Genomic DNA, 55,316 nt, shown 5'->3' on the forward strand with positions numbered 1-55,316 from the left:
TCGTAAGGAGCGAAACCTGGCTCCCAGCCCACACGCCAACGGATCTGCCCCCGATTTCAGCGGCGCCCATAACCAGGCTATACGGGTCCCGAAACCGAGGGCTGATCCATTGGCGAGGGTGATGCTGATTCACCGTTCCGCTTTTGCAGCGGCCCCATTTGTCTTGGTGTATAGACCGGAAACATGGTGGACACTTTTCGGCAACGTATCTGCCCCAATCCCCAAAAAACCAGCAACCCTGTAATGCGATCAATCAGTCCAGAACCGCCTCACGCTTCACCCCAAAAACCGTACCCACCAACCAAACCCCAAAAAAAAGCCCCGCTAAAAGCGGGGCTCTTCACATCTCACCGAGTCCTCACAACCCGGCGTGCTGCACCAGCGTCAACAGCGGCTGTGGGTAAACGCCGAGGAAGAACGCCAGCAGCGTAATCCCCAACAGCATCACACCACCCGCACGCTGTGCCCAATTGAACGGAGCATCGTGGCGCTGGATCTTCGAATCCTGCAGATACAGCGTCACCATCACCCGCAGGTAATAAAACACCCCGATGGCGCTGCCCACGACCAGCGAACCGGTCAGCCACCACAGGTGAGCCTCTACGCCCGTGGCAATGATGTAGAACTTGCCGATGAAGCCGGTGGTCAGGGGGATACCCGCCAGCGACAGCATCATGACGGTCAGTACGGCAGTCAGGTACGGACGACGCCAGAACAGACCCCGGTATTCGAACATCGCATCGGCATCGCGCCCGCTGTAAGGCGACGACATCAGGGTGATTACCCCGAACGCACCCAGGCTGGTCAACACATAAGTCACCAGGTACACACTGATGGCCTCGACGGCCATGCCTTTGCTGGCGACCATCGCGATCATCATGTAGCCGAAGTGAGCGATGGACGAGTAACCCAGCAGACGCTTGAGGTTGTTCTGGGTCAGGGCCAGCAGGTTGCCGATCAGGATCGATGCCACGGCGATGACCGCCATGACATCAGTCAGCACACCGCTGGTAGCGGCAGGGGAGATCTGGAACAGACGCACCAGTACACCGAATACCGCCACCTTGCTGGCCGTGGCGAGGAAAGCCGCCACTGGTGCAGGGGAGCCTTCGTACACGTCCGGGGTCCACAAGTGGAAGGGCACCAGCGACAGCTTGAAGCCCAGGCCGATCAGCATCATGCCCAAACCGAGGCTGGCCATCTGGCTAGGCATGCCGGTGGCCGCGATGGCCTTGCCGATTTCGCTGAAACCCAGGCTGCCGGCGTCGGCGTACAGCAATGCCATGCCGAACAGCAGGAACGCGGAACCTGCGGCCGACAGCACCATGTACTTGATACCGGCTTCCAGCGAGCGCTTGTTGAAGAACGCGTAAGCGACCAGACCGTAGACCGGCACCGAGAGCAGCTCCAGACCGATGAACAGGCCTGCCAGGTGTTGCGCGGCGACCAGCACCATGCCACCGGCAGCGGCCATCAGGATCAACAGGTAAAGCTCTTCGCGGTTGCCTGGGTAGCCTGCCTTGCCTTCACCCATGTAGGCGTGTGCCAGGGTGACGCAGGCCAGGGTCGAGACCAGGATGATCCCGATGTACAGCAAGGCGAAGCTGTCGATCTGCAGCAGGGGGGGGACCACCAGCGGCGCGACTTTGAGGGCCGGGTAAATCGATAACAGGGCCAGGTTGAGTCCCGCCACGGTGAGCAGGAACGATTGCGAGTGACTGCGACGCCATGCGATGCCCAGCATCACCACCACAACGGTGAGGCTGGTGATCAGCAGCGGCGCCAGCGCAATAAAGTGTTGAATCGTCAGGTCCATAGCGCTCTTACCGGGCCGAAGCGAGTTGAGTGAAGGCAGTGCCAAGCCATTGCTGCACGCCATGCATGGTCGCCGAGGAGGTGTCGAGGACCGGCTGCGGGTAGACACCCAGCAGCACCAGCAGCACCGCCAGGCTCAGCACCATGATCAGTTCACGACCTTCCATGCCACGGTAGATTTCTTCAGTCTTTGCAGGGCCGAAGTAGGCGCGGTGGATCATGATCAGCGAGTAGACCGAACCGAACACCAGACCGGAAGTGGCGATGGCGGTGATCCAAGGCGCGCTGACGAAAGTACCGATCAGGATCAGGAACTCGCCGACGAAGTTACCCGTGCCCGGCAGACCCAGCGAAGCGGCTGCGAAGAACAGGCTGATGGCCGGCAGGTAGGCGATCTTGTTCCACAGGCCACCCATTTCGCGCATGTCACGGGTGTGCAGGCGTTCGTACAGTTGACCACTGAGGATAAACAGCGCAGCGGCGGACAGACCGTGCGCCAGCATCTGCACCACCACGCCTTGCAGGGCTTGCTGGCTGCCGGAGTAGATACCGATCAGGACGAAGCCCATGTGCGAGACGCTGGAAAAGGCGATCAGGCGCTTGATGTCGGTCTGAGCGAAGGCCAGAAACGCACCGTAGAAGATACCGATCAGGCCCAGGATCATCGCGATTGGCGCGAACTCCGCCGACGCGTTCGGGAACAGCGGCAGGGCAAAGCGCAGCAGACCATACGCAGCGGTCTTCAGCAGGATACCCGCCAAGTCCACGGAACCTGCGGTGGGGGCCTGGGCGTGAGCGTCAGGCAACCAGGAGTGCAGCGGCACGATGGGCAGTTTCACCGCGAAGGCGATGAAGAAGCCCAGCATCAGGATGTACTCGGTGCCAGGCGCCAGTTTGGTCTTCAGCAGATCGGCGTAGGCGAAGGTGATCACGCCGGTCTGGTTGAAGTGCACCAGCACCAGACCCAGGATCGCCACCAGCATGATCAGGCCGCTGGCCTGCGTGAAAATGAAGAACTTGGTCGCGGCGTAGATACGGGTTTTCTTGCCATCCGCCGAGCTGTGACCCCAGAGCGCGATGAGGAAATACATCGGCACCAGCATCATTTCCCAGAAGAAGAAGAACATGAACAGGTCGATGGCGAGGAACACGCCGACGACGCCGCCCAGGATCCACATCAGGTTCAGGTGGAAGAAACCGACGTTACGCTGAATCTCTTTCCAGGAGCAGAGTACCGAGAGAATACCCAGCAAGCCGGTCAGGAGGATCATCAGCAACGACAGACCATCGAGCGCCAGATGCACGCTGATACCGAAGCGCTGGATCCACTGGGCCTTGAATTCAAGGGCCCAGCTCGGATCGGCACCGGGGGTCGGTGCGTAGGTGTAAGTACCGGTCAACCACAGCCAGAGGCCCAGGGCCGTCAGCAGGGACATAGTCAGCAGCGCAATCCAGCGCGGCAGGGTAGGGCCGAAGCGCTCACCTTGCCAGCACAGCAGGCCGCCGATGAAGGGGATCAGGATTAGCCAAGGCAGAATCATGACGGGCTCAATTCCTTTCGCAAAGTCGCAAGGTTCATGTCAGATCGACTCATCAGACCAGCACAATCGCGCCAAGCACCAGTACGGCACCTGCAGCGATCGAAGCGGCATACCAGCGGAGCTGACCGGTTTCGGTACGACTCATCAGACTGTTACCGGCCTTGGCCAGACGCGGGATCACACCGATGGTGTGGTCGAGCGGATCACCCCGCAGAATGCGGCTGATTGCCAGGTAAGGTTTAACGAACAGCACATCGTAGAGCCAGTCGAAGCCCCAGGCCGCGAACCACCAGGCGGAGAGGAAGCGACCCGGCCCACTGTTGGCGATGGCGGTGACCAAGCGACGCTTGCCCAAAAACAGCAGGGCCGACAGCAGGATACCGGCCAGGGCGATGGCTCCCGAGGCGATTTCCAGGCTGTGCTTGGCTTCGCCGCCGGCATGGCCTGCGCTTTCCGGCAGTACACCGGCCAGCGGCGGATGGATCCAGGCGCCGACGAAGGTGGACAGAACGATCAGCACGCCCAGCGGCAACCAGTGGGAAATCCCGTGGCCGGCGTGAGCTTCGGTCTTCGCTTCGCCGTGGAAGGCGATGAAGATCAGGCGGAAGGTGTACAGCGAGGTCATGAACGCACCGACCAGGCCCGCGTACAGCAGATATTGATGGCCGCTGGCGAACGCTTCCCAGAGGATTTCGTCCTTGGAGTAGAAGCCCGCCGTCAGGATCGGCAGGGCTGCCAGGGCCGCGCCGCCGACGATGAAGCTGGTGTAGGCCAGAGGCAGCTTTTTCCACAGGCCGCCCATCTTGAAGATGTTCTGCTCGTGATGGCAGGCCACGATCACCGCACCGGAGGCCAGGAACAGCAGGGCCTTGAAGAATGCGTGGGTCATCAGGTGGAAAATCGCCCCTTCCCAGGCACCTACACCCAGCGCCAGGAACATGTAGCCGATCTGGCTCATGGTCGAGTAGGCGAGGATGCGTTTGATGTCGGTCTGGACCAGCGCTGCGAAACCGGCCAGTACCAGGGTGATGCCACCCACGATGCCGACCAGGTGCAGGATGTCCGGTGCCAGGGCGAACAGACCGTGGGTACGGGCGATCAGGTAGACACCCGCGGTGACCATGGTCGCGGCGTGGATCAGTGCCGAGACCGGGGTAGGACCGGCCATGGCGTCCGCGAGCCAGGTCTGCAGCGGCAACTGTGCAGATTTACCGACCGCACCGCCCAACAGCATCAGGGTCGCGAGCACGATCCAGAAATCGCCGACCTTGAAATGTTGCGGGGCGCGAACCAGCAGCTCTTGAATGTTCAGCGTGCCCAGTTGCTGGAACAGAATGAACAGGCCGATGGCCATGAACACGTCGCCGATGCGGGTCACGATGAAGGCCTTGAGTGCCGCGTTGCCGTTGTTTCGGTTGCTGTAATAGAAACCGATCAACAGGTACGAGCACAGGCCCACGCCTTCCCAACCGAAGTAGATGAACAGCAGGTTGTCGCCCAGGATCAGGAACAGCATGCTGGCGATGAACAGGTTGGTGTAGGAGAAGAACCGCGAATAACCGTCTTCACCACGCATGTACCACGAGGCGAAGAGGTGGATCAGGAAACCCACGCCGACCACCACACCCAGCATGGTGATGGACAGGCCATCGACATACAGCGCGAAGTTCGGATCGAAGCCGTCCACCGACATCCAGCGCCACAGCACCAAGGTCAGGTGGCCGCCTTCCGGCGGGGCCACGTTGAATTGCCAGATCACGTAGGCAGCGACGATGGCCGACAGGCCGATGGAGCCTACGCCCACGAGGGCGGAAAGGTTTTCCGACCACTTGCCGCGCGAAAACGACAGCAGCAGGAAGCCGATCAGAGGGAATACGAAAGTCAGAAAGAGTAGGTTCATCCGCGCATCTCGCTGGCAGCGTCGATATCGAGAGTGTGGAAGCGGCGATACAGCTGCAGCAGGATCGCCAGGCCAATACTGGCTTCGGCGGCGGCAAGGCTGATCACCAGAATGAACATCACCTGACCGTCAGGCTGCGCCCAGCGGCTGCCCGCCACGACGAAGGCCAGGGCGGCAGAGTTCATCATCACTTCCAGGCTCATCAACACGAACAGAATGTTGCGGCGTACCAACAGGCCCGCCAGGCCGAGGCAGAACAGCAGACCGGCAACTGCCAGACCATGCTCGAGAGGGATAGCTGAATGCATGGTTTACTCCTTCGCCTCGTTGCGGCCGACGTGGAATGCGGTCACGGCTGCGGCGAGCAGCAGCATCGACGCAAGTTCGACAACCAGCAGGTAAGGGCCGAACAGGCTGACGCCGACGGCTTTGGCATCCACCGTAGTGTGGCCGATACCGGCACCGGTGGAGTGGGCGAACAGCATGTAGATCAGCTCGGCCAGCAATAGACCGCACAGCAGGATCGGCCCCAGCCAGATGCCGGGTTTGAGCCAGGCGCGTTCCTGCTGAACCGAGGCCGGGCCCAGGTTCAGCATCATGACCACGAACACGAACAGCACCATGATGGCGCCCGCGTAAGCGATCACTTCCAGGGCGCCGGCGAAGGGCGCGCCGAGGCTGAAGAAGGTCATGGCCACGGCGATCAGCGAGATGATCAGGTAGAGCAGGGCGTGCACCGGGTTCGTGTGCGTCACCACCCTCAGGGTAGAGACCACAGCGATGCCGGATGCGAAATAGAAAGCGAATTCCATCTTTCTTCCTTAAGGCAGCAAGCTCTTGACGTTGATGGGTTCGGCTTCGTTCTGTGCAGCGCCTTTCGGCTTGCCAGCGATGGCCATACCGGCAACGCGGTAGAAGTTGTAGTCAGGGTTCTTGCCGGGGCCGGAGATCAGCAGATCTTCCTTCTCATAGACCAGATCCTGACGTTTGAACTCGGCCATCTCGAAATCCGGCGTGAGCTGGATCGCCGTGGTCGGGCAGGCTTCTTCACAGAGACCGCAGAAGATGCAACGCGAGAAGTTGATGCGGAAGAAGTCCGGGTACCAGCGACCGTCTTCGGTCTCGGCTTTCTGCAGTGAAATGCAACCGACCGGGCAGGCCACGGCGCACAGGTTGCACGCCACGCAGCGCTCTTCGCCGTCAGGGTCGCGGGTCAGGACGATGCGACCCCGGTAGCGGGGTGGCAGGTAAACCGGTTCTTCCGGGTATTGCAGGGTGTCGCGCTTGCGGAAGCCGTGGCCGAAGATCATCACCAGGCTGCGCAACTGGGTACCGGTACCCTTAACGATGTCGCCAATATATTTGAACATGGGTCAAATCCTCACTGAGCCGCCAGGACGACCGCAGCGGTCACCAGCAAATTGATCAGGGTCAGTGGCAGGCAGAACTTCCAGCTGAAATCCATCACCTGGTCATAACGTGGACGCGGGATGGAAGCGCGCAGCAGGATGAACAGCATGATGAAGAACGCGGTTTTCAGAACAAACCACATGAACGAGAGTTGCGGCAGGATGTTGAACGGACCGTGCCAGCCACCGAAGAACAGCGTCACCAGCAGCGCCGAAATCAGGATGATGCCGATGTACTCACCCACGAAGAACATGCCCCATTTCATGCCGGCGTATTCAATGTGGTAGCCGTCGGCCAGTTCCTGCTCCGCTTCCGGCTGGTCGAACGGGTGGCGGTGGGTCACCGCGACGCCTGCGATGAAGAAGGTGCAGAAGCCGAAGAACTGCGGAATGATGAACCACAGGTGATCGGCCTGGTACTGAACGATGTCGCCCATGTTGAACGAGCCAACCTGAACGATGATGCCCATCAGGGACAGGCCCAGGAACACTTCGTACGAAACGGTCTGCGCCGAGGCGCGCAAGCTGCCCAGCAGCGCGTACTTGTTGTTCGACGACCAGCCTGCGAACAGCACCGCGTAGACCGACAGACCGGCCATGGCGAAGAAGAACAGCAGGCCGATGTTCAGGTCCGCCACGACCCAGGTCTGGGTGACCGGGATGATCGAGAACGAGATCAGCAGCGCACTCATGGCCACGACGGGCGCCAGAGTGAAGATCATGCGGTCGACGAAGGGCGGGTTCCAGTCTTCCTTGAAAAACATCTTCAGCATGTCCGCGGCGATCTGGAACATGCCGAACGGGCCGACGCGGTTGGGACCGTACCGGTCCTGCCACCAGCCCAGCAGGCGACGCTCGACGAAGCTGAGCAGCGCGCCGCAGACCACCACGGCGAGCAGCACCACGATGGCCTTGAGGACGGCAATGATCGAAGCGATCACTTCAGGGGTAAACCACGTCATTGTGCCGCCTCCTGCAGACCCTCAACGGTTTTCCCGGCCAGCGCCGGAGGTATGCCCGCCAGCCCGGATGGCAAGGCCACCAGACCGGCGCCCAACTCTTCGTTGATGCGCAGTGGCAGACGCAGGGTCTGGCCGGCAACGTTGAGGCTGAGCAGGGCACCGTCGTTGACGCCCAGGCGGTCCGCTTCGGACTTGGCCAGCGCCACATAGGCTTCAGGGATGCGTTCTTGAACCGGTGCGGCCTTGGAGGAGTTTTCCTCGCTGCCGAACAGGTGGAAGAACGGCACCACTTGCCAAGTCCCCTGGGCAGGGGAGAAGGCCCGCGGCACGCTGGCGAACCAGCCGAGCTTGTCGCCATTGCTTTCGATCAGGCGCACGCCTGGATCGCCAGCACGCAGGTGACCACCGACTTCGTCCTGGAACTTGTTCCACGCTTGCGGAGAGTTCCAGCCGGGCGACCAGGCGAACGGCACCTGGGAACGCGGCTCGGCGGAACCCGAATAGCCTTCCATCGAGAAGGCGAAGGCCGAGTCCTTGTCCTGCGGGGTGCGCGGCTCGTGGACGCTGATGTTGGCGCGCATGGCGGTGCGGCCGCTGTAGCGCAGCGGTTCGCGAGCCAGCTTCAGACCCTTGATGCGGAACGCGGCCGAAGGTGCTGCGCCGACGATACCGGCCAGTTGTGGATGGCTTGCAGCGCAGGCGTCGGTGACGTGGTCCAGCTGCGTCCAGTCCACCGGCTTGTTCAGCAGGGTAGCGCGCAGGGCGTGGAGCCAGCGCCAGCCTTCATGGATCTGGATGCTCGCGTCCAGGTAGGTGGGATCGTAGACCTGGAAGAAGCGCTGGGCGCGGCCTTCCTGGCTGACCAGCGTACCGTCGCCTTCCGCGAAACTGGCGGCAGGCAGGATCAGGTCGGCGCGGTCGGTGGTGGCAGTCTTCTGATGGTCAGCGACGATCACCACTTTCGCAGCGTTCAGTGCAGCTTCCACTTTGGCGGCGTCGGTGCGGGTGAACAGATCGTTTTCCAGCACGACGATGGCATCGGCCTTGCCCGAAATCACCTGGTCCAGCGCTGCATCTACCGAGTCACCACCGAACAGGGCCAGGCCCATGCTGTTGGCTTCGGGGACGATCAGGCTCAACGAACCGTTTTTGTCGCGCAGTTTCAAGGCTTTGGCGATGTTCGCCGCCGCTTCGATCAGTGCGTTGGAACCCAGCGACGCACCCGAGATCACCAGCGGACGCTTGGCGGCCAGCAGGGCATCGGCGATGCGTTGCGCCAGTTCAAGTGCTTCGCTGTCCAGGCCTGCGACGGCCGGGGCACTCGGGTCGATGGCATGCGCAACGGCGAAACCGAGGCGGGCCAGGTCGTCAGGCGCAGCGTGCACGCATTCTTCGGCCACATCGTCCAGGCGAGTATCAGCCAGGCTGGCGATGAACAACGGGTTCAGCTCGTGTTGGCCGATGTTCTTCACCGCAGCGTCCAGCCAAGGCTGGACTTTCATCGCAGCGGCCATGTCTTCAGCCTTGTTCTTGACCGACTGACGCAGCCCCAGGGCCATACGCGCGGCGGTCTGAGTGACGTCTTCACCCAGGATGAACACGGCGTCGTGCTCTTCGACTTCACGCAGCGTCGGGATCGGCAGCGGGCTGTCCTTGAGCACCTGAACGATCAGTTGCAGGCGTTCCAGCTCCCCGGCTTCGATGCCGGAGTAGAAGTACTCGCCGCCCACCAGTTCACGCAGGGCGAAGTTGCTTTCCAGGCTGGCGCGGGGCGAGCCGATGCCGACGATGGTCCGGCCGCGCAGCAGGTCGGCGGCCTTGTCCAGCGCCTGGTCCAGGCTCAGCTTGACGTTGCCTTGGGTCAGCAGTGGCTGACGTGGGCGATCGGTGCGGTTGACGTAGCCATAACCGAAACGGCCACGGTCGCACAGGAAGTACTGGTTGACCGAACCGTTGTAACGGTTCTCGATGCGGCGGATCTCGCCATAACGCTCACCCGGGCTGATGTTGCAACCGCTGGAGCAGCCGTGGCAGATGCTCGGGGAGAACTGCATGTCCCACTTGCGGTTGTAACGCTCGGAGTGGGTCTTGTCGGTGAACACACCGGTCGGGCAGACCTCGGTGAGGTTGCCGGAGAACTCGCTTTCCAGCGTGCCGCTTTCAACGCGCCCGAAGTACACGTTGTCGTGAGCGCCGTAGACGCCCAGGTCGGTGCCGCCGGCGTAATCTTTATAGAAGCGCACGCAGCGGTAGCAGGCGATGCAGCGGTTCATCTCGTGAGCGATGAACGGCCCCAATTCCTGGTTCTGGTGAGTGCGTTTGGTGAAGCGATACCGGCGCTCGTTGTGGCCGGTCATCACGGTCATGTCCTGCAGGTGGCAATGACCGCCTTCCTCGCAGACCGGGCAGTCGTGAGGGTGGTTGGTCATCAGCCATTCGACGACGCTGGCGCGGAACGCCTTGGACTCTTCGTCGTCGATGGAGATCCAGGTGTTGTCCTGGGCAGGGGTCATGCAGGACATGACGATACGACCACGGGTGTCGTTCTCGTCGGTGTACTGCTTGACCGCGCATTGGCGACAGGCGCCGACGCTGCCAAGGGCTGGATGCCAGCAGAAATAAGGAATGTCGAGCCCCAGCGACAGACAGGCCTGTAACAGGTTGTCTGCGCCATCGACTTCGAGCGCTTTGCCGTCTACGTGAATAGTAGCCATGGTTCAAAGGTCTTCGTTGGCCCGGTGTCAGCGGGCGTGGCTAATGGAATCTCGGTTCTGCCCCGGTTCGAACAGCCGCTGAGGTGTGACATTCAGTGGCGCAACCAGGGCAAGGGCCGACAGGCTTTCGGCTTGTCGACCGGTCAGTCTATTCAGGCGCCCGCTATCGTCGGGCTTTTGACCTGAGTCAGATCGCCCGCACGCGCAGGTGCGATGCCGGCTTCGAACTCGGATCGGAAGTACTTGATCGCGCTGCCCAGAGGTTCCACGGCGCCCGGTGCGTGGGCGCAGAAGGTCTTGCCTGGGCCGAGGAAGTTGACCAACCCCAGCAGCGTTTCGATGTCGCCCGGTTGACCCTGGCCTTTTTCCAGGGCGCGCAGCATCTTCACGCTCCATGGCAGGCCGTCGCGACAAGGGGTGCAGAAACCGCACGACTCCTGGGCGAAGAACTCCTCCATGTTGCGCAGCAGCGAGACCATGTTGACCTTGTCATCCACCGCCATCGCCAAGCCCGTACCCATCCGGGTGCCGACCTTCGCCACGCCACCGGCGTAGAACTGGCAGTCGAGGTGCTCGGGCAGCAGGAAACCGGTACCAGCACCGCCAGGCTGCCAGCACTTGAGCTTGTAGCCGTCGCGCATGCCGCCTGCGTAGTCTTCGAACAGTTCACGGGCTGGCAGACCGAATGGCAGTTCCCAGATGCCCGGGTTCTTCACCTTGCCGGAGAAGCCCATCAACTTGGTGCCGTGGTCTTCGCTGCCTTCACGGGCCAGCGACTTGTACCAGTCGTTGCCGTTGTTCACGATCGCCGGGACGTTGCACAGGGTTTCGACGTTGTTCACGCAGGTCGGCTTGCCCCATACGCCGACGGCGGCAGGGAAGGGCGGCTTGGAGCGCGGATTGGCGCGGCGGCCTTCGAGGGAGTTGATCAGTGCGGTTTCTTCACCGCAGATGTAACGCCCGGCGCCGGTATGGACGAACAGCTCGAAGTCGAAGCCGGTACCCAGGATGTTCTTGCCCAGCAGGCCCGCAGCCTTGGCTTCTTCCACCGCACGGTTCAAGTGCTTGGCGGCGGTGACGTACTCGCCCCGCAGGAAGATGTAACCGCGGTAGGCTTTCAACGCGCGGGCGCTGATCAGCATGCCTTCCACCAGCAGGTGGGGCAGTTGCTCCATCAGCATGCGGTCTTTCCAGGTGTTGGGCTCCATCTCGTCCGCGTTGCACAGCAGGTAGCGGATGTTGAGGGATTCGTCCTTGGGCATCAGACCCCACTTCACGCCGGTGGGAAAGCCCGCACCGCCGCGACCCTTGAGCCCGGAATCCTTGACCGCCTGCACGATCTCGTCAGGCGATTGCTGGGTCAAGGCCTTGCGCGCAGCGGCGTAGCCGTCTTTGGCCTGGTACTCATCCAGCCACACGGGCTGGCCGTCGTCACGCAGGCGCCAGGTCAGGGGATGGGTTTCCGGCGTGCGCTTGATCAGGTTGGCCGGACCGAAGGAAGTGATGGTCATACGTAACCCTCCAGCAGCTGGGCGACGCCAGCAGGCTGCAGATTGCCGAAAGTGTCGTCGTCGATCATGACCGCCGGGGCCTTGTCGCAGTTGCCCAGGCAGCAGGCGGGCAGCAGGGTGAAGCGGCCATCGGCCGTGGTCTGACCCAGGCCGATGCCCAGGGTGCTCTGGATCTCGCCGACGATGTCTTCGTGGCCTGCGATGTAGCAGACCATGCTGTTGCAGACGCGGATGATGTGACGGCCCACTGGCTGACGGAAGATCTGGCTGTAGAACGTGGCCACACCCTCAACGTCGCTCGCCGGGATGCCCAGCACTTCGCCGATGGCGTAGATGGCGCCGTCCGGCACCCAGCCGCGTTCTTTCTGGACGATCTTAAGGGCTTCGATGGACGCCGCGCGCGGGTCCTCGTAGTGATGCATTTCGTGCTCGATGGCCGAGCGCTCGGATTCGCTCAGGGCGAAACGGTCTGTCTGGATGAGCGTGCTGTTCATGCTTAGCGGTCCACGTCGGCCATAACGAAGTCGATACTACCCAGGTACGCGATCAAGTCCGCGACCATGCTGCCTTTGATCACCGAAGGGATCTGCTGCAGGTGCGGGTAGCTTGGGGTGCGAATCCGGGTACGGTAGCTCATGGTGCCGCCGTCGCTCGTCAGGTAATAACTGTTGATGCCCTTGGTCGCTTCGATCATCTGGAAGGACTCGTTTGCCGGCATGACCGGGCCCCACGAAACTTGCAGGAAGTGCGTGATCAAGGTCTCGATATGCTGCAGGGTGCGCTCTTTCGGAGGCGGCGTGGTCAGCGGGTGATCCGCCTTGTACGGCCCTTCCGGCATGTTGCGCAGGCACTGGTCGATGATTTTGATGCTTTGGCGCATTTCTTCGACGCGGACCATGCAGCGGTCATAGGCATCGCCGTTGTGGCCCAGCGGTACTTCGAACTCGAAATTCTCATAGCCCGAATACGGACGGGCCTTGCGCAGGTCGAAGTCGCAACCGGTCGAGCGCAGGCCGGCACCGGTGACGCCCCATTCCAGCGCTTCTTTGGTGTTGTACTGGGCGACGCCGATGGTGCGGCCTTTCAGGATGCTGTTCTTGAGCGCAGCGGTGGTGTATTCGTCCAGGCGTTTGGGCAGCCATTCCACGAAGTCCTTGACCAGCTTGTCCCAGCCACGCGGCAGGTCGTGGGCGACGCCGCCGATGCGGTACCAGGCCGGGTGCAGGCGGAAACCGGTGATGGCTTCGATCACAGTGTACGCACGCTGACGGTCGGTGAAAGTGAAGAACACCGGTGTCATGGCCCCGACGTCCTGGATGTAGGTGCCCAGGAACAACAGGTGGCTGGTGATGCGGAAAAACTCGGCCATCATGATACGGATGACGTCGACCTTCTCCGGCACCTTGATGCCCGCCAGCTTCTCGACCGAAAGCACGTAGGGCAGGTTGTTCATGACCCCGCCGAGGTAGTCGATGCGGTCGGTGTAGGGAATGAAGCTGTGCCAGGACTGACGCTCCGCCATCTTCTCGGCACCGCGATGGTGATAACCGATGTCAGGCACGCAGTCGACGATCTCTTCGCCGTCCAACTGCAGCACGATACGGAACGCACCGTGGGCGGAAGGGTGGTTCGGACCCAGGTTGAGGAACATGTAGTCCTCGTTGGCGCCGGAGCGTTTCATGCCCCAGTCTTCCGGACGGAAACGAGCCGCTTCCTCTTCCAGTTGCTGCTTGGCCAGCGTCAGGCTGTAGGGGTCGAACTCGGTGGCGCGGGCAGGGTAGTCCTTGCGCAGCGGGTGACCTTCCCAAGTGGGCGGCATCATGATGCGGCTCAGGTGCGGGTGGCCCGGGAAGTCGATCCCGAACATGTCCCACACTTCGCGCTCGTACCAGTTGGCGTTGGGCCAGATGCCGGTGACGGTGGGCACGCTGAGGTCGCCTTCGGACAAGGCCACCTTCAGCATCACGTCGCTGTTACGCTCCACCGACAGCAGATGGTAGAACACGGTGAAATCGGCATCGGGGAGGCCGCGACGCTTGGTGCGCAAGCGCTCGTCGACACCGTGCAGGTCGTACAGCATCGAATACGGCTTGGGCACGTTGCGCAGGAACGTGAGGATTTCCACCAGTTTTGCGCGTGCGACCCACAGCACTGGCATGCCAGTGACGGTGGCTTGGGCGGTGAACGCGTCGGCGCCAAAACGGTTGTGCAATTCAACGACGACGTCTTGGTCGTCAGCCTTGTAAGGCGGGATGTACAGAGCGGTGTCTGCAGTCATAGGTCTCGATCGCTATCGGTCAACGTACAGAATGAACCCAGGTTCAGGCTTCTTTTTGTAAAAGAAAACTGGATCAGACTTCGTCGGGGCTGCGCAGGTTGGTGACCTGAATACGCTGTTCGCGGCGCTGTTCCTTTTGCGACGGCATCTCGGCGCGGTACACGCCCTGGTCGCCGACGACCCAGGAAAGAGGGCGACGCTCCTGGCCAATGGATTCCTGCAGCAACATCAGGCCTTGCAGGAATGCCTCTGGACGGGGCGGGCAGCCGGGCACGTAGACATCCACAGGCAGGAACTTGTCCACGCCCTGAACCACGGAATAGATGTCGTACATGCCACCGGAGTTGGCGCACGAACCCATGGAAATGACCCACTTGGGCTCGAGCATTTGCTCGTAGAGGCGCTGGATGATCGGAGCCATCTTCACGAAGCAGGTGCCGGCGATGACCATGAAATCAGCCTGACGCGGTGAAGCCCGAATGACTTCCGCACCGAAACGTGCAATGTCGTGGGGCGCCGTGAAGGCGGTGGTCATTTCCACGTAGCAGCAGGACAGACCGAAGTTGTACGGCCAAAGGGAGTTCTTGCGACCCCAGTTGACAGCATTGCTCAGCACGTCCGAGAGCTTGCCCATGAAGATGTTTTTGTGGACTTGATCCTCTAACGGATCGGTGACGGTTTCCCGCTCGCCGATGGGGTACTGCTCGTTAGGCGCATCCGGATCGATTCTGGTGAGATTGTATTGCATTGCCAAAGCCTCATTGTTTTAGCTTCGCCTGCCGGTTACGACGACCAACGGGAGCCCAATCGAGCGCCCCTACCCGCCATAGGTAGACAAGACCTGCCAACAGAATTGCTATGAAAACGAGCGCTTCGGCGAAGCCGGTCCAGCCGCTTTCGCGGACGGACACAGACCAGGCGTACAGAAAGAGGGCTTCGATATCGAAAATCACGAACAGCATCGCGACCAGATAGAATTTCGCGGAGAGACGCAGGCGGGCGCCGCCTGTGGGCAGCATGCCGGATTCGAACGGTTCGTTCTTGCTACGGCCCCAGGCTTTGGAACCGAGCAGGCTGGAAAGGCCAAGCATGAAGGCACAGAGGCCGATGACGCCCAAAAGGAAAATGGCGAAGCCCCAGTTGTGGGCAATCAAACCTGTCGATTCGGACATGCTGGCAATCCTTAGCAGAGAACAGCGGTCTCTGAGCTTGAAAAGAAGTAGAGGCAGTGACGATATGTCGCAGTGCGATCAATTCCGGGATTTTATGTGCAAAAGAAGGGCAAGTAAATTTTCTAAATCAAATTTATTCACCGCATTAATGAGCCAGGTCACGGTTTTGGCGCGCGGGCCCGCGCCCTGCGGGGATTAGGGGGCATCTGGTTAATTATGTTTCCCGTAAACGGTAATGAACCCAGCAGGACTTAAATGATAATTAATATCATTTAAAGGTCGCTTATGTGCCGTTCCGAAAACATGAGAGAAGTTGAGGATGTTGCATCCGTCAAATGAAAGGATTGGGGGCGGGGCATTTGAAGCGTCATTCAATTCAAATGACCGGGTCCGCGCTCGATAACCTACCTTTCGATTGGGTCATCGAGCGCAGAGCCTCACCAGTCAACCGAGACGGGGGCTATGAGGTAGCACTCAGTGGAACTGTTCTTCTTCGGTCGAGCCGGTGAGTGCGGTGACCGAGGACTGGCCACCCTGGATGACGGTGGTCATGTCGTCGAAGTAGCCGGTGCCCACTTCCTGCTGGTGCGCAACGAAGGTATAGCCCTTGGCCGCATCCGCGAACTCTTGCTCCTGCAGTTTCACGTAGGCGGTCATGTCATTGCGGGCGTAATCGTGGGCCAGGTTGAACATGCTGTGCCACATGTTGTGAATGCCCGCCAGGGTGATGAACTGATGCTTGTAGCCCATCGCCGACAGCTCGCGTTGGAATTTGGCGATAGTCGTGTCGTCCAGGTTTTTCTTCCAGTTGAAAGAGGGCGAGCAGTTGTAGGATAGCAGTTGGTCCGGGTATTCCTTTTTGATCGCTTCGGCGAAGCGGCGAGCTTCGTCCAGGTCGGGTTTGGCTGTTTCGCACCAGATCAGGTCGGCGTAGGGAGCATACGCCAGGCCGCGGGCGATGGCCTGGTCCAGGCCTGCGCGAACCTTGTAGAAGCCTTCAGGCGTACGGGTTCCTGTCACGAAGGGCTGGTCGTACGGGTCGCAGTCCGATGTCAGCAGGTCGGCCGCGTTGGCATCGGTGCGCGCCAGGATGATGGTCGGCACCCCAGCCACGTCGGCGGCCAGGCGAGCGGCAATCAGCTTCTGCACGGCTTCTTGAGTAGGGACCAGCACCTTGCCACCCATATGACCGCATTTCTTCACCGAAGCCAGTTGGTCTTCGAAGTGAACGCCGGCGGCACCCGCTTCGATCATGCTCTTCATCAACTCATAGGCGTTCAGCACGCCACCGAAGCCGGCTTCGGCGTCTGCCACGATCGGTGCGAAGTAATCGATATAGCCCTCGTCGCCGGGGTTTTTACCGGCTTTCCACTGGATCTGGTCGGCCCGACGGAACGAGTTGTTGATGCGCTTGACCACTGTCGGGACCGAGTCGACCGGGTACAGCGATTGATCGGGGTACATCGACTCGGCCGAGTTATTGTCGGCCGCCACCTGCCAGCCAGACAGATAGATTGCCTGGATGCCCGCTTTGACCTGCTGCACCGCTTGGCCGCCTGTCAGCGCACCCATGCAGTTGACGAAATCCTTGTCGGGACGAAAGGACGGTTTGGCGCCCTGCGTCACGAGATTCCACAGTTTTTCAGCGCCCATTTTCGCCAGCGTATGTTCAGGCTGGATCGAGCCACGGAGGCGGACGACGTCAGCAGCGGAGTAGGTGCGGGTCACGCCTTTCCAGCGTGGGTTCTCGGCCCAGTCTTTCTCGATGGCTGCAATTTGTTGTTCGCGTGTCAGTGCCATGGGGTAAACCTCGTCGCTTGGTCTTGTGGGTCTTGAGGTGAAGCGGTTTGAGTTGTCAGCGCCCGAACTTTCTTGAGGGCGCACGTCAGGGTGCTCACTGAATCGGAAAGCAGGTATTCGCTGGTCTGGATTGTGGTCGCCTTCGCGATGGCGCGGCGATACTGCAGCCTTTTGGGCTAAAAGACGCTAACTTGCTCGATCTGGTAGGTATCAAGCGAGATCCGGAGGCTTTCTGTGCTGCCCCTGATCAGTGAGTGCGAGGCCATCATGCCTCGGCATTTTTGCGCCGTCAAACACTTTGTAGTGATTATTTTAAGTCACTACATCTTTCGTCTAATACGACTCATCAGTCAGTTTCGGGCCTTCGAGTGCTGGAACAGGAGAGTCCGCAGTAATACTGGGTGGTCACCTGGGAGGGAGGATATGTAGTGGATTTTTCAGCACTACATAATTATCAGGAGTGAACGCAATCCTTGTAGGAGCACACGAGCAGTGCGAGGCCGCAATCGGCTGCGAAGCAGTCGTAAATCGGGTGGTGGTGATGTGTCAGAAGTATCGGGGATTCAGGACTTGCTGCCGCATCGGTGGGGCGTGACCTCGCGCCGATCGCGGCCTCGCGGTGCTCGTGCGCTCCTACAGAATCGGGTGCGGTCGTGCGTCCAGCGCAGATCCAGATGGTAGGAGCGGTCGTCAGTTCACAGGCGGGGATGGCTTAATCGAGGCTGTCGACCTTCACCCGCAGGGTCATGTCGTCACGGCCTTGTGTGGCGTAGCGACGGGTGATGCCGTGCTCGTCGGCGCGCGACTGATCGCTGACGCCTGCCAGGGTGATCCATTCCCCGAGGCGCCCACTGACTTGAGTGTCGGTGCTCTGCACCTTGATCGCATCGGCCTGCTGCTGGCTCATGCGGTCGTTGTTCGTGCTGATGCTCAGATGAACGATATCCCCTGTGACTGTCGCGGTCACATAGAAGCCCCGGGTGACGTTGCGGTATTGGGTGTTGGTCTGGGCGTAGCCGTAGGAATCGGTCTGGACGCTGGTGATCGGAATGCTTTGCCCCACCTGGATCAGGGCGGGCGTGCCCTCATTGGCCTGGACCTGCTGCAGGCCGCCATCGCGGCTGGCGGTGCCGTAGTTGATGATGCGCGTCTTGCCATCCGCGCTGATCTGGCCGTTTTGCGAACGAACGGTGCCGTTGATCGAATACCCTTGATCGTTCTGTATGCTGTTGTCGCTGGTGTCGACGCTGATCAGCAGGCGCTTGGCGGCCACGTCCAGTTGCGACAGCAATCCCTTGAGTTCATCGATCTTCCCGGGCTCGGCATTGACGATGAGTTTGTTGCCGTAGGCGTTGACGCTGCCCTCGTTGCCCAGAAAAGCTTTCACCGCGGGCATTAGGTCGTCGCTGGTGCGGTAATTCAGAGGGATGACCTCGGTGGCCGCGGCGGCCGTGAAGCTGCAGGCCAACAGCAGTGCAGCGAGCAGAGTGCGTAATGACATCGGTGTAATCTCCACGAAGGGACGCGTCAAAAGCGTTGAGTGTGCCAGTTTGTCGGCCTGTGCAGCGGCAAATTGAATTGCAGACAGCAGAACGCCCCGTGTTTGCGTTCAGCATAGCGAGCTGAGACGGTCACGACGGGGCGTTTGGCTGCATCAAGGCTTTTCAGCGAGCGCTGCGCACCATGTGCACGTGGGGCAGGCCGGCTTCAAGAAACTCGTCGCTGACCACGGTGAAGCCCGAGCGCTCGTAAAACGCCGTGGCGTGTACCTGAGCGCTGAGTTTCTGCTCCTGCAGGTCACGATGTTCGGCTTCGGCAATGACCGCTTTGAGCAGTGCGTCGCCGACGTGCAGGCCGCGCCAGTCCTTGAGTACCGAAAGCCGGCCGATTTCACCGTCCGGCAGGAGGCGTGCGGTGCCGACCGGATAATCGCCTTCCAACGCCAGAAAGTGGAGGGCGCCTGCATCTTCGGCATCCCACTCCAGCTCGGGCGGGACCGACTGTTCAGCGATGAACACCGCTTCTCGAATACGTCGGATATCGGCGTTGTCTTTCTGCCAGTCGGCCAAGCGCACGCGGATCTTATTCATCGGCGAATCCCAGACTTCCTTGTTTGACCAGTTCGCAGAGCAGGCTGCGGCCGTCTTCGTCGCTCAGCCACTTGCCCAGGTTATCGGTATGCAGAGCATCGGCTGCACACACCAGCTTCAGCAGTTCGCGAAGATGGCCTGGCAGCAGGCGACTCTGGCCGCTGGCGAACAGCAGCAGGTCGTCGTCGACTTCGGACCAAGCCAATCGCGCGCTCGGATTGCGAATCAGGATCGCGCCTTGTTCCAGGCTGTCGAGCAACTCTGCTTCGTCCAGCTCCGGGCCGGTGACCAGCTCCGGGTAGCGCGGCTCGGTCATGAACTGGCCGAACCAGGTCAGCAGAAGTCGCTCGTCGCCCATGTGCTCGGCCAGCAGCGCCTTGAGACGGTCCAGTGCATCGCGCTGAATCTGGTGGGGATCGCTGGGCGGCTGAGCGTCGGCGTCGGTGTAGCGTTCCTCATCCGAGATGAACTGGCTGAGGAAGTCGGTGAAGTGGGTCAACACTTCCGCAGCGCTCGGGGCGCGGAAACCGACCGAATAAGTCAGGCAATCGTCGACGGCCACGCCCCAATGGGCCAGGCGCGGCGGCAGGTAAAGCATGTCGCCTGGCTCCAGTGTCCATTCGTCGCTCCCTTGGAAGTCGGCCAGGATGCGCAGGTCGGCGTGCTCGATCAGAGGGCTTTCGCTGTCGCACATCTGCCCGATTTTCCAATGACGCTTGCCATGGCCCTGCAGAAGAAACACGTCGTAGTTGTCGAAGTGCGGGCCAACACTGCCGCCGGGCGCTGCGTAGCTGATCATCACATCATCGATGCGCCAGCTTGGCAGGAAGCGGAAACTGTCCAGCAACTCGCCCACTTCAGGCACGAACTGATCGACCGCCTGCACCAGCAGGGTCCATTCGGTTTCCGGCAGCTTGCTGAATTCTTCCTCCGCGAACGGGCCGCGACGCATTTCCCATGGGCGCACGCCGTTCTCAATAATCAGGCGTGACTCGACTTCTTCTTCCAGCGCCAGGCCTGCCAGTTCATCCGGATCGATCGGGCTTTCAAACTCCGGAATGGCCTGACGGATCAGCAGTGGTTTTTTCTGCCAGTAATCGCGCAGAAACTCGCGGGCCGTGATGCCGCCCAGCAGCTGAAGAGGAATATCAGGATTCATGTGTAACCTATTGAAAAAAGATGTTTTCAGACCGGAATGAAAACGCCCGGCTTGGCCGGGCGTCAGAGCGGCGGCCTTGGGTCAGATGCGTTGGGCTTGCGCCACGGCGTTGCCGATGTAATTGGCCGGGGTGAGCTTTTTCAACTCGGCTTTGGCTTCGGCCGGCATGTCCAGTCCATCGATGAAGATCAGCAGCGCGTCCGGGCTGATGCCTTTACCCCGGGTCAGCTCTTTGAGCTTCTCGTACGGGTTCTCGATGTTGTAACGGCGCATCACGGTCTGGATCGGCTCGGCGAGCACTTCCCAGCAGGCGTCAAGGTCGGCGGCGATACGCTGTTCGTTCAGTTCCAGCTTGCCGATGCCTTTGAGGCTCGCCTCATAGGCGATCACGCTGTGGGCGAAACCCACGCCCAGATTGCGCAGTACGGTGGAGTCGGTCAGGTCGCGCTGCCAGCGGGAAATCGGCAGCTTGCTCGCCAGGTGCTGGAACAGCGCATTCGCGATGCCCAGATTGCCCTCGGAGTTTTCGAAGTCGATGGGGTTGACCTTGTGCGGCATGGTCGACGAGCCGATTTCGCCGGCAACGGTCTTCTGCTTGAAGTAGCCGAGGGAGATGTAACCCCAGATGTCGCGGTCGAAGTCGATCAGGATGGTGTTGAAGCGCGCGATGGCGTCGAACAGCTCGGCAATGTAGTCGTGCGGTTCGATCTGGGTGGTGTACGGGTTGAACGTCAGGCCCAGTTCGTCTTCGATCAGGGCGCGAGCGTTGGCTTCCCAGTCGACGTCCGGATAGGCCGAAAGGTGCGCGTTGTAGTTGCCGACGGCGCCGTTGATCTTGCCCAGCAGCGGGACGGCCGCCACCTGAGCGATCTGGCGTTCCAGGCGGTAGACCACGTTGGCCAGTTCCTTGCCGAGGGTGGTCGGCGAGGCAGGCTGGCCATGGGTGCGCGACAGCATCGGCACGGCGGCGAAGCGGATCGCCAGTTCGCGGATGGCGTCGGCGATCTGGCGCATCAGCGGCAGCAGTACCGTGTCGCGGCCTTCGCGCAGCATCAGCGCATGGGACAGGTTGTTGATGTCTTCGCTGGTGCAGGCGAAGTGAATGAATTCGCTGACCTTGGCCAGTTCCGGCAACTTGGCCGCCTGCTCCTTGAGCAGGTATTCGATGGCCTTGACGTCATGGTTGGTGGTGCGCTCGATCTCTTTGACGCGCTCGGCATGCTCCAGGGCAAAGTCGTCTGCCAGTGCATCGAGGATGGCGTTGGCCTCGGCGGAGAACGCCGGGACTTCGGAGATTTGCGGGTGAGCCGCCAGGCGCTGGAGCCAGCGGACCTCGACGAGGGCGCGGAAACGGATCAGGCCGTATTCGCTGAAGATGGGGCGCAGGGCCTGGGTTTTGCCGGCGTAGCGGCCGTCAACAGGGGAAACCGCAGTGAGCGAAGAAAGCTGCATGGGGTGCTCTCGGACAGTCGGGCAACGAAATGGGGCGCGTATCATACATGAAAAAACGGCGCAGCCGAGGGCGGATGGCCGTTGTGAAGCGCGTGACGAGGCTTGGCGGTGGCGTTTGCAGGGGGAGTGACGCTCAACCGTGCATCAAGGGATACAGTTCTTTCAATAACTTGCGACGACTGATCACCAGTTGCCAGCGGTGACCGCCCACTTGTCGCCAAAGCCGGGCACAGCGAATGCCGGCCAGCAACAGTGCGCGAATCTTGGAGGCGTTGTTGGGTTGCTGGAGGTTGCGCATGTCGCCATGGACCTGAATCCGCTGGCGCAAGGTGCTCAGCGTGTCCTGGTACAGCGCACCGGTGGCGGCAATCACGTTCTCATGCACGATGCCGAAGTGTTCGACCTGCGACTGGATCTGCGGCAGGCGCTTGCCAATGGTGTCCAGCATGTCGTCACGCTTGGCGAGCTGCCGCTCCAGGCCGAGCATGGCCAGGGCGTAACGCAACGGTTCGCGCTGCAAGGTGCCCGGATCCCGCTCCAGTGCGCTGGCAAGGGCGCGGTAGCCCTCGCGAAGGTTCAGGTCGTCGCCACCGAAGACGTCGAGCGTATCCTTGGGGTCCATCACCAGCAGGCCGCCCAGCAGGCAGCCGACCGCCGCTTCGCCGGCCTGGCCGGTCTTTGCGATCCGGTCCACCAGTACAGCAGCCTGAAACACACCGCCCAAGGCGGTCAGTTGCTCTTGAATCGGACTCATCAATGCGTGTCCTTGCTGTACCAGGGTTCTGCCGCTTCGATGACGCCGCCACCCAGGCAGACTTCACCGTCATAAAACACCACCGACTGACCAGGCGTGACGGCCCGTTGCGGCTCGTCGAAAACAGCGCGGTACCCGGACACGGTACGCTCGAGCGTGCAGCGCTGGTCGGCCTGACGGTAACGAACCTTGGCGGTCAGGTGGCGCGGTGTGCTCAGGTCCACAGGGTTGACCCAGTAGATTTCCGAAGCGAGCAGGGCGCGTGAGAACAGCCGGGGGTGCTCGTTGCCCTGGCCGACGATCAGCACGTTGTGGGCCAGGTCTTTCTCGAGTACGTACCACGGCTCGTCGCCGGCGTCCTTGAGACCGCCGATCCCCAGCCCCTGACGCTGCCCGATGGTGTGGTACATCAGGCCGGCGTGGCGGCCGATAACCTCGCCCTCGGTGGTTTTGATCTCGCCCGGTTGTGCGGGCAGGTATTGCTTGAGGAAGTCGGTGAAGCGGCGTTCGCCAATGAAGCAGATGCCGGTGGAGTCTTTCTTCTTGGCGGTTGCCAATGCGTATTTCTCGGCAATGGCGCGCACTTCAGGCTTTTCCAGTTCGCCGACCGGGAACAGGGTCTTGGCAATCTGTTCGCCCGCGACGGCATGCAAGAAATAACTCTGGTCCTTGTTCGGGTCCAGGCCCTTGAGCAATTCGGTGCGGCCATCGATGTCCCGACGGCGCACGTAGTGGCCGGTGGCGATCAGATCTGCACCCAGCATGAAGGCGTAATCGAGGAACGCTTTGAACTTGATCTCACGGTTGCACAGGATGTCCGGGTTTGGCGTACGGCCGGCCTTGTACTCTTCGAGGAAGTGCTCGAAGACGTTATCCCAGTATTCCGCAGCGAAGTTTACCGTGTGCAGCTTGATGCCGATGCGGTCGCACACGGCCTGGGCATCCGCCAGGTCGTCCATGGCGGTGCAATATTCCGTTCCATCGTCTTCTTCCCAGTTCTTCATGAACAGGCCTTCCACCTGATACCCCTGCTCCATGAGCAGAAGGGCGGAGACCGAAGAATCCACGCCGCCGGACATGCCGACGATGACGCGTTTCTTTTCTGGTTTGGAAAAGGCTGAATCAGACATAGGGTTTCGGTGAGTCGTCTGGAAAAGGACGCGATTCTATCAGGGAGTCAGCGCCAAGGCTAAAAGCTATTCAGTTGCGCACCACGTCCAGGCTGTGGACTGGGCCGGCGAGGTAGTCATCCAGGCATTCCAGCACCAGATGGCTGCGCCAGCGTTCAGGTTGAGCGGCCAGTTCGTCACGAGTGAGCCAGTGTGCTGCGACGATGCCGGTGTCCAATGGGCGGTCGGGATGATGACGGGTGGCTTGGGCGGCGAAGCAGACACGCTGGTAGGTGACGCCATTGCTCGGTGCGGTGTACAGGTAAATGCCGACTACGCCGGTCAGTTCGACATCCCAACCGGTTTCTTCCAGCGTTTCGCGGATGGCGGCCTCACGCAAGGTTTCGGCAGGCTCGAGGTGACCCGCGGGCTGATTGAGCACGTGTTTGCCGTTCTTCGATTCTTCGACGAACAGGAAGCGACCGTCATCCTCGACGATGGTCGCGACAGTGATGTGGGGTTGCCAGGTCATTCGATGCGTCCTTTCACGGCGAAGTGGGTGAGCTAATCCAGAAGCACGAACCCCGGCGCGAGGCCGGGGTTCGTGTGGAGCGTGACGACCTTACTTCAGCGAGCTGATCGCGTCGTTCAGGGTTTTGCTCGGGCGCATGGCCTTGCTGGCCAGCTCTGGTGTGGCGAAATAGTAACCGCCGATGTCCAGAGGCTTGCCTTGCACGCCATTGAGCTCGGCAACGATGGTGGCTTCGTTGTCGGTCAGGGTCTTGGCCAGAGGCGCGAACTTGGCGGCCAGGGCGGCGTCTTCCGTCTGGGCTGCCAGGGCTTGCGCCCAGTAAGTGGCCAGATAGAAGTGGCTGCCGCGGTTGTCGATGCCACCGACTTTGCGCGATGGCGACTTGTTGTTGTCCAGGAACTGGCCGGTGGCCTTGTCCAGGGCAGTCGCCAGCACCAGCGCTTTAGGGTTGTTGTAGGCGTTGCCCAAGTGTTCCAGCGAAGCAGCCAAGGCCAGGAATTCACCCAGCGAGTCCCAGCGCAGGAAGTTTTCTTCGTTGAGCTGCTGGACGTGCTTGGGTGCCGAACCGCCAGCGCCGGTTTCGAACAGACCCCCGCCGTTCATCAGAGGAACGATCGACAGCATCTTGGCACTGGTGCCCAGTTCCATGATCGGGAACAGGTCGGTCAGGTAGTCGCGCAGCACGTTGCCGGTCACCGAGATGGTGTCCTTGCCGGCACGGATGCGCTCCAGGGAGACCTTCATGGCCTCGACAGGCGACTTGATGCTGATGTCCAGGCCGTTGGTGTCGTGATCCTTGAGATACTGCTCGACCTTCTTGATCATCACGGCGTCGTGGGCGCGCTGAGGGTCCAGCCAGAAAATCGCCGGGGTGTTGCTCAGGCGCGAGCGGTTGACCGCCAGCTTGACCCAGTCCTGAATCGGCGCGTCTTTGGTCTGGCACATGCGCCAGATGTCACCGGCCTCGACAGTCTGCTCCATCAGGACCTGGCCTTTGTCGTCGGTGACGCGGACGACGCCGTCGGTTTCGATCTGGAAGGTCTTGTTGTGCGAGCCGTATTCTTCTGCTTTCTGCGCCATCAGGCCAACGTTCGGCACGCTGCCCATGGTGGTCGGGTCGAAGGCGCCGTGCTTCTTGCAGTCTTCGATGACCGCCTGGTAGATGGTGGCGTAGCAGCGATCCGGAATCAGCGCCTTGGTGTCCTGCAGCACGCCTTCGCTGTTCCACATCTTGCCGGAGTCACGAATCATGGCAGGCATCGAGGCGTCGACGATGACGTCGCTCGGTACGTGCAGGTTGGTGATGCCTTTGTCGGAGTTGACCATCGCCAGAGGAGGGCGGGTCGCGTAGACCGCTTTGACGTCCGCTTCGATCTGCGCCTGCTGATCGGCTGGCAGGTCCTTGATGCGGGCGTACAGATCGCCGATACCGTTATTGAGGTTGAAACCGATTTCCTTCAGGACTTCGGCGTGCTTCTGCAGCGCATCCTGATAGTACTCAGCGACGATTTCGCCAAACATGATCGGGTCGGAAACCTTCATCATGGTGGCTTTCAAGTGCACGGAGAAGAGCACGCCTTGCTGCTTGGCGTCTTCGATTTCCTTGGCCACGAAAGCACGCAGGGCTTTCTTGCTCATGACCGCGCAGTCGATGACTTCGCCGGCCAGGACCGAGGTCTTGTCTTTCAGCACGGTGCTGCTGCCGTCTTTGCCGACCAGCTCGATCTTCACGGCGCCGGCCGCTTCGATCAGCGCGGATTTTTCGCTGCCGTAGAAATCGCCGTTGTCCATATGGGCCACGTGAGACTTGGAGTCTGCAGCCCATGCGCCCATTTTATGAGGGTGCTTGCGCGCGTAGTTCTTGACCGACAGCGGCGCACGACGATCGGAGTTACCTTCACGCAGGACAGGGTTCACGGCGCTGCCTTTGACTTTGTCGTAGGCGGCTCGGGCGGCCTTGTCAGCTTCGGTGACGACTTCGTCCGGATAATCCGGCACATCGTAGCCCTTGGCCTGCAGCTCCTTGATGGCTGCTTTCAGTTGCGGCACCGAGGCGCTGATGTTCGGCAGCTTGATGATGTTCGCTTCCGGCTTGGTCGCCAGCTCGCCCAGTTCGGCCAGATCATCGGAAACCTTCTTGTCGCCCAGGCGCTCGGGGAAGCCAGCCAGGATGCGGGCGGCGAGCGAGATGTCGCGGGTTTCGACGGTGATGTCGGCGGAAGCGGTGAACGCTTCGACGATGGGAAGCAGTGAGTAGGTGGCGAGGGCAGGAGCTTCGTCGGTGAAGGTATAGATGATCTTCGAGCGGTTGGACATTTTTCGGAATACTCTCTTCTTTGCTGAGCGTACACAAAATTTCGAGATGCGCAGGGTAGGCACTTTCGCCCAGATATCAATGAGCCGAAAGTCGAGAATTTCGTCGCGTGATATGGGGTGCATCAGTCGAGCGTCAAGCGGTTGAACCCTGGTAAGAGTCCAGCCTCTGGAGGGCTGAAAGTCTCGTTTCAGATGGTCCGGCCGCCAATGACCCTGTGGTCACCGGCGGCGAGTATACCACCGGTCCCGACCATTCATACGATAGTCGTGTGAACGCTTGACACTCGCGTGGAACCTTTCAGCGCCCCGTCTGGCATTGCGAAATCCGGCCAAAAGTCTACAGCCCCCGCCCCGCGTGGCCTGCGGCAGCCTGTCGCAGGCCGCGACGTGCCGTGATGGGCGATCTGGCCCGCAGTCGATTTTCGACTAAAGGAGCACTCCTTTGCCTTCAGGAGTGTCGCCGGCGAGGGCCATCGGCGGGCATGGAAAAGATCAGCGATGGAATAAAGGACGAAAAAAAGCCGGTCAGCCCTTTCGGGCTTGACCGGCTTCGATCGGTCTCGCGCTTGAACGGTCCGGCTCAGGCGTGATCTTTGCTGTGTTCCTGGTGCATGTCGTGTACAGGGGTGGGTTCTTTGGTCGCGACGACTTGAGTGCTGATATTGACGGCATGCAGGCCCTTCGGCCCCTGGACGATATTGAAACTGACCGGCTGCCCGGCTTTGAGTGTCCTATAACCGTCCATAATGATAGCCGAGTAGTGAGCGAACAGGTCCTCGGACTTGCCGTCTTCAACGATGAAGCCATACCCCTTGGCGTTGTTAAACCACTTGACCTTACCGCTTAGCATAGTCACATCCCTCTGCAAAGGACTCCGATGGGAGTATCATCACCTCTCATCCGCCGGACCTAAAAAATTTTGGTTGACTGCGCGGACCCTTTTTACCCAATGTGGGTTCTATTGTTTGTAACACCGTTTAGCCGTTAGTCAAGCTCATGTGGCAGTCCAATCGATAACGTGCATGATCATGACCAATCTATTTAATTTCGGCCCCAGCGAACCTTCTTTACCATGCATGCAATGAGCAAGATTCGACTAACATTCAATCAGGATGACTCGCAGCCCCACGACGACGAGGCGGCGGGCATCGCGGTGCAGGAAGCCAAGCCGATATTGCAGGTGCCGCCGATGTACAAGGTGGTTTTGTTCAACGACGACTACACCCCGATGGATTTCGTGGTCGAAGTGCTCGAGGTGTTTTTCAACCTGAATCGTGAGCTGGCGACCAAGGTCATGCTGGCCGTCCATACAGAGGGACGGGCAGTGTGCGGATTGTTTACCCGCGACATCGCCGAGACCAAGGCAATGCAGGTCAACCAATACGCCAGGGAAAGCCAGCATCCGCTACTCTGTGAAATCGAGAAGGACGGTTAACGCCGGACACTTGGGTAAGAGGTGAAGCTATGTTAAACCGTGAGCTCGAAGTCACCCTCAATCTGGCTTTCAAGGAGGCCCGCTCCAAACGTCATGAATTCATGACCGTCGAGCACCTTCTGCTGGCCTTATTGGACAATGAGGCTGCCGCCACTGTACTGCGTGCCTGCGGCGCGAACCTCGACAAACTCAAACACGACCTTCAGGAGTTCATCGACTCCACCACGCCGCTGATCCCTGTCCATGATGAGGATCGCGAGACCCAACCTACCCTGGGCTTCCAGCGCGTCCTGCAGCGTGCCGTGTTTCATGTGCAGAGCTCCGGCAAGCGTGAAGTCACTGGCGCAAACGTGCTGGTGGCGATCTTCAGTGAGCAGGAGAGCCAGGCGGTGTTTCTGCTCAAGCAGCAGAGCGTTGCTCGCATCGATGTCGTCAACTATATCGCCCACGGCATCTCCAAGGTGCCCGGGCATGGCGATCACTCTGAAGGTGAACAAGATATGCAGGACGACGAGGGCGGCGAGTCTTCTTCTTCGGGCAATCCTCTGGATGCCTATGCCAGCAACCTGAACGAGCTGGCCCGGCAGGGCCGTATCGATCCTCTTGTCGGTCGCGAGCTGGAAGTCGAGCGTGTCGCTCAAATCCTCGCGCGTCGTCGCAAGAACAACCCGCTACTGGTCGGTGAAGCCGGCGTCGGTAAAACCGCCATCGCCGAGGGGCTCGCCAAGCGCATCGTGGACAATCAGGTCCCCGATCTGCTGGCCAGCAGTGTCGTTTACTCGCTGGACCTTGGCGCGCTGTTGGCTGGCACCAAGTACCGGGGGGATTTCGAGAAGCGCTTCAAAGCGCTGCTCGGGGAATTGAAAAAGCGCCCCCATGCGATCCTGTTCATCGATGAAATCCACACCATCATTGGCGCCGGTGCGGCTTCTGGCGGCGTCATGGACGCGTCCAACCTGCTCAAACCCTTGCTGTCCTCCGGTGATATCCGGTGCATCGGCTCGACCACGTTCCAGGAGTTCCGCGGCATCTTCGAAAAAGACCGTGCATTGGCGCGGCGCTTCCAGAAAGTCGACGTCACCGAGCCTTCCGTCGAGGACACCATCGGCATCCTGCGCGGCCTCAAGGGTCGATTCGAACAGCATCACAATATCGAGTACAGCGATGAGGCGCTGCGCGCCGCCGCTGAGCTGGCTTCGCGCTACATCAACGACCGCCACATGCCGGACAAGGCCATCGATGTCATCGACGAGGCGGGTGCTTTCCAGCGCCTGCAGCCGGCCGATCTGCGCGTGAAGCGGATCGACGTGCCTCAGGTTGAAGACATCGTGGCCAAAATTGCGCGGATTCCTCCAAAACACGTCAACAGTTCCGACAAGGAATTGCTGCGCAACCTGGAGCGCGATCTCAAGCTGACGGTATTTGGTCAGGATGCGGCTATCGATTCACTGTCCACCGCGATCAAACTGTCTCGCGCCGGATTGAAATCGCCTGACAAACCGGTCGGTTCGTTCCTTTTCGCCGGTCCGACCGGCGTCGGGAAGACGGAAGCGGCGCGTCAGTTGGCCAAGGCGTTGGGGATCGAGCTGGTCCGTTTCGACATGTCCGAATACATGGAGCGTCATACCGTATCGCGTCTGATCGGTGCGCCGCCGGGGTATGTCGGCTTCGATCAGGGCGGTCTGTTGACCGAAGCGATCACCAAGCAGCCGCATTGCGTGCTGTTGCTCGACGAAATCGAGAAGGCGCATCCAGAAGTCTTCAATCTGCTGCTGCAGGTCATGGACCATGGGACGCTCACCGACAACAACGGTCGCAAGGCGGACTTCCGCAACGTGATCATTATCATGACCACCAATGCGGGCGCGGAAACCGCGGCACGTGCTTCGATCGGCTTCACCCATCAGGACCACTCGTCCGATGCGATGGAAGTCATCAAGAAGAGCTTCACGCCAGAGTTCCGTAACCGTCTGGACACCATCATTCAATTCGGTCGCCTCAGCCACGAAGTCATCAAGAGCGTGGTGGACAAGTTCCTCACCGAGCTTCAGGCGCAACTGGAAGACAAGCGTGTTCAACTGGAAGTCTCCGACGCAGCGCGCAGTTGGCTGGCGGAGGGCGGCTACGATGCGCAAATGGGTGCTCGCCCGATGGCGCGCCTCATTCAGGACAAGATCAAGCGTCCTCTTGCCGAGGAAATTCTCTTCGGCGAGTTGTCCGAACATGGCGGCGTGGTTCACGTCGACTTCAAGGATGGCGAGATCACGTTCGAGTACGAGACCACGGCGGAATTGGCCTGACGTTTCGCTGCTACAAGGCAAAAAGGCGCCAATCGGCGCCTTTTTTCTTTAACTGCCGTAGGAGCGCGCTTGCCCGCGATTGCGGTGTGTCAGCGACGGAATATTTACCCGATAAACCGCAATCGCGGGCAAGCGCTCCTGCAATGCGTAGCTGCTTACAAATTGTGGACAAACAAAAACGCCCGGCATGTGCCGGGCGTTTTCGTCGTAGCCTGTTAGCGGGCGCGGTAAGTGATGCGTCCTTTGCTCAGGTCATACGGCGTCAATTCAACGCGGACCTTGTCGCCGGTCAGAATACGGATGTAATTCTTGCGCATCTTGCCGGAGATGTGCGCGGTTACGACGTGCCCATTTTCCAACTCCACACGGAACATGGTGTTGGGCAGGGTGTCGACGACAGTGCCTTCCATTTCGAAGCTGTCTTCTTTCGACATGCAGTAAAGCCCTCGGTATCCAATGAATGGCCCGGTGCAAACGGCAGCCGAGCAAAAGCGGGCTGCATTGTGCCCGAAAATGAGTGATCAAGCCAAGGGATTCAGTAAAGAGTGACCCATCTTTGGTTGGTCAGCAGCTCGATGGGCCGATATTGCGTCTTATAGTTCATCTTTTTGCAGTTTTTGATCCAATAACCCAGGTACACCGCGTGCAGCTGCAAGCGAGCGGCTTCGGCTATCTGCCAAAGGATGGCGTACCGTCCCAAACTGCGGCGCTCTTCGGAGGGTTCGTAGAAGGTGTAGACCGCGGACAGGCCATTGGGTAGCAGATCGGTCACCGCTACGGCGAGCAGGCGCCCCTCGGTGCGAAACTCGTAAAACCTTGCGAAGGGCAGGTCGCGCACCAGAAAAGTGGAAAACTGCTCCCGGCTGGGCGGGTACATATCACCATCAGCATGACGCTGCTCGATGTAGCGCTGATAGAGGTCGAAATATTCTTCGCTGAAATGCGGCTTGGCGATGGTGACTTCGATATCGGCGTTGCGCTTGAAGATACGTTTCTGCTGGCGATCGGGCACGAACAGGCCCACCGGAATGCGCGCAGGCACGCAGGCGCTGCAATTCTGGCAGTGCGGGCGATAAAGATGATCGCCACTGCGACGGAACCCCATATCGGAAAGGTCGGCGTAGACCTGAACATCCATCGGCTGGCTGGGATCGAGAAACAGCGTGGTGGCTTGTTCCTCGGGCAGGTAGCTGCAGGAGTGGGGTTGAGTGGCATAAAACTTAAGCCGCGCCAGCTCGGTCATGATCAACCCTCGAGAAAACGTTAGCTAGAGTGTATGCCAGCGGAATCAAACTCGCCTAGGCAACCAGTCGGCAGAGTGTGTGAGATCCAGATGTTTTTTCAGATAATCGGCGAAAAGGCTTCGCGGGATGGAACGGGCGCCCAGGCTTTCCAGATGCCGTGTGGGCATCTGGCAGTCGATCAGGACGAAGCCCCAGCGCTTCAAGTGTTCCACCAGCGTCACAAACCCCACTTTGGAGGCGTTGTCTGCGCGGCTGAACATGGACTCGCCGAAAAACAGTTGCCCCATCGCCAGGCCATACAGCCCTCCCACCAGTTCGCCGTTTTCCCAGACTTCGACACTGTGAGCGAATCCGCGGGCGTGGAGCTCCGTATACGCGGCCTCCATCGCGCCTGTGATCCAAGTGCCATCGGCATAGGCGCGCGGTTGGGCACAGGCGCGAATGACCGCCGAAAAGTCCTGGTCGAACGTCACCTGATAGCGCTGTTGGCGCAAGAGTTTGCCCAGAGTGCGCGAGACATGCAGCTCGTCCGGGAACAGCACGGTTCTGGGGTCTGGTGACCACCAGAGGATCGGTTGACCCTGCTGGTACCAGGGAAAACAGCCATGGCGATAGGCGCGTATCAAGCGGTCCGCCGACAAATCGCCGCCGCCTGCCAGCAAACCGTTGGGTTCGCGCATCGCTTTTTCCAGGGGCGGAAAGTCCAGGGTGTCGCGTTGTAACCAGGTCAGCATGAGGTTCCGGCTCTGCGAGAGGGGAGGGGAGTGTGCCAGAGCGTGCAACTACGCGGCGGGATCGCGGTCACAGGCCGTTGACTGGCACTCGTTGAGCCACTGTAAGGCAGGTTCGACTCATTCACGAGCGTCATGGCCATGGGACAGGTCTGAAATCCGGTAGAAATATGTCATAAGCTGTTGTCGGCAAAGAAAATGCGCACTGTACCGATCCGATGCCATCGATGCTTGAAGATCGGCACCGTCCACGCCAGACTATCGTGGCGTGCAGCGTGCAAATCCGTACAATGCCCGATGGTGTTCAACCTCATTTCAAATGACCTGTCGAGCGTGCGTTCACGCAGAGTGTGTCATGGACCGGTCTGCACTTTTTCGTCGATGCAGTCGTACGTAGTCAACTATCAGATGTTCGCGCCACCGCGCAGGAATTGAAGCGTTTTGAAGAAATCCACCGCAGCACCCAGCCCCGTTCCGCTCTGGCGGCAGCATTTGCACTACCGACTCAAGGAAGGTGCACTGATCGCATTCGGCTTTTTGTGCCTGTACCTGATGATGGCGTTGCTGACGTACGACCAGACGGACCCGGGCTGGAGCCATACCAGCAGCTCGCTGCAGGTGCAGAACGCTGCAGGTCGCGCCGGGGCGTTCGCCGCCGACATCCTGTTCATGGTGCTGGGCTACTTTGCTTACATTTTCCCTATCCTGCTGGGCGTCAAGGCCTACCAGGTGTTTCGTCATCGGCATGAGCCGTGGCAGTGGAGCGGCTGGCTGTTCTCCTGGCGCATGATCGGTCTGGTGTTTCTCATCTTGGCGGGTGCGGCATTGGCGCATCTGCATTTCCATTCCATGTCCGGCCTTCCGGGGTCGGCTGGCGGGGTGCTCGGAGAGGTATTGGGCGACTTGGCCAAGCGGGCGTTGAACGTGCAGGGCAGCACCCTGCTGTTCATCGCGCTGTTCCTGTTCGGGCTGACTGTCTTCACCGATTTGTCGTGGTTCAAGGTCATGGACACCACAGGCAAGATCACACTGGACCTCTTCGAGTTGTTCCAGGGTGCGATCAACCGCTGGTGGGCGGAACGCAATGAGCGCAAGCAGATGGTTGCGCAGCTTCGCGAGGTCGACCAGCGGGTTGACGAGGTCGTGGCACCGGTCGTGCCGGATCGTCGTGAGCAGGCCAAGGCCAAGGAGCGCATCATCGAGCGCGAGCAGGCGCTGAGCGAACACATGAGTGCGCGTGAAAAGCACGTTCCCGCCGTCATCGCGCCGGCGCCTGCCAGGCCTCCAGAGCCCAGCAAACGGGTGCAGAAGGAGAAACAGGTCCCGTTGTTTGTCGACAGCGCGGTGGAAGGCACGTTGCCGCCTATCTCGATCCTCGACCCGGCCGAGAAGAAACAGCTCAATTATTCACCCGAGTCGCTGGCCGCCGTCGGCCATTTGCTGGAAATCAAGCTCAAGGAGTTCGGTGTCGAAGTGTCGGTGGACTCGATCCATCCAGGCCCGGTCATTACGCGCTACGAAATCCAGCCTGCGGCCGGCGTGAAGGTCAGCCGCATTGCCAACCTGGCCAAGGACCTTGCGCGGTCCCTAGCGGTGACCAGCGTCCGCGTGGTCGAAGTCATCCCGGGCAAGACCACCGTCGGTATCGAGATTCCAAACGAAGATCGCCAGATCGTGCGTTTCTCCGAAGTGCTGTCGACCCCGGAGTACGACAACTTCAAATCGCCCGTCACGCTGGCGCTCGGTCACGACATCGGCGGCAAGCCGATCATCACCGACCTGGCCAAGATGCCCCACCTGCTGGTGGCCGGTACGACCGGTTCCGGTAAGTCCGTGGGCGTGAACGCGATGATCCTGTCGATCCTGTTCAAATCGGGCCCGGAAGACGCCAAGCTGATCATGATCGACCCCAAGATGCTCGAGTTGTCCATCTACGAAGGCATCCCGCATTTGCTGTGCCCGGTGGTGACCGACATGAAAGACGCCGCCAATGCCCTGCGCTGGTCGGTGGCCGAGATGGAGCGTCGCTACAAGCTCATGGCCAAGATGGGGGTGCGTAACCTGTCGGGCTTCAACCACAAGATCAAGGAAGCGGAAGAGGCCGGTACGCCGATTCCGGATCCGCTGTACCACCGCGAAAGCATTCACGACGAAGCGCCACTGCTGACCAAGCTGCCGACCATCGTCGTGGTGGTCGACGAATTTGCCGACATGATGATGATCGTGGGCAAGAAGGTCGAAGAGCTGATTGCCCGTATCGCCCAGAAAGCCCGCGCCGCCGGCATCCACCTGATCCTGGCGACCCAGCGCCCGTCCGTCGACGTGATCACGGGCTTGATCAAGGCCAACATCCCGACCCGCATGGCGTTCCAGGTGTCGAGCAAGATCGACTCACGGACCATCATCGATCAGGGCGGCGCCGAGCAATTGCTGGGTCACGGGGACATGCTCTTCATGCCGCCCGGCACCAGCCTGCCGATCCGGGTCCATGGGGCCTTCGTATCGGATGACGAAGTTCACCGCGTCGTCGAGGCGTGGAAGCTGCGGGGTACGCCGCAGTACAACGATGACATCCTCAATGGCGTCGAAGAGGCGGGCAGCGGCTTCGAAGGCGGCGGTGGCGGGGGTGGCGACGGCGATGATGCCGAGACCGATGCGCTGTATGACGAAGCGGTCAATTTCGTGCTTGAAAGCCGTCGCGCCTCGATCTCCGCAGTGCAGCGCAAGCTGAAAATCGGCTACAACCGCGCAGCGCGCATGATCGAAGCCATGGAAATGGCGGGTGTCGTGACCGCCATGAACACCAATGGCTCGCGTGAAGTGATTGCGCCTGCCCCCATGCGTGAATGACACTGCGGGTGTCGCAAGTGACTGAGTGGCGCCTCTAGGGCGCCATTCAGCGTTAATTGAACTCAAAGAGGACTCCCATGCGTCTTATCCGCATGATGTTGGTATCTGCCCTGGCTTTTTCCGCTGCTACCGCCCACGCCGACAGCAAGGACGTGGCGCGTCTGACCCAACTGCTGGAAAACTCGAAAACCTTGAGTGGGCGCTTTTCCCAATTGACCCTCGACGGTGGTGGGACCCAACTGCAGGAAACCTCCGGTGAAATGACCTTGCAGCGTCCGGGCCTGTTTTACTGGCACACCGACGCGCCGCAAGAGCAACTGATGGTTTCCGATGGCAAGAAGGTTTCGTTGTGGGACCCGGATCTGGAGCAGGTGACCATCAAGACCCTCGACCAGCGCCTGACCCAAACGCCTGCCTTGCTGCTGTCGGGCGATGTGTCGAAAATCAGCGAGAGCTTCGACATCACGGCCAAAGAGGCCGGGGGTGTGATCGACTTCGTGCTCAAGCCCAAATCCAAGGACACCCTGTTCGATAACCTGCGTTTGTCCTTCCGTAACGGCATGATCAACGACATGCAATTGATCGACAGCGTCGGACAGCGCACCAATATCCTGTTCACGGGCGTCAAGGCGAACGAACCCGTCCCGGCGAGCAAATTCCAGTTCCAGATCCCGAAAGGCGCTGACGTTATTCAGGAATGAGCGTCTGCAGCGTTTTTAGGAACACAAGGTAAGAGCGTCATTGATGGACCTGTTCAGCAGCGAACCGATTGCTCAGCCCTTGGCCGCCCGTTTGCGGGCGACCAACCTGGATGAGTACGTCGGTCAACAGCACTTGCTCGCCCATGGCAAGCCCTTGCGCGAAGCGCTGGAGCAGGGCGCGCTGCATTCGATGATTTTCTGGGGGCCGCCTGGCGTGGGCAAAACCACGCTGGCGCGGCTGCTGGCGAAAGTCTCTGACGCGCACTTCGAGACTGTTTCGGCGGTGCTGGCAGGGGTCAAGGAAATCCGCCTGGCGGTCGAGGTCGCCAAGCAGCAGGCCGGGCAATACGGTCGCCGGACCATTCTGTTCGTCGATGAAGTGCATCGCTTCAATAAGTCTCAGCAGGATGCGTTTCTGCCTTACGTCGAAGACGGCACACTGATCTTCATCGGTGCCACGACCGAAAACCCCTCCTTCGAATTGAACAACGCGCTGCTTTCCAGAGCGCGGGTCTATGTGCTCAAGAGCCTCGATGAAGCAGCGCTGCGTCGGCTGGTCGACCGCGCCCTGACCGAGGAGCGTGGGCTGGGCAATCGTCACCTGAGGGTCGGCGACGAAGCGTTCGCGACGCTGCTGGCCGCAGCCGACGGTGACGGCAGGCGAATGCTCAACCTGCTGGAGAACGCGGCGGACCTGGCCGAGGACGGCGCGGAAATCGATCCCCAGTTGCTGCACAGCCTGCTGGGCGACAGCCGTCGCCGTTTCGATAAAGGCGGCGAGGCGTTCTACGATCAGATTTCGGCTCTGCACAAGTCCATCCGCGGTTCCAACCCCGACGCGGCGCTTTACTGGTTCGCCCGGATGATCGACGGCGGGTGCGACCCGCTGTACCTGGCGCGGCGGGTGGTGCGCATGGCCAGCGAAGACATCGGTAACGCCGACCCCCGGGCATTGCCGCTGTGCATGTCGGCCTGGGATGTCCAGGAGCGGCTGGGCAGTCCGGAAGGCGAACTGGCCGTGGCGCAAGCCATCGTTTATCTGGCCTGTGCGCCCAAAAGCAATGCGGTCTACACGGCGTTCAAGACGGCCATGCGCGAGGCCGCCGAATTCGGTTCGCTGGAGGTGCCGCTGCACCTGCGCAATGCCCCGACCAAGCTGATGAAACAACTGGGCTACGGCGAAGAGTATCGCTATGCCCATGACGAACCGGACGCCTACGCCGCAGGCGAGGACTATTTTCCCGAATCGCTGGAACCGCGCCAGTATTACCAGCCGGTCCCTCGTGGCCTGGAGCTCAAGATCGGCGAGAAGCTCAAACATCTGGCCGCGCTTGATCGCGCCAGCCCCCGTCAGCGGAGAAAAGAGTGATTCAGTTGATTGTTGCTGTGTCGGTGGGGGGCGTGGCTGGTACATTATTGCGCTTTGCCACGGCCAATGTGGTCGCCGCGAACTGGCCGCGCCATTTCTACACGGCGACGCTGGCCGTCAATCTGGTCGGCTGCCTGCTGATCGGTTTTCTGTACGGGCTCTTTCTGATTCGCCCGGACGTGCCGATTGAGCTGCGCGCGGGCCTGATGGTGGGATTTTTAGGTGGCTTGACGACGTTCTCGTCGTTTTCGCTGGACACGATTCGCCTGCTGGAAAGCGGGCAGGCGCCATTGGCCATCGGTTATGCATTGATCAGCGTCCTGGGCGGGCTGCTGGCGACGTGGGCCGGTCTGTCACTGACGCGAATTTTATAGACCCGAACTCAATACACGAGAGAACGATATGCTCGATTCCAAACTGTTACGTACCCAACTTCAGGACGTAGCGGATCGCCTGGCTTCCCGTGGCTTCACACTGGACGTGGCCCGCATCGAAGCGCTGGAGAATCAGCGCAAGGCAGTGCAGACCCGCACTGAACAGCTCCAGGCCGAGCGTAATGCCCGTTCCAAATCCATCGGCCAGGCCAAGCAGCGCGGTGAAGACATTGCGCCGTTGATGGCGGACATCGACCGCATGGCTGAAGAGCTGACCACTGGTAAAAAGGAACTGGACGCCATCCAGTCCGAGCTGGACGCTATCTTCCTCAGCGTGCCCAACCTGCCGCATGAGTCCGTCCCGGTGGGGGCTGACGAGGAGGAAAACGTCGAAGTGCGTAAGTGGGGCACCCCGGCGGCCTTCGACTTCGACGTCAAGGATCACGTCGCGCTGGGCGAGAAGTTCGGCTGGCTGGATTTCGAAACCGCCGCCAAACTGTCCGGTGCGCGCTTCGCCTTGCTGCGCGGCCCGATCGCCCGACTGCACCGTGCTTTGGCTCAGTTCATGATCACCCTGCACACCAACGAACACGGTTATGAAGAGGCCTACACGCCGTACCTGGTGCAGGCGCCTGCGCTGCAGGGCACTGGTCAGTTACCGAAGTTCGAAGAAGATCTGTTCAAGATCGGTCGTGACGGCGAGGCCGACCTGTACCTGATCCCGACCGCCGAGGTGTCGCTGACCAACATCGTCGCGGGCGAAATCATCGACGCCAAACAGTTGCCGTTGAAATTCGTCGCCCATACCCCGTGCTTCCGCAGTGAAGCGGGTGCGTCGGGGCGTGACACGCGCGGGATGATTCGCCAGCACCAGTTCGATAAAGTCGAAATGGTACAGATCGTCGAACCTGAAAAATCCATGGAAGCTCTGGAAAGCCTGACGCGCAATGCCGAACGCGTGCTGCAGTTGCTGGAGCTGCCGTACCGCGTATTGGCGCTGTGCACCGGCGACATGGGCTTCAGTGCGGTGAAAACCTATGACTTGGAAGTCTGGATTCCGAGCCAGGACAAGTACCGCGAGATTTCCTCGTGCTCCAACTGTGGTGATTTCCAGGCTCGCCGCATGCAGGCGCGCTGGCGCAACCCGGAAACCGGCAAGCCCGAACTGGTCCACACGCTCAACGGTTCGGGGCTGGCGGTCGGCCGGACCCTCGTGGCGGTGCTGGAAAACTACCAGCAGGCCGACGGTTCCATCCGAGTGCCGGACGTCCTCAAGCCTTGGATGGGCGGCATCGAGGTCATCGGCTAAATGGAATTTCTGCCACTGTTCCACAACCTTCGGGGCGCCCGCGTTCTGGTCGTGGGCGGCGGCGAGATTGCCTTGCGCAAGTCTCGCTTGCTGGCCGACGCCGGTGCGGTCCTGCGGGTGGTTGCACCCGAGATCGGAACGGAGCTGCGCGAATTGATCGACAGCAGCGGTGGCGAACAGATTCTGCGGGGTTATCAGAAGGCGGATCTCGACGGCTGTGTGCTGGTGATTGCCGCCACGGATGACGAACCGCTCAACGCCCAGGTTTCCGCCGATGCACGCTCGCGCGGAATGCCGGTCAACGTGGTGGATGCGCCTGCGCTGTGCAGTGTGATCTTCCCCGCGATCGTCGATCGTTCCCCTTTGGTGATCGCCGTCTCCAGTGGTGGGGATGCGCCGGTGCTGGCGCGTCTGATCCGGGCGAAGATGGAAAGCTGGATTCCACCAACCTATGGCCATCTGGCCGGTCTGGCGGCGCGGTTCCGCCATCAAGTGAAAAAGCTTTTCCCGAATGTTCAGCAACGCCGCGCGTTCTGGGAGGACGTTTTTCAGGGGCCGATTGCCGACCGCCAATTGGCGGGGCAGGGAGCGGAAGCCGAGCGTCTGCTGCAGGCCAAGCTCGATGGCGCGCCGCCGCCCGCCACCGGCGAGGTCTACCTTGTCGGTGCGGGGCCGGGCGACCCGGACTTGCTCACCTTCCGGGCCTTGCGTTTGATGCAGCAAGCGGATGTCGTGCTCTATGACCGTTTGGTGGCCCCGGCGATTCTCGAACTGTGCCGCCGCGATGCCGACCGGATCTACGTTGGCAAGAAACGCGCGGATCACGCCGTACCGCAGGACCAGATCAACCTGCAGCTGGTGGAACTGGCCAGGCAGGGTAAGCGTGTTGTGCGGCTCAAAGGGGGCGATCCGTTCATCTTTGGCCGAGGCGGGGAAGAAATCGAGGAGCTGGCGGCGCAGGGTATTCCGTTCCAAGTCGTACCAGGCATCACCGCGGCCATCGGTTGCGCGGCCTACGCCGGGATTCCGCTGACTCACCGCGACTACGCGCAATCCGTTCGGTTCGTGACGGGGCATTTAAAGGACGGCACCAGCGATCTGCCCTGGAAGGACCTTGTGTCACCCGCGCAAACCCTGGTGTTCTACATGGGATTGATTGGGTTGCCCATCATCTGCAGCGAATTGATCCGTCATGGTCGTTCGGCCGACACGCCCGCGGCGCTGATTCAGCAGGGCACCACAACCAATCAACGTGTCTTTACCGGTACGCTGGCCGACCTGCCGCAACTGGTGGCAGAGCATGAAGTGCATGCGCCCACGCTGGTGATCGTCGGCGAAGTCGTGACCTTGCGAGATAAGCTGGCGTGGTTCGAGGGCGCGCAGGGCAGCGTCTGACTGGGAAGTAATTAACGCTTCAATGCCGGACTCACTGTCCCCGAGTGGCCGCTTGCCAGGGCGGCCACAGAGGCGAGGGCGGCAGATCAGGTGGGCTGCCAGATCCCGCGGCCGGGTAAGCGCTCACGGTCATGCGCTACGCTGAAGTCCTGCGCCGGCCCCTTGGGCACGATACCCGTGGGGTTGATGGTGGCATGGCTGGCGTAATAGTGGTGCTTGATGTGCTGGAAATCGACCGTCTCGGCCACGCCGGGCAGTTGGTACATCTCGCGCAGCCAGTGACTCAAGTTCGGGTAATCGGCGATCCGACGCAAGTTGCACTTAAAATGGCCGTGGTACACCGCATCGAAGCGAATCAGCGTAGTGAACAATCGCACGTCCGCCTCGGTGAGGTACTCGCCTGCGAGGTATCGTGTGGTCTGCAAAAGGTCTTCCAGCGCGTCCAGCTCGGCGAACACTTGGTCGAAGGCCTCTTCATAGGCATTTTGCGAGGTCGCGAAGCCCGCGCGGTAGACGCCATTGTTGACCGCCGGATAAATGCGGTCGTTCAGGCGGTTTATCTCTTCGCGCAGCGCCTCTGGGTAAAGGTCCAGCGAATTGCCGGTCAATTCGTCGAACGCGGAGTTGAACATGCGGATGATCTCCGACGACTCGTTGCTGACGATCCGGTTGAGCTTCTTGTCCCAGAGCACTGGCACGGTGACGCGACCGGTATAGTCCGCCGTGTCGGCCAAGTAGCGCTGATACAGGTACGTGTGGCTGTCCAGGGCGTCGCCCGTAGAGCCCAACTGTCGGTCAAAGGTCCAGCCGTGTTCGCGCATCAGCCAACTGACCACCGACACATCGATCAGACTCTCCAGCCCTTTGAGCTCGCGCACGATCAGCGTGCGATGCGCCCAAGGGCAAGCCAGGGAAACATAGAGGTGGTAGCGTCCGGCTTCGGCCTTGAATCCGCCCTCGCCTGAGGGGCCGGGCCGCCCATCGGCGGTCACCCAGTTGCGGCGCTTGGCCTGTTCACGTTGGAACGCCCCGTCTTTGCTGCTTTCATACCACTGGTCATGCCAGCGTCCTTCGATGAGAAGGCCCATGTCTGACTCCAATCACTGAGTACGTTTGTACGTTGGAGATCAGTCTAAAGGCAATCGTTCGAAGAAATAGCGCAAAGAATCGGGGGTAACAATCGACTAGATCGATTTGTTCCGGTTTGCCCAATACTGTTCGGCCCGTTCGAAGGCTTCAGCGCGCGACAATCCGAGGCCCCGAAGCGCCAAGGCCATGGTCGAGATCAATGCCAGATGCGGGTAACTGTCATCGATCTCGCCTGTCCAGACACGCAGGAGGTGTTGCGGGTCAAGGCTGGCCGGTTTCACGTGCCGACGCTCGGACAGGGCCGGCCATTCCTCGTCCCACGGCTGGCCGGTAGTGGTGCCGTAGAGGTGGCTAAGGGTGTCCGGGTTGATTTCAACTTCGCCGCCGTCGCCTTTGATCACGATGGCGTGATCTCCCAGCAGGCTGCTGGCGTCGCGGTGCACCGATTGATAACCAGGGTGGAAAATGCTCTGCAAGCCGCAGCGAGCGCCCAGTGGGTTGAGCACACGGGCCAGCGAGTGAATGGGTGAGCGCAACCCCAGTGTGTTGCGCAGGTCGATCATGCGTTGCAATTGCGGCGCCCAGTCCCCCAGCGGTATGAACGCAATGTTATGCCGCTCCAGAGCGTCATCGACGGCCCGCCAGTCGCGACACAGCTCAATGCCCACCAAACCGAGCAGTTGCTCGCTGTACAGACGGCCTGCCGTGTGCGCGCCGCCGCCATGCATCAATACTCGCACACCGTTCTGCGCCAGGCATTTGGCGGCCAGGAGGTACCATGGCAGGTGGCGCTTCTTCCCGGCATAGCTTGGCCAATCGATGTCCACCGCCAGCGGCGGGGCGGTGAGACGTTCGCGCACGGCTTCGGTGAAGCCCGCCAGTTCTTCTGCAGATTCTTCTTTATGGCGCAAAAGCATCAGGAAGGCGCCAAGCTGGGTGTCCTCAACCTTTTCGTCCAGAACCATGCCCATCGCCTCGCGTGCTTCCTCGCGCGTGAGATTGCGGGCGCCGCGCTTGCCTTTGCCCAAGATGCGGACGAACTGGGCAAAAGGATGCTCGGCTGGGGTTTCGGTGACGAGAGGTGCAAATTCGGTCATAAACAGTTAGTCGGCTTGGGCAGGCCCGCCAGCTTCGCGGCGAGTTTGGCGGGAGTGCCATTGAACAGGCGGTTCAGGTGCAGGCTGTTGCCTTTTTCCGGCCCCAGCTGTTGGGCGGTGTACTTCACCAGTGGACGGGTCGCTGGCGAAAGCTGGTACTGAGCATAGAACGCCCGCAGCACGGTCAAGATTTCCCAGTGGTCAGGCGTCAGGGCAATGTCCTCTTCCCGCGCCAGCGCCTCGGCGACATCGTGCGACCAGTCGTTCAGGTCTTCAAGGTTGCCGTCCTTGTCCAGCGCGATGGCGCGCCCATCGACGATCAGCTGCTTCATAACCACGTGTTGACCTTGTCGTAGTGCACGGCCAGCGCAACGAATGCAGGGTAGTCAACGCCGGTGGCCCAGTCAGGCAATTCCAGGCCTCGGGCCTTGGCGTCTTCATCGAGGACGAACAGGCGCAGGCTTTCCGCCTTCGCGTCCAGCATCTGACGCGCCGCAGTGGATGCGTTCAGCGCATAGGTCGCATCGCCACACAGCAACACGGCGTCTTCGTGACCCAAGATGCGAAGACAACTGTTCAGCCGGGTGTCTGCGAAGGGCGAGTGAGATAATACGTGCAAGGTCGCCATCAGATTGTGATCACCTGGTCATAACGGTCGATAAGCGCCGCGATTTCATGATCGCGCAGGATGTGCAGCGGCTCGACGTTCAAGCCAGCGCAGGCCAGGCCGCGCTCCGCCAAGCTGGTGTGGCAAGCAAACAGCTCTTCGACTCCAAACATGGCCAGCGCCTGCAGGTTGGCTGTCAGGTCTTTCTGCTGCAGGGCCCTGGCCTCTTGGGAGGGAAGAAGCTGCAACACCCCATCGTCCAGAAACAGCATGCCCAGCGGCAGGTCGAACGCACCTCCGGCCAGGGCGATGTCCAGCGCTTCCCGGGCGCTCGGGCCTGACCAGGGCGACTGGCGGCTGATGATCAACAGAGAGCGAGGCATCTCAAGGCCCTCCAAAGCTGATGAGGCGATCTGCCGCCTGGACTGCATCGTGCAACTGCCCAAGCCCGGACAATTCCCAGGGCGAGGTGAGGTTGGCGGCCGGACGTGAATAGCGCTCTGCCTCCTCTTGGTTGAGCACGCCACGTCGCAGGCCCGCCGCGATGCACACGACGGCATCCAGATGGTGGGCAGTGACGAATTCACGCCATTGTGCGGGAATGTCCTGTTCGTCCTGCGCCGTCACGACATTCGACGAAGCGCTGTGAACGCCATCCTGATAGAAGAACAGCCGCACGATCTCATGCCCCGCGGCAACGACAGCTTGCGCGAACAGCAGCGCGCGGCGGGAGGAGGGGGCATGGGCCGGTGAAAAAAGGGCAATGGCGAACTTCATGTCAGGCTCGGACAGCGGTTAGCGAGAGAGAATGGGGAACATGATAAAGAATTCAAGGAAGCTGGACAGCAAAAAGCCCGCCTAAGCGGGCTTTTTGTCGAGGGAGGCGATCAGTCGTCGCTGCTACCCATGATGCCGAAGATCTGCAACAGGCTGATGAACAGGTTGTAGATCGATACATACAGGCTGATGGTGGCCATGATGTAGTTCCGCTCGCCGCCGTGGATGATGGCGCTGGTCTGGAACAGGATGCACGCCGACGAGAACAGCACGAAGCCTGCGCTGATAGCCAGTTGCAAGCCGCTGATCTGGAAGAACATGCTTGCCAGCACCGCCGCCAGCAGGACGAAGAAACCAGCGGTGATGAAGCCACCGAGGAAGCTCATGTCCTTGCGGGTGATCAGCACATAGGCAGACAGGCCACCGAACACCAGTGCGGTCATGGCGAAGGCGGAAGAGACGACTTCAGCGCCGCCCTGCATGCCCAGGTAGCGGTTGAGGATCGGGCCGAGGATGAATCCCATGAAGCCGGTCAGCGCGAATGCCGAAACCAGACCCCATGCTGAGTCACGGAGTTTGTTGGTGAGGAAGAAAAGGCCATAGAAGCCGATCAGCACCACGAACACGTTCGGGTAACGAACGTTCATCTGCTGGGCGACGAACGCCATGATGCCACTGAAAGCCAGGGTGAGGGCCAGAAGGCCGTAGGTATTGCGCAGGACGCGGCTAACCTCTAGCTGCTCGACCTGCACGCGGTTGTTGACTGCGTAATCCTGTTCGCGCATGGCGCTACTCCTGATCGTTGAAGAATCGAGATTTGAAATCTCAAGTTGCAAAGATCATAACAGAGCCACTGGCCGAGGCGAGTCAGAGAGTTTGACAGCTTGTTTCATTACGGTATTATGGCGCCCGCAACGCATCCGGCGGTGCGGTCATGGGGTTCCAGGCCGCGGTTTCACGGCTGTCGAGGTTGGTGGCTTGAATTGTGTTTTCACGCTCATTCAATGAATTTGCGTCACTGAAAACAGCGCCTTCCGTGATCGAATGCTTCGGGAAATTGGCAGAGTGGTTGAATGCACCGGTCTTGAAAACCGGCGAACGTTAATAGCGTTCCCAGGGTTCGAATCCCTGGTTTCCCGCCACACAGATACAGAAAAGCCCTGCAGATGCAGGGCTTTTCTGTTTCCGCGGCTTGGTATTTCAAGGGCGGTTTTCCGGTCAACTTGGGAGCAGTTCCGAAACTTTTAGGGAACCAGTTCCGGAACTTTCCCTATTTCGACGGCTTCGCGGTTACACCGACTCGCCTGTAGACGCGTTTGGTGATCTCCTGTTTGGTGTGTCCCAGCAGCAGGCTGGCATCGCCAATATCGACAATTTCGGAAGCGGCCTTTGGCCGGATATCCCTGAACTGAAATCCCGCTATCTTTGCTGCCAGCATGGGATCTCCATCCTTGGTGGCCTTCTGCTGCGCTTTTTCCCGAGCTTTGTCCCACCTCAAACGCAACATACCCTTTGTCATTCGTTTTCCGTGCTTGCTGATCAGCAGGTATTTGGACGGGTGGTGTGCGTTCCGCTCCGTGATCTCCCTGATCAATCTGCCCAGGCTGTTCTCTCCTAACTCGTTCGTCAGCAAAATTCTGAGCTTTTGCTTCGTCTTACCCTGGATGACCATGAAGTAATCGCCGTCACGGTCATCGCTGCGCATGAGGATCACGTCGGCGGGCCGTTGGCCGGTCAGGTACGCCAGGTCCATCGCTTCCCTGAGCTCTGGTTCCGCCATGTCGTAGACGGCGTCCCACACAACCGCGTTAGCGTAGTAATCACGCGGAGTTTCCTTGTTCTTCCTGATGCCCTGGCACGGGTTTTCTCGTTCAGTAAGGCCCCACTCACGCGCCATGTTGAAGATATGCGACAGTAGGGCGATCTCGCGATTGGCTCGTACCTTGGCTGTCCTGGCGTCGCGGTATCCAGCAATCATCGAGGGTGTGATCGAATCTATGGGGGCTTCGTCGAAGAGCGGGCGAAGCTGTTTCAGCTCTGCACGGTTATCAACCTGCGTGCGCTTCCCCTTTTTGGGAATGATTTCTCGTTCATACCTGTCGAAAATTGCCTTCATGATTTTCAGGTCGGCCGGCTTATCCTTCGCTTCGAGCTCTGCCCATTTCACCCTGGCCTTGTCCAAGTCACTGCCCAACGGGATCTCTTTTCCGGTTGAGTCCCTGTAGTAGTACCCGATCCATACTTTGCCGGATTTGCGTAAGCGCTTGCGCCGCACTACGCCAGGCGGCAAGTCCCGATTCTCTGTGTTGCGTGGGCGCATATCAGCTCACTCGCGAGAAATCTGGCGTCCAGACCGGGCGCGCTGGTGGCGGGTTTGGATCGACCATGCCAGGCGGGAGCATGCCCAGCTTCATGCGGGCGTACTGCCGACCAACGAGCGGTCGCTTCCCGCGGCTCTCCACATACGACCACTTGCGATCATCCAGCCAGCGCCGCTGGTAGGCTCTGGCCTTATAGCCGGTAATCTCGGCAAGCTCATCATCTGAAAGAATTTCAGAATCCATGTTGGCTACCTCCGGGTCTAGGCGGGGTTGAGTGGTGGGTACTTGGCCAGCGCTTCATCGGCGACCTTCATAGCTGCCTGAGCATCGTTCACATAAGCGGGGTCGAACCCGCCGTGCAAATGGATCGTGGCCTGGCAGGCGCGCAGATTTTCGCGGGTCACCTTCAACGCTGCGGTAAGAGCCTCGCGAGCCACACCTTCAGCCCGGCCAATGTCCCAGAACCGTTTCGCCCAGTGGCCTTCGGGGGGCGGGTTCGTGTTCTGGTAACCAAAGGCCATCGCGCCTGTAATGGAGTCGCACAGATCGCGCTTGTCGGCGTTATCGCCGTCGATGCTGGCGCCCATCCGGCGCAGGTTGTTCAGCGTCGCGTCGAAGTCCTCCCGGGTGAACTCGATAACGTTTTTGCTCAGCGCGGTCACCTCGGCCTGGAGCTTGGCGTTTGCTTTCCGTAGGACGTTCACTTCTGTCTGAGCGTCATCGACGACGACCTGCGCGGCATGCCGCGCGATCCAATCGCTAACACCTTCAGCCCGGACGACACCGTTACCTTGTTGGTTCAGCAAAAATCCATAGTGCGGGATTGCGTTGATGCGATCCCAGAATTCATAACCCTCGCGGGTTTGGATGTTTCGAGACATAGCGATACCTCGCCCGCCGCACACCGGCGAGCATATGGTTAAATAGGTTTGAATTTCAGGAGGATGGATTATGGAAAAGGGTTTCAAACAACCACTATTCGTTGTGGGCATACCGCTTGTGATCTGTGGTTTTACTTTCGGGCTAATTGGCCTGATCTCGGAACGGACATTCGCCTACATGGCCCCCGGGCTGTTAATTCCTGGGTTGGTTTTCATGCTGATCGGGTGGATGCAGCGCAATAAGTGAGGCTGACCCGGCAGAAATATGTATGGTGGGGAAAAAGTCAGAGGGTGTTCCCGGTCAAGCGCTTGTGAGCAGGCGAACCAGAACGCCAACTATGACTGCTTCGACAATCCGCCGGACGAAGGCCTTTATTGAAAGTGCAAGTCGAACTGCTCGGCTGTTCATGAAGGGGCATGGTGGTGCTGACTGCTGGCTTTGTAGTGATATCTCAGTCATATCGGCATTCAGACCGAGCACTCTCTGAATCTGCTGAGCTCTGAGCGGTGCAACACGCGCTCTCCCGTTTATCATGTCGCTCAACGACTGCTGGCTTATCTCAAGATGCCGCGCTAGTTCAGTCATCGTTAACCCGCTCTCACGCATCGCCTTCTTCAAAATCTCGGGTGTCATCTGACTCATGCCGCCTCCTTGCCGCGCTGCCACCAGTGCCAGGCGCGGGCCATATAGCGGTCACGGTAGCTGCCGCTGATCATGCGCTGTTCCTGACACCACGCTACGGTGCGTTGTTGTCCTCGGCGTAGGCCTGTTCGAACTGGTCGCGACTGGTCATGGCGTCACCCGCTTGAACTCTACGACCCGGACCCACGGGTTGGCCGCCCATGCACCTCCGCCGTTGATGTAGTCCCAGAGGACTTCGAAAAGCTGCTTCGCGGTCAGCGTCTCGTCGAAGTCGGGCGCCGCACGCAAGAAGCCAACACCTTCGGCCTCAGCCTGCTCTTCGCTGATGTCCTGCAGCCTCTCGACGCGCACGTCGGCTATCTCGAGCAGGATGCGGCTGGCCCAGCGCGGCATATGGATCGAAGGACGTCCTCGGCCTTGTGTGATCATGGAACAGCCTGTTTGCCGAACCGCGCCATCTGCTGGGTAAAGGATCGGCTCGCCCTGGCTCAAGTCTCGGGGCGCGATCGAGTCCACCTGTGCATCTGCTGCCCAGGTCTCGCGTACCCACAGCCGGTCTCCGGGCTGACCATAAGGGCATTTGATCGGATGCTCAGTACCTTGGTCATCCATGCAGCTTTCGTCGAACGTATGCAGAGGAAGCCAAGACCCGTTTTCTTGTTGGTGAAGTTCGAATTGGGTATCAGCGCTACGCATGCTCGGTTTGATTTCGCGCCGCGTGACGGTCTTCCGACCTTCCAGGATGGCGCGCACCATCGGCGCCGAGAACAGGATCGGGCGTTCTTTAATGCTGGTCATTGGTCACCTTCTCGAAATAGAACACCACCGGCGCCGCCGTCTCGGCGATCAGGCCGTACGCCTTCGCAAGCCGGTAGATGGGGTGGTAGAGATTGAGGCTGTTGACGTGGCCCACCAGGAATTCTCGCCATGCTTCCAGCGGCATTTGCGACTTGCTCAGGTTGCAGGGCGCGCAGGCGGGCATCATGTTGTCGAGGTTGTGGTTCTGCGGGCGTTCGGCGTTGCCTTCCCAGCGGTGACTGGTGCCGCGCCGCACTGATTGAAGGTGGTCGGCGTGCCACTTCGGCCCAAGTTCAACACCGCAGTACGCGCAATGGCCGCCGTATTTCAGACGGACTTGCTCGCGCTCATGTTTCTTCAGGCGCACAGTTTTCTCCTACGCCGCGCATAGGCGCAGCAGGCAATGGATAGGGTGGGGAGGGGTTACTGCGGCACGCGGATGTCTGCAAGTAATCTGGCGTTTGGGGTGCCATGATCATCTTTGACGCGAACGAAGACGCGATGGACGTTGCTGTCCAGGCCATGGTTGGGCCAGACGTAATAGCCGGTCACGGTATGATCGAACCAACCGCTGTCGCCTAACTGGATCTGTACGGTGCTGCCGATCGGCGGGAGAACGTCGCCTTCGACTGGTGGTAAAGACTCATTCACCGGTGCGCTGGAATCTTCGGCAGAGGCGACGCGCACCTTCAATGCATTACGCGCGATAGAGCCATCTTCGATATATGCCGGGTCTTCTTCGTGCCAAAGAAGGTTCTCAGCTTCGCCACTTACGCTGTCCCATTTCTCGGGTTCATCAAAGTGGAAGTGCTCTTTGTCGGCGTAAAACTTCAACGCCGACTCCAGATCATCAACCCGCTGATCGGCCACCGTGAGGCGCTGCTGCAGGGCGGCGTTCTCGGCCTGGAGGCGTTCAGCTGTGGGGCCGTATGTGAGAAGCACGTCCAGAAACCGGCTGACCACCACCGCTGGCTTATGACCTTTATCGGAGAAGAAGCCCCGCCCATGCGTTGGATGACTGAGGCAGAATCCGCCGTCCGGGGTCCTTTCGATTTTCCAGCCACCTGGCGCGAAATTGGATTCATCCATTGCGGCAGGCGGACCGTATGCTTCAAGCAGTGCATCACCTTCTGGCGTGGTCTGCCACATCGCCGGGCTGCGCTGCGCTCGATCCAGAAGACCCAAATGAGTCAGCGTGTCGAGCCAATCGCGACCGATATCCACCCCATCGGCTTCGAAGTCATTGGCGCACTCGTCAAAGCGCCGCAGCTTGCTCATGACCTCATCGGCGAAAGGCGGCAGTTTCTGCAATTCTTTGTTCATTACCCCTCCTGCGGATACGTGCCCACTTCGCCCTGATCGGCGGCGTTGGCGGCTTGGATGATTTGGCGGCCGATGTCACGCGCCTGGGCTGGCGTAATCGGTCCGTACGGAAGAAGCCTCAGGGCAATAATTGGCCCGGACTCGTCCAGATTGAAGATCGTCGCTTCAACCTTGTGTGGGTTGTGATTGGGGCCGTTCATGACTGCTCACCCGTGTAGATGCGCCAGTCGACTTTCTTGCCGTTGACCAGAAAGCCCCAATTGCCCTGCCAGCGGCTGGTGATGAACAGCGTCCAGACTCCGCCGTCGCTCACCTGGTCGATGCGGTGGAATTCTCCATGTCTGAGCTCAGCGGTATCGCCAGGATTTCGCCAATACGGGATGTCGCTGTGTCCGCCAACTGTCCAGAAATGGCGCCGATCCTCCTTGTACCAGCCGCGCAAAATCACGGTGCGAGCGTTCCATGGATGATCGTGCAAGTCTCGGTCGGCGTCCGGCCGGCAGATGTGATGAATGCGGATTGACCAAGGAAACCACCACAGCTTCCCTTGATGCGTATCGCGGTCATAGGGATTGAACAGCCACCATCTGCCCATGTAGGTGTCCTTGCCATCGGCAGACATGATGTGTTGATAGGGAGTGCGCTGGGCGCGGCCGATCAGCCATTCAGCAACAGCAGGGCGCGCCAGCAGCTTGGCAAGCAGGCGCCAGATCAGGTTTTTCATTGTGGGTATCCCTGTAACCCGAGCGGGTTACTGATGAGAGAGTTGTTGAAGCAGCCGGCGCCCGATCCAACGAACGACCGGGACGGCCTTGCTGTTGCCGATGGCTTTGTAGCGCGGCCCGTCCGGGCATTCAGCGGCAGGCTTCCCGCGCCATGGAATGAGCGTGTATTCGTCGGGAAAGCCCTGCAGGCGCTCGCACTCGATAGGGGTCAGTCTTCGCACTGCAGAGCCGGATTGAAAGGCCTGAACCTCTGCCCGCGCTTCAAGTGTGTACGCATGGTCCGCTTGAACTCCTGCTCCGTCCGGGCCGCTCGCAGGATTGGTGCGAAGCGCTCCAGCCTGGATTGCATGCGTAACGATCGGCTGGCCACGACCGGTGCCGTCCTCGCTGCCGTCGAAGCCATCCGCCTTTAGCGTGTGGGTCACCTCGCCGGTTATGCACACGGCGACCTGGCCGCCGGCGTTGGCATGACTGGCGCTGTGGTTCATTGCACGCAGAGTAGGCGAGAGCGCCCCGGCGTCGGCGCCATGATCCTTGCAGCTGAACGCCAATACAGCGTTCTCCTGTCCCTGGTTACGGCCCAACGCATGGGCCAGCTCCTGCATAACGTCGGGATCCTGTGTTCCGTGCACCACGAACGTCTCGGTCTCGGCATCCATGCGTGTGCCGCCTGGGTGAGCGCTGAGTGCCGTGCTTACGTCGGTGGCCTGGCAGTTTGCGCCGCCGCCGAACACCAGCAGGGATTCTCGCGATTCGTGGTCGCCATACTGGTTCGTGGTCAGCGGAGCCGCTACGCAGGGCAGGTCGTCGGTGCTGTACCCGCCGTGCTTGCGAGCGCCGCCTGTAAGGGTGCTGGCAATGTCCGGCCCCTCGCCTCGGCGCGGCGCAGTATCCCGGCGCACGCCTTCGCGCTCAAAAAGTACCGCGGCGGGATCGAACCCGTCTCGAGCACTTGCGACAACGAACACACGGCGGCGTCGTTGGGCCAGGCCGAAATATTGGGCATCCAGAATCCGCCATGCGGCTGCTCGCGTGGGTCCATACACACAACCAGCGTCCTTCCATTTTCCCCCTGGCGGTTGAAGTTCTTCGGATTCGCCCACCAGGGCCCCGAGGAAGCAGCCGAACGCGTTGCCTTTGTCGGAGAGGACGCCGGGAACGTTTTCCCAGACAGTGACGACTTCGCGTTCGCCTCGACGGGCGCGAACATGGTCAATTGCATCTGCAAGCTCCACGTATTTGATAGTTAGGGCGCCGCGTGGGTCGGCGAGGCCTTCGCGCATCCCCGCGACACTGAAAGCTTGGCAGGGCGTACCGCCGACGAGCACCGCCGGCGCGTTGATTTTCCCGGTCAGCACCTGGATAGCGAGCTTTGTCATGTCGCCCAAGTTCTGCACGTTGGGGTAACGGTGAGCTAGCACCGCAGAGGGGAAGGGCTCGATCTCGGCGAACCAAGCCGGTGTCATGCCCAGCGGGCGCCAGGCGGCTGTCGCGGCCTCGATGCCTGAGCACACTGAGCCGTAGTCGATTTGCATGGCTGATCCTCGCCATTGGCTTGAGTAGTGAATTTCCCGCAAGAGGAAGTGCGTTCAGTGGGAGCGGAAAATCTCGTCATCACAACGAGGTGTCCTATGGATAAATCAACATTCCGCTTTGACTTGCTGAAAAAAATGCTTGAGCTGGTCCTTTTGCTTCTTCAGATAGCTAGAGAAATAGCCCGAATGCTCCACAAGTAATGGCCTACGCTTACCGCTCCACAGGGAGGGAACGGTAATGAGCGAGAACCGGGAATTGGCACTCACAGTTGCGCTTGAGGCGGTGCTCTCAGCGGCGCGAACTCTGCATGTGGATGTTGATGAATTGTGTGAAACAGCGATCAATACGCTGCTTCTGGTACCGAGCAGCGTTTCGCCTATCGTGGCTCAAGCTGTCAGCGAGATTGAAACAGCGTCGGATGCGCTGGATTACGGGGAGGGCGGTGCCTGAGTGACGCCCGTCGGCTTGTCACGCAACGATCACGACAGTGGTCTACTTTCAATTCGTTCTTTAGATGCGAAGCGTTCCCAAATCGGTATACTTACACGCCATACTGGCAAGGAGGCATCATGACCATGCACGCTCAACGCACTCATCAACTGGCACTGCTCCGTGAAGAGCTCAAGGTCTCTTCGCAGGACTACCTGAGCCATGTAAAGGCTGGGAATTTCTTCAGCCCCGAATTCAAAACGGCCACCGAGGCGCACCAGCGATCGCTGGCGAACTTCAAGAGCTTCTTGGTGAACTCGCCCAAGGCAGAGTAGCGCCGCTGTAGGAGTGGCGGTGGATGTACTGGGATGATCAGGCGCTGGCGATGATGTCGGCCTCAGCCAGTTCGCAGAAAAATGAGCAGGCAGGGATTTTCTCATTCCGCCGCACCGGGCCGTCGCCGAGCTCGCGCAAGGAAAAACGCACATTGGTCTCACGATCCCGGTGCAGGTAAGAGCCAGGCCCCAGCTCGTCTTGCACTTGGCATAACTCCTCAAACTGCTCTGGGAAGTCTTCACGGATAGCGCGGAAATAACCTTCGCCGCCTTTCGCGCATGCAATGCAGTTTGCGTTGTGGTAGCCCATCCGGTACATCATCGGCAGCTCGATTTGAGCGCGTTCGATTATGGCTTTGCAGTCATCTTTGCCCAAGCCGCGTTCAATCAGCGGAGCAATGGCAGGGCGCTCAGGGTTCCGCTCACAGAAGTCATCAAAGCGGTTGCGCTCTTCAGCGGTGAAGCCAAATACCATCACGTCACCCGGGCGCTTCCACTGATCCAGCACGCGGCGCTTGAGCAGCTTGGTGCAGCAGGCGCCGTAACGGTTCTTGATATACCTCTCACGCTTAAACACTTGGATGATGTCTGCCCCATATTTCTCGTCGCGGAGCACCGTAATCGGCTGTCCGAACCAAACCTCACATTCCACAGCAAACCGGCGGTTGTCCGGGTGCTCATTTGCAAGGTAGGCATTTACGATCACCACTTCGTGTGTGGCGCCGTACTGGGCGATAGCAAGTTTCGTTGCGACTGCTGACGCCGCGCCGCAACTGAACTGGCAGACGATGCGGGATGTTGGATCGATCATGCGGGATCCTCGCCGGTGGCGTGATTCAAATTCAGGAATGGCCTACGCTTAACGCTCCACATGGAGGAAACGGTCATGAGCGAAGACAGGGAAAGGGCTTTGATGTTGTCGCTGAAGGCGGTGCTGATCGCTGCAGGGAGGCAGGGCCTCAACGTTGATGCACTGACGGAAGCAGCCATCGACGAGTTGCTTCGGCACAAGGATTACGATTCAGCATACGTGCCAGCGGCCATCAATGAGATTGAGGTGGCTGCTGATGCGGTGGGGTGATCAGGCGGCGTCGCCGTCATAGCAGCCGCAAGGCATGTCGCCCGGTTGAGAAAACATGTCCATCTGCTGCCGGTCGGAGGTGATTAGGTCTTCCCACCGCCACCGGCGCCCGAGACCCTTTATGCGGGTCAGATCGGCGTTCCGCTCCAAGGCAATGGCGCGGTTTTGAAGATCAGCAGGAAGGGACAATATTTCCGGTACCTTTGAGTTGGGGCAGAAATAACAGCTGCTCTTACCTGGCAACGGAAGGCCCGCGGCACGTATCGATTCCACGCATTCTTCACGACCCATGTCCCACTCCAGTAACGGGTAGCGCCACTGGTACTTCTTGTTCTCGAAGAATTTGGCCCTGTGCGGTTCGCCAGCGTCGTAGCCAATACACTTCACCACCTTCAAGCCGTCCGCCCAGGCGGCGAGCGTCAGCGGATGATTGTTTGCAAACTTCTCCTGCGGCTCGATCTTGAATTTCTGTGAACAGGATTTGAAGCCATAGGCCACGCTTGGGAGCATTTTCATGCGCAGACAGTTCTCTTCGAGGGTTTCCTCGCGGCCGCCTTTCTTTACTGTGACGATGTTCGGCATGCCGCGCTCTACTAGCCAAGCGCTGAATATTTCGACGTAGGCGTAGGTTTCGGAGCGTTCGCCGCCGGTATCGGCAAAGGTAATCAGATCAACACGTTCACCGCGCCGGACCATTTCCACCAGCATGGCGGTGCTGTTGGTTCCGGCGCCGTAGCTGACCATGACGGGAGGTTTCAATATTTCGGACATGGTTGATCCTCGCCAGTGGCGTGATTTGTGGAAGTGGGGTATAGATAGCCGTTTGGATTATCGTCACAGGGAGTTGGTCAGCTATGAAAAGAAGGGTTTATCACTTCTGTAATAAGAAACACGGCCTCGAGAATATTAGGCGCAGGAGAGTAAAGGTCTCTACTTTTGATGATCTCAACGATCCCTTCGAATTGATGTGTCACCGTGCATCTGCTGGTGAACTGAAAGATTTCCTGTCTCGCATGAAGCAGCACGTGGCAAGCCTTCATGGGTTGATATGTTTCAGCAAAGAATATACAAGCCCGGTGCAGTGGGCACATTATGCGGAGCGTCATAAGGGCCTGTGTCTTGGCTTCGATATAGATAGCAAATATTTGGAAGATGTATCTTATTGCTCGGGTCGAATCGATTTTTTTAACGAAGCGGACTTAGACAAATTCGATATCATGAGGCAGCTCCGTGAGATGTGTCTCGTTAAGCATCAGCACTGGTCGTATGAACAGGAGGTACGACTTTTCGGTGATCTTGGAAAGGCTGATGAAAATGGTTTGCATTTTAAAGAATTTGACAATGAACTTGTGTTGAAGGAAGTTATAACGGGTTTCGATTGCGATGTAAGTAAGGAGGATTTGATGCAGTCGCTCGGATCGCTTTCAGATTTTGTTGAATGTTACGGAGTGG

General features: G+C 59.9%; 56 protein-coding genes, 1 tRNA gene and 1 pseudogene (1 of these 58 running past the window's edge). 13 read left to right on the plus strand and 45 right to left on the minus strand.

Translation table 11 applies throughout. The features are described 5' to 3' along the window. Positions 1–358: 358 nt before the first annotated feature. The 23 genes from nuoN to cspD all read right to left on the minus strand — a co-directional run bounded on the left by nuoN (position 359) and on the right by cspD (position 27,370). Positions 359–1,816 carry an NADH-quinone oxidoreductase subunit NuoN gene (nuoN, locus tag N5D61_RS02410; protein ID WP_279890547.1) on the minus strand — a complete coding sequence of 486 codons (1,458 nt, stop codon included), beginning with the start codon at positions 1,814–1,816 and terminating at the stop codon, positions 359–361. A gap of 7 nt (positions 1,817–1,823) precedes the next feature. Next, positions 1,824–3,356 carry an NADH-quinone oxidoreductase subunit M gene (gene nuoM / locus N5D61_RS02415; RefSeq protein WP_279890549.1) on the minus strand — a complete coding sequence of 511 codons (1,533 nt, stop codon included), beginning with the start codon at positions 3,354–3,356 and terminating at the stop codon, positions 1,824–1,826. A gap of 52 nt (positions 3,357–3,408) precedes the next feature. Further along, the gene (nuoL, locus tag N5D61_RS02420) at positions 3,409–5,256 is read right to left on the minus strand and encodes an NADH-quinone oxidoreductase subunit L (protein ID WP_108239292.1); all 1,848 of its coding nucleotides are present in this window, start codon (positions 5,254–5,256) and stop codon (positions 3,409–3,411) included. After that, a complete protein-coding gene (nuoK, locus tag N5D61_RS02425; RefSeq protein ID WP_108239291.1) occupies positions 5,253–5,564 on the minus strand; it encodes an NADH-quinone oxidoreductase subunit NuoK in 312 nt (103 codons plus the stop codon). Before nuoK ends, nuoL begins: the two co-directional genes overlap by 4 nt. A gap of 3 nt (positions 5,565–5,567) precedes the next feature. Next, complete coding sequence (gene nuoJ / locus N5D61_RS02430) at positions 5,568–6,068, minus strand: NADH-quinone oxidoreductase subunit J (protein WP_279890552.1); 501 nt, start codon at positions 6,066–6,068, stop codon at positions 5,568–5,570. Positions 6,069–6,077: 9 nt separating this feature from the next. Next, positions 6,078–6,626, minus strand: coding sequence for an NADH-quinone oxidoreductase subunit NuoI (gene nuoI / locus N5D61_RS02435; RefSeq protein WP_108239289.1), 549 nt, complete (start codon positions 6,624–6,626; stop codon positions 6,078–6,080). A gap of 11 nt (positions 6,627–6,637) precedes the next feature. Further along, the gene (nuoH, locus tag N5D61_RS02440; protein ID WP_108239288.1) at positions 6,638–7,627 is read right to left on the minus strand and encodes an NADH-quinone oxidoreductase subunit NuoH; all 990 of its coding nucleotides are present in this window, start codon (positions 7,625–7,627) and stop codon (positions 6,638–6,640) included. After that, a complete protein-coding gene (gene nuoG / locus N5D61_RS02445) occupies positions 7,624–10,341 on the minus strand; it encodes an NADH-quinone oxidoreductase subunit NuoG (protein ID WP_108239287.1) in 2,718 nt (905 codons plus the stop codon). Before nuoG ends, nuoH begins: the two co-directional genes overlap by 4 nt. Positions 10,342–10,493: 152 nt before the next feature. Next, a complete protein-coding gene (nuoF, locus tag N5D61_RS02450; RefSeq protein WP_108239286.1) occupies positions 10,494–11,852 on the minus strand; it encodes an NADH-quinone oxidoreductase subunit NuoF in 1,359 nt (452 codons plus the stop codon). Continuing rightward, positions 11,849–12,346: an NADH-quinone oxidoreductase subunit NuoE gene (gene nuoE, locus N5D61_RS02455; RefSeq protein WP_279890555.1), complete on the minus strand. Its 498-nt coding sequence runs from the start codon at positions 12,344–12,346 to the stop codon at positions 11,849–11,851. The genes nuoF and nuoE overlap by 4 nt, the downstream gene beginning before the upstream one ends. Positions 12,347–12,348: 2 nt before the next feature. Next, the gene (gene nuoC, locus N5D61_RS02460) at positions 12,349–14,130 is read right to left on the minus strand and encodes an NADH-quinone oxidoreductase subunit C/D (protein WP_279890557.1); all 1,782 of its coding nucleotides are present in this window, start codon (positions 14,128–14,130) and stop codon (positions 12,349–12,351) included. 73 nt (positions 14,131–14,203) lie between these two features. Beyond that, a complete protein-coding gene (locus N5D61_RS02465) occupies positions 14,204–14,878 on the minus strand; it encodes an NADH-quinone oxidoreductase subunit B (protein ID WP_279890559.1) in 675 nt (224 codons plus the stop codon). 10 nt (positions 14,879–14,888) lie between these two features. Further along, positions 14,889–15,302, minus strand: a complete 414-nt coding sequence (locus N5D61_RS02470; RefSeq protein WP_108239282.1) for an NADH-quinone oxidoreductase subunit A — start codon at positions 15,300–15,302, stop codon at positions 14,889–14,891. Positions 15,303–15,776: 474 nt separating this feature from the next. Further along, complete coding sequence (aceA, locus tag N5D61_RS02475; protein ID WP_108239281.1) at positions 15,777–17,102, minus strand: isocitrate lyase; 1,326 nt, start codon at positions 17,100–17,102, stop codon at positions 15,777–15,779. Positions 17,103–17,814: 712 nt separating this feature from the next. Beyond that, positions 17,815–18,603 (minus strand): secretin N-terminal domain-containing protein, encoded by a 789-nt coding sequence (locus N5D61_RS02480; protein ID WP_279890562.1) that lies wholly within the window; start codon positions 18,601–18,603, stop codon positions 17,815–17,817. Positions 18,604–18,766: 163 nt separating this feature from the next. Next, positions 18,767–19,192 carry a GNAT family N-acetyltransferase gene (locus N5D61_RS02485; RefSeq protein WP_279890563.1) on the minus strand — a complete coding sequence of 142 codons (426 nt, stop codon included), beginning with the start codon at positions 19,190–19,192 and terminating at the stop codon, positions 18,767–18,769. Next, positions 19,185–20,351: a cupin domain-containing protein gene (locus N5D61_RS02490; RefSeq protein WP_108239277.1), complete on the minus strand. Its 1,167-nt coding sequence runs from the start codon at positions 20,349–20,351 to the stop codon at positions 19,185–19,187. The genes N5D61_RS02485 and N5D61_RS02490 overlap by 8 nt, the downstream gene beginning before the upstream one ends. An 81-nt stretch (positions 20,352–20,432) precedes the next feature. After that, a complete protein-coding gene (purB, locus tag N5D61_RS02495; RefSeq protein WP_108239276.1) occupies positions 20,433–21,803 on the minus strand; it encodes an adenylosuccinate lyase in 1,371 nt (456 codons plus the stop codon). A 133-nt stretch (positions 21,804–21,936) separates the two neighbouring features. Next, complete coding sequence (hflD, locus tag N5D61_RS02500) at positions 21,937–22,557, minus strand: high frequency lysogenization protein HflD (protein WP_108239275.1); 621 nt, start codon at positions 22,555–22,557, stop codon at positions 21,937–21,939. Continuing rightward, positions 22,557–23,687, minus strand: coding sequence for a tRNA 2-thiouridine(34) synthase MnmA (gene mnmA / locus N5D61_RS02505; protein ID WP_279890567.1), 1,131 nt, complete (start codon positions 23,685–23,687; stop codon positions 22,557–22,559). The genes hflD and mnmA overlap by 1 nt, the downstream gene beginning before the upstream one ends. 70 nt (positions 23,688–23,757) lie before the next feature. After that, positions 23,758–24,198 carry an NUDIX hydrolase gene (locus N5D61_RS02510; protein ID WP_279890569.1) on the minus strand — a complete coding sequence of 147 codons (441 nt, stop codon included), beginning with the start codon at positions 24,196–24,198 and terminating at the stop codon, positions 23,758–23,760. Between the two features lie 90 nt (positions 24,199–24,288). Further along, the gene (locus tag N5D61_RS02515; protein ID WP_279890570.1) at positions 24,289–26,514 is read right to left on the minus strand and encodes an NADP-dependent isocitrate dehydrogenase; all 2,226 of its coding nucleotides are present in this window, start codon (positions 26,512–26,514) and stop codon (positions 24,289–24,291) included. Positions 26,515–27,094: 580 nt separating this feature from the next. Beyond that, a complete protein-coding gene (gene cspD / locus N5D61_RS02520; RefSeq protein WP_279890572.1) occupies positions 27,095–27,370 on the minus strand; it encodes a cold shock domain-containing protein CspD in 276 nt (91 codons plus the stop codon). A 216-nt stretch (positions 27,371–27,586) separates the two neighbouring features. Between cspD and clpS the strand changes: the two genes are divergently transcribed. Then, the gene (gene clpS / locus N5D61_RS02525) at positions 27,587–27,949 is read left to right on the plus strand and encodes an ATP-dependent Clp protease adapter ClpS (RefSeq protein ID WP_108239270.1); all 363 of its coding nucleotides are present in this window, start codon (positions 27,587–27,589) and stop codon (positions 27,947–27,949) included. A gap of 29 nt (positions 27,950–27,978) precedes the next feature. Next, the gene (gene clpA / locus N5D61_RS02530; protein WP_108239269.1) at positions 27,979–30,249 is read left to right on the plus strand and encodes an ATP-dependent Clp protease ATP-binding subunit ClpA; all 2,271 of its coding nucleotides are present in this window, start codon (positions 27,979–27,981) and stop codon (positions 30,247–30,249) included. A 215-nt stretch (positions 30,250–30,464) separates the two neighbouring features. On the opposite strand, the gene infA is transcribed toward clpA, so the two are convergent. The 3 genes from infA to aat form a co-directional block, all read right to left on the minus strand. Beyond that, on the minus strand, positions 30,465–30,683 hold the full coding sequence (gene infA, locus N5D61_RS02535; protein ID WP_002553999.1) for a translation initiation factor IF-1: 219 nt from the start codon (positions 30,681–30,683) through the stop codon (positions 30,465–30,467). 101 nt (positions 30,684–30,784) lie between these two features. Next, positions 30,785–31,492, minus strand: coding sequence for an arginyltransferase (locus N5D61_RS02540; RefSeq protein WP_108239268.1), 708 nt, complete (start codon positions 31,490–31,492; stop codon positions 30,785–30,787). A gap of 45 nt (positions 31,493–31,537) precedes the next feature. Further along, positions 31,538–32,227: a leucyl/phenylalanyl-tRNA--protein transferase gene (aat, locus tag N5D61_RS02545; protein WP_279890575.1), complete on the minus strand. Its 690-nt coding sequence runs from the start codon at positions 32,225–32,227 to the stop codon at positions 31,538–31,540. A 438-nt stretch (positions 32,228–32,665) separates the two neighbouring features. Here aat and N5D61_RS02550 point away from each other — a divergent pair, with 438 nt between their 5' ends. From N5D61_RS02550 to cysG, 6 genes are all read left to right on the plus strand, one after another. Then, complete coding sequence (locus tag N5D61_RS02550) at positions 32,666–35,074, plus strand: DNA translocase FtsK (protein WP_108239266.1); 2,409 nt, start codon at positions 32,666–32,668, stop codon at positions 35,072–35,074. A gap of 77 nt (positions 35,075–35,151) precedes the next feature. Further along, on the plus strand, positions 35,152–35,775 hold the full coding sequence (lolA, locus tag N5D61_RS02555) for an outer membrane lipoprotein chaperone LolA (protein WP_108239265.1): 624 nt from the start codon (positions 35,152–35,154) through the stop codon (positions 35,773–35,775). A 43-nt stretch (positions 35,776–35,818) separates the two neighbouring features. Next, complete coding sequence (locus N5D61_RS02560) at positions 35,819–37,144, plus strand: replication-associated recombination protein A (RefSeq protein WP_108239264.1); 1,326 nt, start codon at positions 35,819–35,821, stop codon at positions 37,142–37,144. Beyond that, positions 37,141–37,518: a fluoride efflux transporter CrcB gene (gene crcB / locus N5D61_RS02565; protein WP_108239263.1), complete on the plus strand. Its 378-nt coding sequence runs from the start codon at positions 37,141–37,143 to the stop codon at positions 37,516–37,518. Before N5D61_RS02560 ends, crcB begins: the two co-directional genes overlap by 4 nt. 28 nt (positions 37,519–37,546) lie before the next feature. Further along, the gene (serS, locus tag N5D61_RS02570; protein ID WP_108239262.1) at positions 37,547–38,827 is read left to right on the plus strand and encodes a serine--tRNA ligase; all 1,281 of its coding nucleotides are present in this window, start codon (positions 37,547–37,549) and stop codon (positions 38,825–38,827) included. Continuing rightward, positions 38,828–40,222 (plus strand): siroheme synthase CysG, encoded by a 1,395-nt coding sequence (gene cysG, locus N5D61_RS02575; RefSeq protein ID WP_279890579.1) that lies wholly within the window; start codon positions 38,828–38,830, stop codon positions 40,220–40,222. Between the two features lie 86 nt (positions 40,223–40,308). On the opposite strand, the gene N5D61_RS02580 is transcribed toward cysG, so the two are convergent. From N5D61_RS02580 to N5D61_RS02610, 7 genes are all read right to left on the minus strand, one after another. Further along, on the minus strand, positions 40,309–41,310 hold the full coding sequence (locus N5D61_RS02580) for a glutathione S-transferase family protein (protein ID WP_279890581.1): 1,002 nt from the start codon (positions 41,308–41,310) through the stop codon (positions 40,309–40,311). Between the two features lie 96 nt (positions 41,311–41,406). Beyond that, the gene (locus N5D61_RS02585) at positions 41,407–42,408 is read right to left on the minus strand and encodes a glycosyl transferase family protein (RefSeq protein WP_279890583.1); all 1,002 of its coding nucleotides are present in this window, start codon (positions 42,406–42,408) and stop codon (positions 41,407–41,409) included. Next, positions 42,405–42,740 carry a TusE/DsrC/DsvC family sulfur relay protein gene (locus N5D61_RS02590; protein WP_108239258.1) on the minus strand — a complete coding sequence of 112 codons (336 nt, stop codon included), beginning with the start codon at positions 42,738–42,740 and terminating at the stop codon, positions 42,405–42,407. Before N5D61_RS02590 ends, N5D61_RS02585 begins: the two co-directional genes overlap by 4 nt. Beyond that, positions 42,737–43,036 carry a sulfurtransferase complex subunit TusB gene (tusB, locus tag N5D61_RS02595; RefSeq protein ID WP_108239257.1) on the minus strand — a complete coding sequence of 100 codons (300 nt, stop codon included), beginning with the start codon at positions 43,034–43,036 and terminating at the stop codon, positions 42,737–42,739. The genes N5D61_RS02590 and tusB overlap by 4 nt, the downstream gene beginning before the upstream one ends. Further along, complete coding sequence (tusC, locus tag N5D61_RS02600) at positions 43,036–43,398, minus strand: sulfurtransferase complex subunit TusC (protein WP_108239256.1); 363 nt, start codon at positions 43,396–43,398, stop codon at positions 43,036–43,038. The genes tusB and tusC overlap by 1 nt, the downstream gene beginning before the upstream one ends. Before the next feature lies 1 nt (position 43,399). Further along, the gene (gene tusD, locus N5D61_RS02605) at positions 43,400–43,792 is read right to left on the minus strand and encodes a sulfurtransferase complex subunit TusD (RefSeq protein ID WP_279890587.1); all 393 of its coding nucleotides are present in this window, start codon (positions 43,790–43,792) and stop codon (positions 43,400–43,402) included. A gap of 110 nt (positions 43,793–43,902) precedes the next feature. After that, positions 43,903–44,577 carry a Bax inhibitor-1/YccA family protein gene (locus N5D61_RS02610; protein ID WP_279890588.1) on the minus strand — a complete coding sequence of 225 codons (675 nt, stop codon included), beginning with the start codon at positions 44,575–44,577 and terminating at the stop codon, positions 43,903–43,905. A 266-nt stretch (positions 44,578–44,843) separates the two neighbouring features. On the opposite strand from N5D61_RS02610, the gene N5D61_RS02615 reads away from it, so the two are divergent. Further along, positions 44,844–44,934 (plus strand) — tRNA-Ser (locus N5D61_RS02615). Between the two features lie 128 nt (positions 44,935–45,062). Here N5D61_RS02615 and N5D61_RS02620 read toward each other — a convergent pair. The 10 genes and pseudogenes from N5D61_RS02620 to dcm all read right to left on the minus strand — a co-directional run bounded on the left by N5D61_RS02620 (position 45,063) and on the right by dcm (position 52,018). Next, complete coding sequence (locus N5D61_RS02620; RefSeq protein WP_279890590.1) at positions 45,063–46,112, minus strand: tyrosine-type recombinase/integrase; 1,050 nt, start codon at positions 46,110–46,112, stop codon at positions 45,063–45,065. 1 nt (position 46,113) lies between these two features. After that, on the minus strand, positions 46,114–46,356 hold the full coding sequence (locus tag N5D61_RS02625) for a DUF4224 domain-containing protein (protein ID WP_108239252.1): 243 nt from the start codon (positions 46,354–46,356) through the stop codon (positions 46,114–46,116). A gap of 17 nt (positions 46,357–46,373) precedes the next feature. After that, positions 46,374–46,718: pseudogene (locus tag N5D61_RS02630) on the minus strand (hypothetical protein); the annotation flags it as partial. Between the two features lie 577 nt (positions 46,719–47,295). Then, positions 47,296–47,637 carry a helix-turn-helix transcriptional regulator gene (locus N5D61_RS02635; protein ID WP_279890592.1) on the minus strand — a complete coding sequence of 114 codons (342 nt, stop codon included), beginning with the start codon at positions 47,635–47,637 and terminating at the stop codon, positions 47,296–47,298. A 147-nt stretch (positions 47,638–47,784) separates the two neighbouring features. After that, on the minus strand, positions 47,785–48,435 hold the full coding sequence (locus tag N5D61_RS02640; protein WP_279890594.1) for a hypothetical protein: 651 nt from the start codon (positions 48,433–48,435) through the stop codon (positions 47,785–47,787). Further along, the gene (locus N5D61_RS02645) at positions 48,422–48,802 is read right to left on the minus strand and encodes an HNH endonuclease (RefSeq protein WP_279890596.1); all 381 of its coding nucleotides are present in this window, start codon (positions 48,800–48,802) and stop codon (positions 48,422–48,424) included. The genes N5D61_RS02640 and N5D61_RS02645 overlap by 14 nt, the downstream gene beginning before the upstream one ends. Before the next feature lie 56 nt (positions 48,803–48,858). Further along, the gene (locus tag N5D61_RS02650) at positions 48,859–49,758 is read right to left on the minus strand and encodes a hypothetical protein (RefSeq protein WP_279890598.1); all 900 of its coding nucleotides are present in this window, start codon (positions 49,756–49,758) and stop codon (positions 48,859–48,861) included. Next, positions 49,758–49,958: a hypothetical protein gene (locus N5D61_RS02655; RefSeq protein ID WP_279890600.1), complete on the minus strand. Its 201-nt coding sequence runs from the start codon at positions 49,956–49,958 to the stop codon at positions 49,758–49,760. The genes N5D61_RS02650 and N5D61_RS02655 overlap by 1 nt, the downstream gene beginning before the upstream one ends. Then, entirely contained in the window at positions 49,955–50,482 is a 528-nt protein-coding gene (locus tag N5D61_RS02660; RefSeq protein WP_279890602.1) for a hypothetical protein, read from the minus strand. Before N5D61_RS02660 ends, N5D61_RS02655 begins: the two co-directional genes overlap by 4 nt. A 27-nt stretch (positions 50,483–50,509) precedes the next feature. Next, a complete protein-coding gene (gene dcm, locus N5D61_RS02665) occupies positions 50,510–52,018 on the minus strand; it encodes a DNA (cytosine-5-)-methyltransferase (RefSeq protein ID WP_279890604.1) in 1,509 nt (502 codons plus the stop codon). Between the two features lie 238 nt (positions 52,019–52,256). On the opposite strand from dcm, the gene N5D61_RS02670 reads away from it, so the two are divergent. Beyond that, on the plus strand, positions 52,257–52,469 hold the full coding sequence (locus N5D61_RS02670) for a hypothetical protein (protein WP_279890606.1): 213 nt from the start codon (positions 52,257–52,259) through the stop codon (positions 52,467–52,469). Between the two features lie 119 nt (positions 52,470–52,588). Next, positions 52,589–52,783, plus strand: a complete 195-nt coding sequence (locus N5D61_RS02675) for a hypothetical protein (RefSeq protein WP_279890607.1) — start codon at positions 52,589–52,591, stop codon at positions 52,781–52,783. A 37-nt stretch (positions 52,784–52,820) separates the two neighbouring features. Here N5D61_RS02675 and N5D61_RS02680 read toward each other — a convergent pair whose 3' ends face one another. Further along, positions 52,821–53,594: a hypothetical protein gene (locus N5D61_RS02680; protein ID WP_279890608.1), complete on the minus strand. Its 774-nt coding sequence runs from the start codon at positions 53,592–53,594 to the stop codon at positions 52,821–52,823. A gap of 75 nt (positions 53,595–53,669) precedes the next feature. Here N5D61_RS02680 and N5D61_RS02685 point away from each other — a divergent pair, with 75 nt between their 5' ends. Then, positions 53,670–53,864, plus strand: coding sequence for a hypothetical protein (locus N5D61_RS02685; RefSeq protein WP_279890610.1), 195 nt, complete (start codon positions 53,670–53,672; stop codon positions 53,862–53,864). Here the strand turns inward: N5D61_RS02685 and N5D61_RS02690 are convergent, their stop codons facing one another. Further along, the gene (locus N5D61_RS02690) at positions 53,865–54,635 is read right to left on the minus strand and encodes a phosphoadenosine phosphosulfate reductase (protein ID WP_279890612.1); all 771 of its coding nucleotides are present in this window, start codon (positions 54,633–54,635) and stop codon (positions 53,865–53,867) included. 83 nt (positions 54,636–54,718) lie between these two features. On the opposite strand from N5D61_RS02690, the gene N5D61_RS02695 reads away from it, so the two are divergent. Then, positions 54,719–55,316: the 5' portion of a DUF2971 domain-containing protein gene (locus tag N5D61_RS02695; RefSeq protein WP_279890614.1), read on the plus strand. The gene runs 41 nt beyond the window's last position; only the first 598 of its 639 coding nucleotides appear in the window; the start codon lies at positions 54,719–54,721; its stop codon lies off the right edge, out of view.

This window comes from Pseudomonas sp. GD03842 (genome assembly GCF_029841165.1).
In the GTDB taxonomy this organism is placed as follows: Bacteria; Pseudomonadota; Gammaproteobacteria; order Pseudomonadales; family Pseudomonadaceae; genus Aquipseudomonas.

Excerpts from the sequence above, each read along its gene's own strand:
- nuoN (WP_279890547.1), bottom strand. The coding sequence starts at position 1,816 with ATGGACCTGACGATTCAACACTTTATTGCGCTGGCGCCGCTGCTGATC.
- nuoM (WP_279890549.1), bottom strand. The coding sequence starts at position 3,356 with ATGATTCTGCCTTGGCTAATCCTGATCCCCTTCATCGGCGGCCTGCTG.
- nuoL (WP_108239292.1), bottom strand. The coding sequence starts at position 5,256 with ATGAACCTACTCTTTCTGACTTTCGTATTCCCTCTGATCGGCTTCCTG.
- nuoK (WP_108239291.1), bottom strand. The coding sequence starts at position 5,564 with ATGCATTCAGCTATCCCTCTCGAGCATGGTCTGGCAGTTGCCGGTCTG.
- nuoJ (WP_279890552.1), bottom strand. The coding sequence starts at position 6,068 with ATGGAATTCGCTTTCTATTTCGCATCCGGCATCGCTGTGGTCTCTACC.
- nuoI (WP_108239289.1), bottom strand. The coding sequence starts at position 6,626 with ATGTTCAAATATATTGGCGACATCGTTAAGGGTACCGGTACCCAGTTG.
- nuoH (WP_108239288.1), bottom strand. The coding sequence starts at position 7,627 with ATGACGTGGTTTACCCCTGAAGTGATCGCTTCGATCATTGCCGTCCTC.
- nuoG (WP_108239287.1), bottom strand. The coding sequence starts at position 10,341 with ATGGCTACTATTCACGTAGACGGCAAAGCGCTCGAAGTCGATGGCGCA.
- nuoF (WP_108239286.1), bottom strand. The coding sequence starts at position 11,852 with ATGACCATCACTTCCTTCGGTCCGGCCAACCTGATCAAGCGCACGCCG.
- nuoE (WP_279890555.1), bottom strand. The coding sequence starts at position 12,346 with ATGAACAGCACGCTCATCCAGACAGACCGTTTCGCCCTGAGCGAATCC.
- nuoC (WP_279890557.1), bottom strand. The coding sequence starts at position 14,130 with ATGACTGCAGACACCGCTCTGTACATCCCGCCTTACAAGGCTGACGAC.
- N5D61_RS02465 (WP_279890559.1), bottom strand. The coding sequence starts at position 14,878 with ATGCAATACAATCTCACCAGAATCGATCCGGATGCGCCTAACGAGCAG.
- N5D61_RS02470 (WP_108239282.1), bottom strand. The coding sequence starts at position 15,302 with ATGTCCGAATCGACAGGTTTGATTGCCCACAACTGGGGCTTCGCCATT.
- aceA (WP_108239281.1), bottom strand. The coding sequence starts at position 17,102 with ATGGCACTGACACGCGAACAACAAATTGCAGCCATCGAGAAAGACTGG.
- N5D61_RS02480 (WP_279890562.1), bottom strand. The coding sequence starts at position 18,603 with ATGTCATTACGCACTCTGCTCGCTGCACTGCTGTTGGCCTGCAGCTTC.
- N5D61_RS02485 (WP_279890563.1), bottom strand. The coding sequence starts at position 19,192 with ATGAATAAGATCCGCGTGCGCTTGGCCGACTGGCAGAAAGACAACGCC.
- N5D61_RS02490 (WP_108239277.1), bottom strand. The coding sequence starts at position 20,351 with ATGAATCCTGATATTCCTCTTCAGCTGCTGGGCGGCATCACGGCCCGC.
- purB (WP_108239276.1), bottom strand. The coding sequence starts at position 21,803 with ATGCAGCTTTCTTCGCTCACTGCGGTTTCCCCTGTTGACGGCCGCTAC.
- hflD (WP_108239275.1), bottom strand. The coding sequence starts at position 22,557 with ATGAGTCCGATTCAAGAGCAACTGACCGCCTTGGGCGGTGTGTTTCAG.
- mnmA (WP_279890567.1), bottom strand. The coding sequence starts at position 23,687 with ATGTCTGATTCAGCCTTTTCCAAACCAGAAAAGAAACGCGTCATCGTC.
- N5D61_RS02510 (WP_279890569.1), bottom strand. The coding sequence starts at position 24,198 with ATGACCTGGCAACCCCACATCACTGTCGCGACCATCGTCGAGGATGAC.
- N5D61_RS02515 (WP_279890570.1), bottom strand. The coding sequence starts at position 26,514 with ATGTCCAACCGCTCGAAGATCATCTATACCTTCACCGACGAAGCTCCT.
- clpS (WP_108239270.1), top strand. The coding sequence starts at position 27,587 with ATGCATGCAATGAGCAAGATTCGACTAACATTCAATCAGGATGACTCG.
- clpA (WP_108239269.1), top strand. The coding sequence starts at position 27,979 with ATGTTAAACCGTGAGCTCGAAGTCACCCTCAATCTGGCTTTCAAGGAG.
- infA (WP_002553999.1), bottom strand. The coding sequence starts at position 30,683 with ATGTCGAAAGAAGACAGCTTCGAAATGGAAGGCACTGTCGTCGACACC.
- N5D61_RS02540 (WP_108239268.1), bottom strand. The coding sequence starts at position 31,492 with ATGACCGAGCTGGCGCGGCTTAAGTTTTATGCCACTCAACCCCACTCC.
- aat (WP_279890575.1), bottom strand. The coding sequence starts at position 32,227 with ATGCTGACCTGGTTACAACGCGACACCCTGGACTTTCCGCCCCTGGAA.
- lolA (WP_108239265.1), top strand. The coding sequence starts at position 35,152 with ATGCGTCTTATCCGCATGATGTTGGTATCTGCCCTGGCTTTTTCCGCT.
- N5D61_RS02560 (WP_108239264.1), top strand. The coding sequence starts at position 35,819 with ATGGACCTGTTCAGCAGCGAACCGATTGCTCAGCCCTTGGCCGCCCGT.
- serS (WP_108239262.1), top strand. The coding sequence starts at position 37,547 with ATGCTCGATTCCAAACTGTTACGTACCCAACTTCAGGACGTAGCGGAT.
- cysG (WP_279890579.1), top strand. The coding sequence starts at position 38,828 with ATGGAATTTCTGCCACTGTTCCACAACCTTCGGGGCGCCCGCGTTCTG.
- N5D61_RS02580 (WP_279890581.1), bottom strand. The coding sequence starts at position 41,310 with ATGGGCCTTCTCATCGAAGGACGCTGGCATGACCAGTGGTATGAAAGC.
- N5D61_RS02585 (WP_279890583.1), bottom strand. The coding sequence starts at position 42,408 with ATGACCGAATTTGCACCTCTCGTCACCGAAACCCCAGCCGAGCATCCT.
- N5D61_RS02590 (WP_108239258.1), bottom strand. The coding sequence starts at position 42,740 with ATGAAGCAGCTGATCGTCGATGGGCGCGCCATCGCGCTGGACAAGGAC.
- tusB (WP_108239257.1), bottom strand. The coding sequence starts at position 43,036 with ATGGCGACCTTGCACGTATTATCTCACTCGCCCTTCGCAGACACCCGG.
- tusC (WP_108239256.1), bottom strand. The coding sequence starts at position 43,398 with ATGCCTCGCTCTCTGTTGATCATCAGCCGCCAGTCGCCCTGGTCAGGC.
- tusD (WP_279890587.1), bottom strand. The coding sequence starts at position 43,792 with ATGAAGTTCGCCATTGCCCTTTTTTCACCGGCCCATGCCCCCTCCTCC.
- N5D61_RS02610 (WP_279890588.1), bottom strand. The coding sequence starts at position 44,577 with ATGCGCGAACAGGATTACGCAGTCAACAACCGCGTGCAGGTCGAGCAG.
- N5D61_RS02620 (WP_279890590.1), bottom strand. The coding sequence starts at position 46,112 with ATGCGCCCACGCAACACAGAGAATCGGGACTTGCCGCCTGGCGTAGTG.
- N5D61_RS02625 (WP_108239252.1), bottom strand. The coding sequence starts at position 46,356 with ATGGATTCTGAAATTCTTTCAGATGATGAGCTTGCCGAGATTACCGGC.
- N5D61_RS02635 (WP_279890592.1), bottom strand. The coding sequence starts at position 47,637 with ATGAGTCAGATGACACCCGAGATTTTGAAGAAGGCGATGCGTGAGAGC.
- N5D61_RS02640 (WP_279890594.1), bottom strand. The coding sequence starts at position 48,435 with ATGACCAGCATTAAAGAACGCCCGATCCTGTTCTCGGCGCCGATGGTG.
- N5D61_RS02650 (WP_279890598.1), bottom strand. The coding sequence starts at position 49,758 with ATGAACAAAGAATTGCAGAAACTGCCGCCTTTCGCCGATGAGGTCATG.
- N5D61_RS02655 (WP_279890600.1), bottom strand. The coding sequence starts at position 49,958 with ATGAACGGCCCCAATCACAACCCACACAAGGTTGAAGCGACGATCTTC.
- N5D61_RS02660 (WP_279890602.1), bottom strand. The coding sequence starts at position 50,482 with ATGAAAAACCTGATCTGGCGCCTGCTTGCCAAGCTGCTGGCGCGCCCT.
- dcm (WP_279890604.1), bottom strand. The coding sequence starts at position 52,018 with ATGCAAATCGACTACGGCTCAGTGTGCTCAGGCATCGAGGCCGCGACA.
- N5D61_RS02670 (WP_279890606.1), top strand. The coding sequence starts at position 52,257 with ATGAGCGAGAACCGGGAATTGGCACTCACAGTTGCGCTTGAGGCGGTG.
- N5D61_RS02675 (WP_279890607.1), top strand. The coding sequence starts at position 52,589 with ATGACCATGCACGCTCAACGCACTCATCAACTGGCACTGCTCCGTGAA.
- N5D61_RS02680 (WP_279890608.1), bottom strand. The coding sequence starts at position 53,594 with ATGATCGATCCAACATCCCGCATCGTCTGCCAGTTCAGTTGCGGCGCG.
- N5D61_RS02685 (WP_279890610.1), top strand. The coding sequence starts at position 53,670 with ATGAGCGAAGACAGGGAAAGGGCTTTGATGTTGTCGCTGAAGGCGGTG.
- N5D61_RS02690 (WP_279890612.1), bottom strand. The coding sequence starts at position 54,635 with ATGTCCGAAATATTGAAACCTCCCGTCATGGTCAGCTACGGCGCCGGA.